Here is a 46538-nt window from a genome sequence, read left to right as displayed (position 1 = left end):
GCCTCGGCGACCTTGGCGGGGTCCCGGCCGGCCAGCACGGTCAGCTCCGGGCGCAGCGGGAGGTCGAAGAAGTGGGGGGCGGTGCGCCAGGCGTGCGAATGGGCCGCGCCCATGAACGCGTAGCCGACCAGCCCGATGCCGAGGGACGGTCGTCCGGGGGAAGTCATGCGGGAGCTCCTCGTGGGGTGGGACGTGGGATCAGGCAGCGAGGGTGAGCCGCTTGCTGTCGCGCGCCCCTCCCGGCACGGGCATGTACGAGATGCGCAGACGGACCGCCACGGCGACGTCGTGCTCTCCCGGCCCGAGCGGCTCGTCGGTCTCGAAGGCGAGCTGGGCCCGCTCCCCCATCTCCCAGCGGTCGTCGGTCGTCCGAGGCAGCTGGTCGAAGGTGTAGGTGTTCCCGTGCACCGTGAACGTGGTCCGCGACGGCGGGACGGGCTGTCCGTCGAGCACCAGGTCGACTGCCTCCACCATCGACAGGGCCAGGCCGCGGTAGTACGGCATGCGGACCTCGACGACACCGCCGGTGCGGCCGTCGTCCAGGGGGCGGAAGCCCTCCTCGCAGACGATGTACTGGTCGAACATCAGGCGTCCTCTCCGGTGGTCTCTCCGAGCAGGCGGGCGAACATGGCGTGCTGGCGGCGGACCTGCTCGACGCTGTCCACGGGGAAGGCGTCCTGGATGTGCCGGTTGCCCTCGTACTCGCTGGACAGGTAGCCGTCGAAGCCGCCCTCGACGAGCACCGGGACGATCCGGTCGTAAGGGATCGAGTACTCGACCTCGTCGTCGGTCATCTCGTAGAACTTCGCCTGGATGTGCCCGATGAGGGCCATGTGCTCGAGCATCGACTTCGGCTCGGTCCAGATGTAGTGCGTCGCCTGCCGGGCCAGCCCGAAGTCGACCGGACCGCCGCCGCGGTAGTTGACGACGTCCATCAGGGCGTGGGTGTCGCCGTGGTCGTCGTAGGTCCGCACGATCAGGTCGACCAGCTCCGGCTTGGCGCCGTCCCGCAGCGCCCTCTCGCTGACCACCCGGGGGAAGCGCTCCACGAACGTGCCCATGTCCGGCATGAGGCCGAGCGCCGGCGAACCGGTGCGGTGCATGACCTCGAGGTGCTGGAGGATCCACGGGTGCTCGTAGTGGAAGGGCGCGTGCACCTCCAGCAGCAGCCGGACGCCATGGTCCTCGGCGTAGGGGGCCGCGGCCTCCATCACCTCGGGCGGGGTGTTGATGATCGCGCGGACCACCCGGGCACCCAGCCGGACCGCGATGTCGATGTCGCGGTGGAAGGAGGCGACCTGCTCGTCCAGGGTCAGCCAGCGATCGGGGTACCGCTTGGTGTCGAGGAAGAGGTCGGTGGCGACCGGCGTCGTCCCGTACTTCTCCATCCAGCTGAACCACGAATCGACGAACTCGTCGCTGACCCGCGGGAAGCCGGGGATCATCTGCTCGGGGATGAGCTCGATCCCCCGGGCGCCGAAGGCAGCCGCCTCGCGGATGCAGTCCTCGACGGACAGCATGCGCAGGAAGTACTCCTCCTGGAAGGAGTAGAGGCTGACGCCCCGCTTGATGCTGTGGGCCGATGCGGACACGATGTCCTCTCAGACGGTCACCGCGACGAGCCGCGGCGAGGTCGGGGCGATGGCCTGCCCGGTGGACAGGTCGAAGAAGTGCAGGGCCGACGGCGGGACGGCGAACTCGGTACGGGTGCGCTCGCGCACGCCCGCCGATCCGGGCAGCCGGGCCTGGAGCACCGTCCCGCCCGCGAGGTTGCGCAGGTCGCCCGAGGCACCGGGGTTCATGTCCTCGGCGATCTCCATGATCGCGTCGGTGATCACGGGCTCGGCGTCGAGCCGCAGGCGGACCAGCTTCTCCGGCGGCAGGTTCTCCACCAGGTCGACCTCGGCGACGAGACGCAGCGCGTCGGGCGCCGCGGTGGCGGGATCCCGCAACGCCTCCGGGCGCAGCCCCAGGGCGACCGGGGTGGCGTCGGCGCCCGCCAGCTGCGGGTAGGCCTCGAGGAGACCGGCGGGGAGCGGCAACCGCTGCGAGCCGAGGACGAGCTCGTGGCCGGCCGCGGTGCGGACCACCGTCGCGCACATGACGTTCATCGGCGGGGAGCCGATGAACTCGGCCACGAACAGGTTGGCCGGCGAGTCGTAGAGCTCGTCGGGCGTGCCGAGCTGCTGGAGCACTCCCTTGCGCAGCACGGCGATCCGGTCGCCCATCGTCATGGCCTCGACCTGGTCGTGGGTCACGTACAGGGTGGTCACCCCGTACCGGCGCTGCAGCCCGCGGATCTCCGCACGCATCTGCCCGCGCAGCTTGGCGTCGAGGTTCGACAGGGGCTCGTCCATGAGGAAGGCCTGCGGCTGGCGCACGATCGCGCGTCCCATCGCGACGCGCTGCCGCTGGCCCCCCGAGAGCGCCTTGGGCTTGCGGTGCAGCAGCTCGGTGAGCCCGAGCGCCTCCGCCGCCCGCTCGACGCGCTCCGTCACCTCGGCCTTGCCCACTCCCGAGCACTGCAGCGGGAAGGCGATGTTCTCGCGCACGGTCATGTGCGGGTAGAGGGCATAGCTCTGGAAGACCATCGCGATGTCCCGCTGGGAGGGGTGGACGTCGTTGACGACACGGTCACCGATGAGGAGCGTGCCGTCGGATATCTCCTCGAGGCCCGCGGCCATGCGCAGCGCCGTCGTCTTGCCGCAGCCCGAGGGCCCGACGAGGACGAGGAACTCGCCGTCGGCGATGGCGATGTCGAGCTCCGAGACCGCCTGCGTCCCGTCCGGGTACCGCTTGGTGACGTGGTCGAACGTGATCGATGCCATGACTGCTCCTCAGTCGGTGGTGGTTCGGGACGGGCGTGGGGACTGCGTGCGGAAGTCGACCCAGCCGGGTAGCTCCCACGGCCGGACCAGCGCGGTGCGGAGGGCTGCGGCCAGCTCGGCGGGGTCCGGCAGCGGGGAGCCGCGGCCGTCGGGGCGGGTGTAGACCCGGCAGGTCAGCGCCGCAGGCGCAGCAGTCGGGAACAGGTCCCGGCCGCCCACCGCGAACGTCGGGGAGCCGGTGAACCCCAGCCGCCGCGCCTCCTCCCGGTTGCGGACCTCGCGCTCGACCACGGCCACCTCGTCCCGTCCCAGCTCGGCGAGGGTGTCCCGCAGCACCTGTGCGGCTCGCTCGCGCGTGGGGCAACCGGCCCACCAGCGGACCTCGACCCGCCACTTGATCGAGCACCCGGCCGGAGAGGTGACCGGCCTGGCCACGGCCCGCGCGGCGAGCACGTCCTCGAGCGCCTCACGCAGCCACCCGGCGCGCTGGGCAGGATCGTCGTGGTTCCCGTCCGGCGCGCCGTGGTAGCGCACGACACCGCGCCGGTCGATCACGAAGACCTCCGGTGTGGCCGTTGCCCCGTAGGCGCGGGCGACGACCTGCTCGGGGTCGCGCAGGAAAGGCCCGACCACCTCGCCGGCGGCGACCCGCTGCCGCAGACCCTCCGCTGAGTCCTCCGGGTGGTCGGACTCGTCGTTGCTGACGACCTGCAGGACGGCGACGTCCCGGGTGGCGTAATCGCGGACGACGTCCTGGATGCGGTCGTGCCAGGCGCGCGCGTAGGGGCAGCCGTTGGCCGTGAAGACGACGACCGTCGCGGCGCGGTCCGCCGGGTCGAGACCGACGGTGGCGCCGTCCGTCCCGGGCAGCGCGAGGGGTGGAGCGGTGTCACCGACGGTGAGCCGGCTCATCGGACTGTCCCTTCGATCTGGACGGTCACCCGTTGCACGAGCGGCACGCCGGGGGCCTGCTGGATGTAGGGGATCCGGACGGCGACGCCGAGTCCGATCTGGTGCCGTGCCCCCGGAACCCCCGGGGCGTCGAGCGCCACGTCCAGCGCGTCGCGCAGGTCCCACCAGGTGCCGGACCCGCCGGCGTCGGAAACCGGGCCGGTGAAGCCGCCGGTCGAGACCGAGCGCAGTGGCACCTGGGCACCGTCGACGGTCACCTCCACCTCCTCGAGGCAGGAGACCGGCAACGACCGGTACCAGGGCAGGCGGACGGCGAGGTGCAGGCGGCCGTCCGGGGCCGAGACCGCGTCGGAGCGCAGGGTGCCCTCGCTCATCGTCATGCCGTCACCGCCGTCCGGGCACCGGCCAGCTCGGACAGGAGCGCGACGTGCGCCGCCGAGACGGCGATCGGGTCCGCCCCGTCGCGCTCGAGCAGTTCGTGGCCGCCCCACTCGCTCAGGACTGCGCCCTCGTAGCCGGCTGCGGACAGCGCTCGCAGCCACGCTCCGTGCGACCCACGGACTGCCTCGACGTCCGTGTCCCAGAACTTCGCGTGCGCGTGCCGGACGAGCGGCAGGAGCTCAGCCCACTCCTCCGGCTCCGTCCGGCCGCACCGGCCGAGCACACCGGCGACCAGTGGAGCCAGCTCCGCTTCACGCGGGTGCCCCGCGACCACCGCCAGCGCCGATCCGATGCGCGGCCCGATCGGGCCGCCCTGGGCCCACGCCTGGTGCACCGCGGTGACTTCCGGTGCAGCGAGACCCAGCCGGCGCAGCGCCATACCGAGGGCGGACGGGAGCGCGGACGTGGAGAGGCTGGAGTCGATCGTCAGCCCGAGGAAGGGCGTCCCGGTCCGCCGCTGCAGCTCCACCAGCTCCAGCACGGCCGGGGCGCCCGGCGTGGTGGCGCCCTGCACCTCGAAGGTGAGGACGACGCCCAGCCGCTCCGCTTCCGCGGCGACCCTGCCGAGCAGCTCGGGGGACATCCCGAGCGTCGCCCGGACGACGGGGAAGCCGAGTCGCGCGGCGGCCGCCAGCTGGGGGGCGATGTCGTCGAAGGCCTGCTCCACCGTCATCGGCCGCCCCGGACGGCGGAAGAGATCGGTGTACACCCCCAGGGCGACCGGCGTGAGCTCCAGCCGCTCGACCGCGTCGCGGAAGGCGCGCTCGTCCTCCGGCGCGACCGCGGGGAAGCCGCGCCAGGCCTGGTGGCCGATCAGCTCGACCGCCGGGCCGCACCCGGCAGCGGCCACCTGTTCCAGCAGTCCGACCGCGTCGGCGCCTCCCCGCCACAGCGGGGTCAGCGAGAAGAGCGTCATACCGAGCTGGGTCATGTCAGACGCCGGCTTCGATCCAGCGGCCGGTGCGGGACGGCTCCACCCGTGGGAGGGCACCCTCGCAGCGACCGGTGGTGCGGCCGTGCACCGTGCCGGCGGGCCAGCGGCCGGCGGTGCCGGCAGCGACGTCGTCAGCCATGGGAACTCCTCGCGAGGCAGGTGGCCGCGGCCACGGACGATGGGTGAGGGCAGACCGGTGGACGAGCACGACCGGGCGGCTGGAGCGGGACGGGTGGCGCTGGGGCGCGCTGAGCGCCGGGCGGCAGGAGCGAGCGCCTACTTGATGCCGCCGGCGAAGCCCTGGATGAACCGCTTCTGGGCGAAGAGGTAGAAGGCCAGGATGGGCACCATCGAGATGATCACGATCGCGAAGATCTTGTTCCAGGCCGAGACCAGCGAGCCGACGTAGTAGTACATCGACACCGGCAGCGTCTGGTTGTCGGAACCGCCGAGGAAGATCAACGCGGTGAAGAAGTCGTTCCACACGATCAGGCCGGTGAGGATCGCGACCGTCCCGGTGGCCGGCGCCATCAGCGGCAGCACCACGCGCAGGAAGACCCGGCCCGGCCCGGCCCCGTCCAGCGCTGCGGCCTCCTCGTAGTCGCGCGGCAGGTTCCGGAAGAAGCCGGCGTAGAGGAACACCGCCAGCGGCATCAGGGTCCCGACGTACAGCAGGACCATCCCCCACACCGAACCGACCAGACCGAGCTGCCGCGCGCCGATGTAGAGCGGGACCAGCCCCAGCTGGGTGGGCAGCAGGATGGCGATGAGGAAGAGGTAGAAGGTGACGCTCCCCCACCGGGCGGTGCTGCGGGCCAGCACGTAGGCGGCGAGCGATCCGAAGGCGACCAGCCCGGCGATGCTGCCGAGCGTGATCAGGACGCTGTTCAGCAGCGCCATCAGGATGTTGTTGTCCCCGCCCTGGGTCAGCACCTCGGCGAAGTTCTCGAGGGTCGGCCGACCGGGCGGCGCCGACGTCCCCGTGGACAGCAGTTCCTCGTCGGGCTTCAGCGCGGTGATGACGAGGAAGTAGAAGGGGAGCAGGGTCAGCAGCGCGGCGACCCAGACGAGCCCCTCGCGCAGGGCCGTCATCTTCGTGTAGCGGAACATGATCCGGGCCCCTTAGGAACGGTCCTTGGTGGCCGCCTGCTGGAGGACGGCGAAGACGAGCATGATCAAGGTCAGCAGGAGGGCCAGCGCAGCGCCGAAACCGAAGTTGCTCAGCGCGAAGGTCTCCTTGTAGACCTGCGTGGCCAGGGTCTCGGTGGCACCCGCGGGCCCCCCGCCGGTCAGCGCCATGACCTGGTCGAAGACGCGCAGGCCCTGGATGAGCATGAGCGTCGAGGCGATCGCGACCGACGGCCGGATCGACGGCAGGGTGATGTGCCGGAAGCGCCGCCAGGTGCTGGCGCCGTCCAGAGCGGCGGCTTCCTCGATCTCCGCCGGCACCGTCGCCAGGCCGGCGAGGTAGATGACCATCACCATGCCGGTGGTCTGCCAGGCCATGACCACCAGCACCGCCCACAGCGCCAGGCCGGGGTCCGCCAGCCACAGCCGGGGCTCCATGCCGATCCAGCCCAGTACCCCGTTCAGCGGCCCGTTGAAGTCGAAGATGAACTTCCAGACGTAGGACACCGCCAGCGGGCTCAGGACGACGGGCATGAAGAAGAGCACCCGCAGGAGGTAGCGCGTCCGGAGCGTGCGGTTCAGGGCGAGCGCGAGGACCAGGCCCACGACGTTCGTGGCGATGAGGAACCCGAACGCCAGGAACAGCGTGTTCTGGATCGACCCGATCATGGCCGGGTCGTCGAAGATGCGCCGGAAGTTCTCCAGGCCGATGAAGTCGAAGTCCCCGACCCCGGTCCAGTTGGTGAAGGCGTAGAAGGCGCCGCCCGCGGTGGCCAGGTAGTGGATCAGCACGACCACGAGGACGGCGGGCAGCGCCCACCACCACCGGCCGTGGGAGATGAGCGGGCGGGGGCGCCGGGAGCGGAACGGTGCTCCACCCCCGGCGCCTGCTGCCGCGCCCCGGACGACGGGAGTCGTGTCCTGCGGAGTACCCATGGTTGCAGTCATCGTTCGTCCCTCGACTCGATCCGGAGCGCAGCCCGCTGTGCTGCTACTGGTCGTAGGCCTGGTCCATGGCCTCGAGCACCGACTGGACGTCGCTCTGGCCGGTCAGCAGCCCCTGGGCCCCGGTGGCCAGGGCGTCGTAGACACCCGGGTTCGGCCATCCCTGGTTCGGCAGAGGCGCGTAGCTGCCCGACTCCAGCAGGTCACGCACCGGCTCGTACGCCGCGTTCAGGTTCGCCCCGGGACCGGTGATCGGGACACCGCCCTGGATCTCGGTGACGCGCTCGGCGTTCTCCGGGTCGGCCATCCACTCGAGGAAATCGAGAGCCGCCTGCTTCTCCCCCTCGTCAGCGTCGGCGTTGACGCTGAGCACGTAGTTGGGGCTGGCGAGCAGGTACGGTTCGCCCTCGGCCGGCGGGAAGGCGCGCGTGTCCAGTTCGAGGCCCGGCGTGGCGTTCATGAGCTCGTTGGCGGCGGTACCGGGCAGGAACGCGGTCAGCGACGTGCCCTGCGTGATGCCCTGGGTGATGGCGTCGAAGCCCGCACCGGGCGCGCCGGGCTGGAAGCAGCCGGCCTCGTTGAGGTCGACGACCGTCTGGAGCGTCTCCTGCCAGCCCTCGCTCTCGGCGAACGTGGTCTCCCCGGCGGCCCGCTGGTCGTTCCAGTCCGGGGTCTCGGCGTAGACCCGCGTCGCGGAGATCGCCATGGACATCAGGCCGGGGTTCGGCGGGACCGCCCCGGCGATGACGGCCATGGACCTGCCTTCGTCGGCCAGCGACCGGCAGGCCTCCAGGTAGGCGTCGAAGTCCTCGGGGTACTCGACCCCCGCTTCCCCGGCGGCCCCGGCGTTCCACGTCACGGCGACCGGGATGAGGCTGGTCGGCTGCGCGTAGATCTCCCCGTCGATCCCGAACTGGGACTCGCTGCCCTCCGGCACCAGTGCCGCGGACGCCTCGCCGAGCGGCTCGAGGTAGCCGGCCTCGGCCAGCGGGATGACCGAGCTCGACTGGCCGGAGCCGGGAGAGAACATCATGAGGGCCGGCGCGTTCCCGCCCTGCAGCTGGGTCCGCATCGTCAGCCCGTAGCTGTCCGGCGGCAGCGGCTGGGTCTCGATCTGGACACCGGTCTCCTCGGTGTACTCCTCGGCGAGGACCAGCCACGGGTTCTCAGCGCCACCGCTGGCGTTCTCGAACGCCCACGTGAAGCTGTCGGCGGCGCCGCCGCCCGCGCCGGCTGCACCGCCGCCTCCCTCGTCCCCGCCGCCGCACGCCGCGAGCGTGAGAACGCTGACGGCGGGCACGGCGGCGAGGACGCCGAGACGGCGGATCCGCCCATGGCCTTGCTGGTTCATGTAGGAGCCTTTCGTGACGCGGCCGGTCGCTCGGCCGGTTCGACGACGGGACGCCTCTGCCGCGGTGTCCGGTTGGACCGCTGCGCTGTCGGCGTGATGCCAACCACATACTTCTGTCCGTCACCGGAGGAAGTCAACGGATGGGGGACCTAAGAGTCCTGATGTGCCGCATCACCGGCGTCTATGGCGCCGGCGGTGCCCCAGTGCGCGTCGACCACGGGCGGTCAGGCTGCGGCGTCGGCCATGGCCGTGGCGAGTTCGGGGTGGGCCGCGGGGCTGTGGAACGGCAACCACAGCGGCAGGCGGTGCGGGGCGAAGATCGCGTCGAGCGCAAGGTGCACGGCGCCCGCCAGCCCGGCGTCCTCCCCCAGGGTCGCGTGCTCGATGCGCAACGTCCGGGTCGCGAGCGGGAGCGACCGGCGGTAGACCGACTCGCGGATGACCGCCAGGACGTGGTCCCCCGCCTGGACGACGCCGCCTCCCAGGACCACCAGCGCAGGGTTGTAGAAGCTGACCAGCGTCGCGAGGGCGCTGCCGACCATTTGCCCGGCCCGGGCGAGCAGGGCCCGCGCTGCCGGATCCCCCCGGTCCGCGGCCACCGTCACGTCAGCGGCGGTGATCCTCCCCGAAGCCGCCAGGAGCTCGGCCAGCACCGGGCTCCCGCCGGCCTCCGCGAGGCGCCGGCCGTCGCGGGCGAGTGCCGCACCACCGGCCGCGGCCTCGAGACAGCCGACGTTGCCGCACCGGCAGACGACCTCACCGGCCTCGGCGACCACCACGTGCCCGATGTCGCCGGCACACCCGTTGACCCCGCGGTGCAGGCGACCACCGGAGACCAGACCGGCGCCGATCCCCGTCCCAATCTTGACGTACAGGAGATCACCCGCGGCCGCGGCCACCGGGTTGGTGCGCAGCTCGCCCAGGGCCAGCAGGTTCACATCGTTGTCGACCCAGACGGGCGCCGCGAACCTTGCGCCGAGGCGGTCGGGGATGGAGTAGCCGTCCCAGCCCGGCATGATCGGAGGGGCGACCGGAAGGCCCGTGCCGACGTCGACCGGACCGGGCACCCCTACCGCGAGACCCCAGAGCGGACGCGGGGTCGGCTGTGCGCGCAGCAACTCCTCGACCACCTGCTCGACGCGGGTCAGGACGACCTCGGGCCCGTCCGCGACGTCCACGCCTTCCTCGACCTTGCTCAGGACGGTACCGGCGAGATCGGCCAGGCCGACGACCATGCCGGTCGCCCCGATGTCCACACCGGCGACGACGCCGGACTCCGCCCGGAAACGCAGCCGCCGCGGTGCCCGGCCGCCCGTGGACGCGCCCAGCCCGTCCGACGCGACCAGCCCGGCATCCTGCAGCTCGGCGACGCGCTGGGCGACGACGCTGCGGCCCAGCCCGACGACCCGCATCAGCTGCGGCTGGGTGATCCCGCCGCTGCTGCGGATCGCATCCAGGACGGCGACCAGGCCGTCGATCCGCTCAGCAGGCATCGCGCCGCTCCGCGGCAGCGACGAGGCGGGATGTCACGTTCCGAGACTAAGGGCTTTCTCCGGAAACCGACAGAAGAGAAGAGTGCAGCGACCGAGAGGTCAGGCTGACAGGCCGGACTCACGGTGGGTCCCCGTCCTGGCGGCCAGCAGCGTCGGCAGGTGCTCCCGGGAGAAGACCCGGTCGAGAGCGAACTGCACCGCTCCGGTGACGCCCGCGATCTCCTCGTCGACGGCGGAGAGATCGACCTGCAGGTCACGCGTCGCCGCTGGGAGAGCGTGCCGGTAGATGGCCTCGCGGATCGCGGCGAGGACGTGGGCGCGGGCCCGCGCGATGCCGCCGCCCACCACCACGAGCTCGGGGTTGTAGGCGTTGACGAGCGTGGCGAGGACTCCTCCGATGACCGTGGCCGACCGGTGCAGCAACGCCCGGGCCGCCGGATCCCCCTGCTCCGCGGCGCGGGTGATGTCCAGCGGGCGGAGCGCCCGGGTCTCGGCCAGGATCGCCGCCAGCACCGGGCTCTGGCCGGTCTCGGCGAGCAGCCGGGCGTCGCGGGAGAGCGCGGCACCGCCGACGACGGCCTCGAGGCAGCCGACGCTGCCGCACCGGCACACCACCTCACCGCCCTCTGGCACGGTGACGTGCCCGATTGCGCCGGCCAGCCCGCGCGCCCCCCGGTACAACCGGCCGTCGGTCACGACGGCGGCCCCGATGCCGGCGCCGCCGCCGAGGTAGAGCATGTGCGCCGATCGAGCGGCCACCGGGTTGACCCGGCGCTCGCCGAGGGCGAGCAGGTTGACCCGGTCATCCATCCACACCGGTGCCGACCAGGCCGACCCGAGCCGCTGGCGCACGGCACGGCCGTCCCAGGTGGGCATGGTGGGCAGGGCGGCGGGTGCTGCGCCGTCGAGGGCCACCGGCTCGGGCATGCCCAGCGCCACGGACCAGACGTTCCCCTGCAGGCCGGCCTCGGCGATCAGTGCGCTCCCCATCGCCTCGACGGTCGGCAGGACCGCCTCCCACCCCCGAGAGACGTCGATGTGCTCCTGCGCCGTAGCGCGGATCGTCCCAGCCAGATCGGCAGCGCCCACCACGAGCTCGTTGGACGCGATGTCCACCCCGAGGACGGAACCGGCCTCCGCACGGAGCCGCAGCCGGCGGGGCGCACGGCCTCCGGTGGAGGGTCCGAGCCCATCGGACGCCACCAGGCCCGCCGCCTGGAGTTCAGCGACCCGCTCGGCGACCACGCTGCGACCGAGCCCCACCTGCTCGACCAATTCCGACTGGGTGGTGCTCGGGGCGTCCCGAAGGGCGTCGAGCACGGCGGACAGCCCGGTGAAGCGTTCACTCGGCATGGGGAGACCTCACATGACGATCATCCCGGCCGGTGCGCCGGGGGCAATTCCGCGGAGCTCCCGATGCCCCTGCAGAGGGACGCCGTCCCGGACGGCGCCGCGGGTGGCCGCGTCGCCGTGACCGTTGCCCCGCCCACGAGGAAGGCGGGCCGGCCGTCACGGCCGACCCGCCTCTGACCTGCGGTTTCTCTGTCGGGCTGACAGGATTTGAACCTGCGACCCCTTGACCCCCAGTCAAGTGCGCTACCAAGCTGCGCTACAGCCCGCGGGACGATGACGTCCCGGGCTTCCCCGGGCCGCGAACGACCGCCCGAGAAGGTTACCGCACGGCCGACGCCCGCCTCGACGGTGGTCAGCCGCGCTTGCCGTCCTTCTCCCGCCCCTCGCGGACCTTCACCGAGATCTCGATCGGCGTGCCCTGGAAGCCCCACTGCTCGCGCAGCCTGCGCTGCAGGAACCTGCGGTAGCCGGCCTCCAGGAAGCCGGTGGAGAAGACGACGAAGCGCGGCGGCCGGACGTCGGCCTGCGTGACGTACTTGATCTTCGGCGCGCGCCCACCGCGGGCCGGCGGCGGCGTCTCCTGCACCAGCGCCCGCACGAACGTGTTCAGCTCCGCCGTCGGCACGCGGGTCTCCCACGAGGCGATCGCGGCGCGGAGGTGGTCGGCCAGCTTCCCGACGCCACGGCCCGTGGACGCCGAGATGTTGACCCGCGTCGCCCACTTCACGTGCGCGAGGTCGCGATCGATCTCCCGCTCCAGCTGGGCGTGCCGGTCCTCGTCGAGCGTGTCCCACTTGTTGAAGGCCAGGACCAGCGCGCGACCGGCCTCGACGACCTGGGTGATGACCCGCTGGTCCTGCTCGCTGATCACCTCGTCGGCGGCGAGCAGGACGACGCAGACCTCGGCGGCCTGGATGGCGGCCTCGGTGCGCAGGCTGGCGTAGTACTCCATGCCGCTGGCGGTGTTCACCTTGCGGCGCAGACCGGCGGTGTCGACGAAGCGCCACTCCTCACCGCCGAGGGTGACCAGGGAGTCGACCGGGTCCACGGTCGTGCCGGCGACGGAGTCGACGACCGAGCGCTCCTCCTTGGCCAGCCGGTTGATCAGGCTGGACTTGCCCACGTTGGGCCGGCCGACCAGCGCCACGCGGCGGGGGCCGCCCTCCTCCTCCTGTTCCCGCGGTGCTTCGGGCAGCGAGTCGAGGATCAGGTCGAGCAGGTCGCCGCTGGCCCGGCCGTGCAGCGCGCTCACCGCGTGCGGCTCGCCCATGCCCAGGCTCCACAGCTCGGCGGCGTTGGCCTCGCTGCGCTCGTCGTCGACCTTGTTGGCCACCAGGATCACCGGCCGGTCGCTGCGGCGGAGCACCCGCGCGGCGGCCAGGTCGGTCTCGGTGGCGCCGACCTGGCTGTCGACGACGAGCACGATGACGTCGGCCGTCGTCATCGCGTACTCGGCCTGACGGGTGATCGAGGCGCCCAGGCCGGCGGCCCGGGGGTCCCAGCCACCGGTGTCGACGACGGTGAAGCGCTTGCCGTTCCACAACGCCTCGTAGGCGATCCGGTCACGGGTGACGCCCGGGGTGTCCTGCACGACCGCCGCGCGGCGGCCGAGGATGCGGTTGACCAGCGTCGACTTGCCCACGTTGGGGCGGCCGACGATGGCGACGACGGGCAGCGGCCCGCTCTGCGGCTCGGTCACGACCGGTCTCCCGCCGGGACGGCGGACTCGGCCAGCGCCACGACGCGGTCGACCACCTGGGCCTGCGACAGCGTGCTGCTGTCGACGACGACGGCGTCGGCCGCCGGGCGGAGCGGGCTGTCGGCCCGGCTGCTGTCGTACTCGTCGCGGCGCCGCAGGTCGGCGGCGAGCGCGGCGATCTCCGCGGCGTCGGTGACGCCCAGCTGGGCGGCGCGGCGCTGCGCGCGCACCTCGGGGGCGGCGGTCAGGTAGACCTTCAGCGTCGCGTCGGGCAGCACCACGGTGCCGATGTCGCGGCCCTCGACCACCACGGCCTCGGCACCGGCCACCAGGGCGCGCTGCTGGTCGACCAGCTGCCGGCGGACCGCCGGCACGGCGGAGACCGCGGAGACCGCCCGGGTCACCTCGGGGCCGCGGATGCGGGCGGCGACGTCGGTGCCGTCGACCTCGACCCGCTCGGTGGCGGCCTCGGTGCCCACGACCAGCCGGGTCTCGGCGACGGTGCGGGCCACGGCTTCGGCGTCCTCGGGGTCCACGCCGGCGTCGAGGACGACGACGGTGGCCGCGCGGTACATCGCCCCGGTGTCGAGGTAGGCCGCACCCAGGCGGGCGGCGACGCCGCGGGCGACGCTGGACTTGCCGGTCCCCGACGGGCCGTCGAGGGTCACCGACCCGCGGAAAGGGCTCTGGGGGGTGCTCATGTGCTCCTGCTCGTTCACTGGGCTGCTGTCACTGGGCTGCCGTCCCGGGCTGCCGTCACTGGGCGATGTCCCGCCGCAGCGCCACGGCGCCGCGCAGGTAGACGTGCTGGATCTCCGCGCGGGACAGCGGCGTCTCGACGTGGGCCATGAGGCGCAGCACGCGCGGCAGGGCGTGGGGCACGCCGATCTCGGTGGCGCACATCAGCGGCACCCCGCCCATCCCGAGCTCGCGGGCGGCCAGCGCCGGGAACTCCGAGACCAGGTCGGGGGTGGCGGTGAACAGGATGCTGATGACGTCGTCGTGCTCGAGCCGGTTGCGCTCCAGCACCTCGCTCACCAGCTCACGGGTGGCCTCGAGCACCTGCTGCCGGTCGTCGGCGTCGACCTGGGTCGCACCCCGGATGGCTCGGACGGCCATGCACACTCCTCGCTCGCGCTGCCCCGTTCGCCCGGGGACCCCACGAGTCTAGGGAGCGCACCGCCTCCCGCTCTCCCCCGCGCGCGCCGTACCCGGCCGGACGGCCCGCGTCGGGGCCGCCGGGTGGGGGGCTCAGCCCCGCAACCGGGCGCGCGCCGACCGGACCAGCGCCTCGGCCACCCGGTCCAGCGGTGCGGAGTCCAGCCGCCACTGCTGCCAGTGCAGCTGCACGTCGACCGCGCCCGCCGGGTCGAACGGACGGACGGCGGGGCCGCCCGGCGGGGGCGCCGCGGCCTCGAGCTGCAGCTCCGGCAGCATGCCCCAGCCGAAGCCCAGCGCCACCGCGGTGAGGAAGTCGGCCGACGAGGGCACGTGGTGGACCGGCACGTCCGCCGTCGTCGCCAGGTGCCGGCGCAGGTAGGCGTGCTGCAGGTCGTCCCGACGGTCGAAGACGACGACCGGCGCCCGGGCCAGGGCCGTGGGCGCGGGCCCGTCGGGGAACCAGCGGTCGAGGAACCCGGGCGCCGCGCACGGGAGGTAGCGCATGGTGCCCAGCGGCGTCACCCGGCAGCCGGCCACCGGCTCGGCGTCGGAGGTGACCGCCCCCATGACCGTGCCCGCGCGCAGCAGCGCGCTGGTGTGGGTCTGGTCGGTGCTGTGCAGGTCCAGGCGCAGCTCGCCGGCCAGCGGGGCGAGCGCGGGCAGCACCCAGGTGGCCAGCGAGTCGGCGTTCACCGCGAGGGGGACCACCGGCAGCGCCGCGCCGGCCGGGTCGAGGGTGCGGCCGGTGTCGGCGACGAGCAGCCCGATCTGGCGGGCGAGCCGGAGCACCGGCTCGCCGGCGGCGGTGACCGTGGCCGGCCGGCCGCGCCGGACGAGGACCCGGCCGGTGGCCTCCTCGAGCGCGCGCAACCGCTGGGAGACCGCCGACGGCGTGACGTGCAGCCGTCGCGCCGCCGCCTCCAGGGTGCCCTCCTCGACCACGGCGACCAGGGTGCGGAGCTGTGCCAGATCCACGTCCATCGACAGCGATGCTAATGCCGCTTAAGAAAGATGAGCTGGACTGCATGCCGTCGCCTGCCTAGCGTCGCCGGACGTGACGACAGGACTGCTGGCCGCGGCGGCCGGGCTGGGGCTCGGCCTCTCGCTGATCGTGGCCATCGGCGCGCAGAACGCCTTCGTGCTCCGGCAGGGCCTGCGCGTGGAGCACGTGCCGGTGGTCGTGGCGGTGTGCGCGGTCTCCGACGCCGTGCTCATCCTGGCCGGCGTCGCGGGCAACTCGTGGCTGAGCGGGCGTCTCCCCGACGCCATCACCGTCATCCGGCTCGCGGGCGCCGCGTTCCTGCTGGGCTACGCCGCCCTCGCCGCCCGCCGCGCGCTGCGGCCGTCCTCGATCGCCGTCGACACAGCGGGCCGGCGGACGGGGCTGGCCGCCACCGTCGCCACCTGCCTGGCGCTGACCTGGCTGAACCCGCACGTGTACCTGGACACCGTGCTGCTGCTCGGCTCGGTCGCCGACAGCCACGGCGACCGGCGGTGGTGGTTCGCCGGCGGCGCCGTCGTCGGGAGCTTCCTCTGGTTCAGCGCGCTCGGGTACGGCGCGCGGCTCCTGCGCCCGCTCTTCGCCCGGCCGGCCGCCTGGCGGGTCCTGGACGCCGGGATCGCCGTCGTCATGGCCGCCCTCGGCCTCGGGCTGCTCTCCTCGGCGTTCTGAGGCGCCCCGGGGTCAGAGCCCGACGAGCTCCTCGAGCGCGCCGACCTCCTGGCGGGAGAGCTTGCGGATCGAGCCGCTGCGCATGCGCTGCAGCTGCACCGGACCGACGGCGGTGCGCGTCAGCCGCGAGACGGGCAGCCCGACGTGCGCGAGCAGCCGGCGGACGATGTGCTTGCGCCCCTCGTGGAGCACCACCTCGACGACCGACTGGCCGGCGTGGGTGTCGACGACCTTGAACGAGTCGACCTGGACCGGCCCGTCCTCCAGCTCCACCCCGGCCCGCAGCCGGCGGAACATGTCGCGTGGCACCGAGCCCGAGACCTGCGCCAGGTAGGTCTTGCGCACGCCGTAGGAGGGGTGCGCGAGGCGGTGGGCCAGCTCGCCGTCGTTGGTCACCAGCAGCAGGCCCTCGGTGTCCTGGTCCAGCCGGCCGACGTGCACCAGCCCCGGGGCCAGGTCGCCGACCATGTCGCCGATCGTCGGGCGGTTGCGGTCGTCGCTCATCGCGGTGATGACGCCGGTCGGCTTGTTGATCGCGTAGGTGACGCGGTCGTCCCGGATCTCCAGGCGGGCGCCGTCCACCGCGATCTTGTCGTGGAGGGGGTCGACCCGCATGCCCTGCACGCGCACCTGCGCGCCGTTCACGCTGATCCGCCCGGCGTCGATCATCTCCTCGACGACCCGGCGCGAGGCGACGCCGGCACGGGCCAGGACCTTCTGCAGCCGCTCCCCCTGCCGGTCGCCCTGGTCGTCCGGCTCCGGCCGGTCACCGGGGTGGGCGGGGGCCAGCTCCATGTCCTCGGACCAGCCCTCGCCGGCCGCGGTCGTGCTCTCGTCGTTCGGGGTCGCGGTGCTCATCGCGCCCAGTCTCCCACCCCGGGTCCCGGAACCTTCCCGCCTGAGGGTGAGAGCGCTGGAGAGGGTGGGCTCCGCCACGGCCCGGTGCCGCAGGATGCACCCATGGGGCGGACGCGGACCACCGGCCTCTGTCTCGCAGCGGTCGCCGCGGCCCTGTGGGGCCTGTTCCTCCTCGCCCTCGTCACCGGTGACCCGGCCGACGGCGCCAACATCGGCGCGGGGCTGGCGGCGTTGCTCGCCTTCGGGCTGTCGACGGCGTCGCTGATCCTGTTGCTGGTCTCCCTGGGCTCCCCCGCCCCGGCCGCCGGCCCGAGAGGCCGCGACGCCCGCGTCGGCGCGCCTCTCGCCGTGGTCTCCCTCGGGCTCCTGGCCGTGTTCTGGGTGACCAGCGGCAGCGTCTCGGACCGCGCGGCGGGCAGCGCCGTGCTCGCCGTGCTCGGCGCGGGGATCGTCACGTTCCTCGCTGCAGCGGCCTGCTTCCTCCCGCCGCCCCGCGGCTGACCCGCCGGGCCGTCCAGGGGCGTCGGTCAGGCGTCGGGGTGCTCCTCGAGGAAGGCCGCTGTCTCCGGCAGCAGGGGCGCGAGCTCGGGCAGCTCGCTGAGGTCGGAGAGCCCGAGCCGCTCCAGGAAGAGGGGGGTCGTCGCGTAGAGCCCGCCGCCGCTGTCGGGGTCGCTGCCCACCTCGTGCACCAGGCCGCGCCCGAGGAGGGTCCGCATGACGCCGTCGACGCCGACGCCCCGGATCGCCGACACCCGGGCCCGGGTGACCGGCTGCCGGTAGGCGATGACGGCGAGGGTCTCCAGCGCCGCCTGCGTGAGCCGGCTGCGCTGCCCCTCGCCGAGGTACCGCTCGACGACGGCGGCGTGGTCCTCGCGGGTGTAGAGCCGCCACCCGTGCCCCACCCGGCGCAGCGTGATGCCGGCCGACCGCTCGTCGTACCCCGCGGCCAGCTCCGCCAGCCCCTGCCGCACCTGCTCGGGCGGGCAGCGCAGCGCGGCGGCGAGCGTCTCCTCGTCGACGGGGTCGTCGACGACGAACAGCAGCGCCTCCAGGCCGCCGCGCAGCTGCACCGGGTCCAGGAGCACCGCCGGCTCGGGTGCGGGCTCCGGCTCGGCCTCCGGCTCGGGGACGGCGGCGAGGACGTCCTCGGCGGGCACCGCCGGCACCGGCTGCTCCTCGACGGGCCGCTCCGCGACGCGCGCGGCGAGCTCCGCCGCGACGGCGTCCCAGGCACCGGGGTCGGCCTCCCCCCGCTCGGCCGCCTGCTCGCGGGTGGCGGCCAGCTCGGCGGCGAGCGCCTCCCACGAGATCGGGGCGGGGTCCTGGCGGGCACGGTCGTCGGTCACCGGTACTCCTCGTCGGCGTCGGGGGCCGGGGCGTCGGCCGGGTCGGGGACGGTCTCGCCGGTCCAGCGCACGTGCAGCTCGCCGAGCGGCGTCAGCTGCTCGAAGACCACCCGCTGCTGCCGGTAGAGCTCCAGCAGCGCGAGGAACCGGGCCACCACCTCCAGCGTGTGACCGCAGTCGGCGGTGAGCGCCCGGAAGCTCGCCGTGCCCGAGCGCACCAGCTGGTTGCGCACCAGCAGCAGCTGCTCGGAGACGCTGACCGGAGGCGCGTGCAGGTGGGCGACGCTGACCGTCTCCGGCGCCTTGGGCGCCAGCGCACGGGCGGCGAGGGCGGCGAACTGCTCCGGCGTGATGTCCAGCAGCACCTCGGGGACGAGCTCGGCGAACCGCGGCTCGAGCGCCGCCTCCCGTGGGAACCGGCGGACGGCGTCCGCCTCGCGCTCGCGCAGGAACGCCGCGGCCTGCTTGTAGGCCTTGTACTGCAGCAGCCGCGCGAACAGCAGGTCACGCGCCTCGAGCAGCTCCAGGTCCTCCTCGTCGTCCACCTCGGCCGCGGGCAGCAGCCGGGCGGCCTTGAGGTCGAGCAGCGTGGAGGCGACGACGAGGAACTCGCTCGCCTGGTCCAGGTCGAGCTCGTCGCCGAGCGCCCGCAGGTGGGCGATGAACTCGTCGGTGACCCGCGAGAGCGCGATCTCGGTGACGTCGAGCTTGTGCTTGCCGATCAGCTGCAGCAGGAGGTCGAACGGGCCCTCGAAGTTGGTCAGCCGCACGGTGAAGCGAGTCGGCGCGGCCCCACCGGCCTGGTCGGCCGGCGGAACCGCTCCGGTGCTCCCGCTCACGAGCACCCACCGTAGGCGGGCCTCCTGCAGGAACCCGCCGCGAGCCTGCGAGTGGCGGGGAGCAGGAGGGTCCTTATGCCTTGAGCCGGCGCACGAGGACCGCGTCCTCGCCACGCTCGGCCAGGTCGGCCAGCAGCACCGAGACCGCCTCGCGGACGATCCGGCCGCGGTCGGCGGCCAGGCCGTGGTGGGCGCGCAGCGTGAGCCGCGCGGACTCGAGGGCGAGCAGCTCGTCCGCCGAGATGTAGACGGTGATCTTCTCGTCGTGCTTGGTCCGGTCCGTGCGGCGGACCGGCCGGCCGCGGGTGGCGACCCGGGGCTGCAGCACCGGGGCCGGCGCAGGCTCGGCCGGGGCCGCCCGGAACGAGGCCAGGTCGTCGTCCGCGGGCTGGGCGCCGCCCGGCACCAGGGTCAGCGACGCGGCCGCCTCGGCGGCGGACTCCCCGACCCGGCGGGCGGCGCTGCGCAGCGCCGGCGAGCTCGCGGGGGTGGGCAGGCTGGGCAGCTCGGTGACCTCGGTGGCCGAGGCGGTGTCGGTGCGGCGGAAGAGCTCGGAGGCTCCGGGCAGGACGGGACGCCGCGTCACAGCGCGAGCACCTCCTTGGCGAGGTCGCGGTACGCCGCGGCGCCCGACGAGGTGGGCGCCCACGTGGTGATCGGCTGGCCGGCGACCGTGGTCTCCGGGAACCGCACGGTGCGCTGGATGACGGTCTGGAACACGGTGTCACCGAAGGCCTCGACGACCCGGCTGAACACCTCCCGGCAGTGCACGGTCCGGGAGTCGTACATGGTGGCGAGGATGCCGTTGATCTCCAGCGACGGGTTGAGCCGCTCCTTGACCTTGTCGATCGTGTCGACCAGCAGCGCCACCCCGCGCAGGGAGAAGAACTCGCACTCGAGCGGGATCACCACGCCCTGGGCGGCGGTGAGGGCGTTGACCGTCAGCAGCCCGAGCGAGGGCTGGCAGTCGATGAGGACGTAGTCGTACTCGTCGACGACGTCGGCCAGCACGCGCAGCAGGGTCTGCTCCCGCGCCACCTCGCTGACCAGCTGCACCTCGGCCGCGGAGAGGTCGATGTTGCTCGGGACCAGGTCCAGGCCCGGGATGTCGGTGGGCACCCGCACGTCGCGCAGGCTGGTCCGCCGCTCCATGAGGGCGTTGTAGATCGTCCGGTCCAGGTTCTGCGCCGGGACGCCCAGCCCCACCGACAGCGCGCCCTGCGGGTCGAGGTCGATGAGCAGCACCTTGCGGCCGAACTCCACCAGCGCGGCACCGAGGTTGATGGTGGACGTCGTCTTGCCGACGCCCCCCTTCTGGTTGCACATCGCGATGACGCGGGCGGGCCCGTGCTCGGTCAGGGGCTTGGGGTCCGGGAGGCGCCGCTGGCGCGCCCGGGCCGGGTCCTGTCGCAGCGCGGCCGCCCCCATCTCGGGGTCGGTGTCGTGCGGGCGCGCGACGGCAGAGGCCGCGTCCGCTCGGATCGCCATGGGTTGTCGCCTCCAGCTCGGTGCCCGTCCGGACGTTCCGGGTGCGGCCAGCCGTCCTGTCCGCTCGGGTGGTGCAGACGCTAGGGAGCTGGAGGATGGTTCCCAAGTCGGCACGCCGTCGACGTGTCGACATGGCGACGAATGCCAACCACTGTGACTGCTCAAGCCGAGTCGGCTGCACATAGTGCCAGAGCTCGTCGGCGCGGGCTGTCAGGTCAGCGCGCGGGGGTGACTCGTCGCGTAGACCTCGCGGAGGCGGTCCACGGTCACCAGCGTGTAGACCTGCGTCGTCGTCACCGAGGCGTGGCCGAGCAGTTCCTGCACCACGCGGACGTCGGCGCCGCCGTCCAGCAGGTGGGTCGCGAAGCAGTGCCGCAGGGTGTGCGGGGAGATCTCCCCTGTCAGCCCGGCGCGCTCGGCGGCCGTCCGGAGGATCGACCAGGCGCTCTGGCGGGACAACGGGCCACCGCGCACGTTGAGGAACAGCGCCCCGCCGCGCACCCCCGACCGGCCGTTCGCGGCCAGCGCCGGCCGCGCGCGCACGAGGTAGTCCTCGACGGCCCGCAGGGCGTAGCTGCCCACGGGGACGACGCGCTCCTTGCCGCCCTTGCCGGCCAGCCGGACGGTGTTCTGCCCGCGGTCGACGTCGTCGACGGCCAGGCCGACCGCCTCGGAGATGCGGGCCCCGGTGCCGTACAGCAGCTCCAGCAACGCCCGGTCGCGGAGCCCGCGCGGCCCCTCGAGGGAGCCGGCGGCCTCGATCAGCGCGACGACGGACTCGACGGGCACCGCCTTGGGCAGGCGGCGCGCCGGCGTGGGCGGCCGCACCTCGTGGGCGACGTCGTCGGGCACCAGGCCGTCGAGCAGCGCGAACCGGTGCAGCCCCCGCACGGCCACCACCGCGCGGGCGGCCGAGGTGGCCGACAGCGGGGGGTGGTCCTCGTCGCCCCGGCGCAGCGAGGCGAGGAAGCCGGCCACGTCGGACTCCGCCACCTCCCGCAGCCCGCGCACGCCCGCCGCCGCGAGGTACCCGGTGTAGCGGCGGAGGTCGCGGCGGTAGGAGGCGATGGTGTTGGCCGCCAGGCCCCGTTCCACGGTCAGGTGGTCCAGGTAGCCGGTGACGACCCGGTCGACGTCGGGGCCTGCGGAGAGCGCGCTGGTCACGTCGCCGCCCCGGTCCCGACCCCGCGCGCCGGTCCGCTCCTCGCTCGTCCCTCGCTGCGATGCTCCCGTCGCTGTCGTCAGGACAGGACCTCCTGGAGCGGGGCGGCGGCCATGCCGTGGGCCTCGGCGACCTCGGGCAGCACCACGCTCCCGCCGACGACGTTCACCCCGTGGGCGAGGGCCGGGTCGCGGTCGACGGCCGCGGCCGTGCCCTCGGCGGCCAGCGCCATGACGTAGGGCAGCGTGACGTTGGTCAGCGCGTGCGTGGAGGTGTTGGGCACGGCGCCCGGCATGTTGGCCACGCAGTAGAAGATCGAGTCGTGCACGCGGAAGGTCGGGTCGTCGTGCGTGGTCGGCCGGGTGTCCTCGAAGCAGCCGCCCTGGTCGACGGCGATGTCCACCAGCACCGACCCCGGCTTCATCCTCGACACCAGCTCGTTGCTGACGAGCACGGGCGCCTTCGCCCCGGCCACCAGCACCGCGCCGATCACCAGGTCGGCGTCGAGCACCGCCCGCTCGACCTCGTAGGCGTTCGAGGCGACGGTCTGCAGGTGCCCCTGGTAGATCCGGTCCGCGGCGCGCAGCTTGTCGATGTCGCGGTCCATGACGACGACCTCGGCCTGCATGCCGAGAGCGATCGCCGCCGCGTTCATGCCCGAGACGCCGGCGCCGATCACCACCACCTTGGCGGCGTAGACACCGGAGACGCCGCCGAGCAGCACGCCGCGACCACCGTGCGCCCGCTCGAGGCAGTGCGCGCCCACCTGGGGCGCCATCCGCCCGGCCACCTCGGACATGGGGGCGAGCAGCGGCAGCGTCCCGTCGGCCTTCTGCACGGTCTCGTAGGCGATCGCGGTCGTGCCGGAGGCCACGAGCGCGTCGGTGCACTCCTTCGACGCGGCCAGGTGGAGGTAGGTGAAGAGCGTCTGGTCGGCGCGCAGGCGGCCGTACTCCTCGGCGATCGGTTCCTTGACCTTCAGCAGCAGGTCGGCGTCGGCCCACACGTCGTCGGCCTCGGCGACGATGCGCGCGCCGGCGGCGGTGAAGTCCCGGTCGGGGATGGAGGAGCCCTCCCCCGCCCCCTGCTCCACGAGCACCTCGTGCCCGGCCCGCGTCAGCTCCGTCACGCCGGCAGGCGTGAGCGCCACCCGGTACTCCCGGTTCTTGACCTCTCGGGGAACTCCGACCCGCATCGCTGGCTCTCCTGGTCCGGCGGGCCGCTCCCGAGGGTGACGGGCCAGCCCACCACGTCGTGGGCCGCCCGGTCGGGGCGGGCCTCGCCGGAGTCTAGGCACGCCGACCAGCTCCGTCCCGGGCCGGAAGCCGTTTCGTGACCGTGCCGCCCGGTCGCAGCGTCCGCGCCGGGCTGCCGCGGCCGCCCCCCTGGCCGACGATGAGGGGCCCACCCCCCTCTCGGAGGACGCCACCGCATGCGCTTCTACGCCCAGCACCCCGCCCTGCGGGCCCGCCAGCTCGCCGCCGACGTCGGCTTCCTGGCGTGGACGGTGGCCTGGGTGCTCGTGGCACGGGCCGCGCACGGCGCCGTCCTCCTGCTCGCCGGACCGGGCCGGGCGGTCGAGGACCTCGGCCGGTCGATCGCCGGGTCGATGGGCTCGGCGGCGTCGGCCGCCCGAGGCGTGCCGCTCGTCGGGGACGAGCTGGCCGAGCCCTTCGACGCGCTCTCGGGCGCGAGCGGCTCCGTGGGCGGCGCGGGGAAGTCCGCCCAGGACGCGGTGGGCGAGCTGGCGACCATCCTCGCCGTCGTCCTCGTGCTGCTGCCCGTCGGCTGGATGCTGCTGCGCTGGCTGCCCTGGCGGCTGCGCTACGCCCGGGACGCCGGCGCAGCGACCCGCCTCGCCGGCAGCGGCGCCGGCCTGGAGGTGCTCGCCGTCCGGGCCGCCGCGACGGCGCCGCTGGACCGGCTGGCCGGGCTGCCGCCCGGCACGGGGGCGGCCTGGTGGGCCGGCGACGCCGCGGCCACCCGCGAGCTGGCGGAGCTGGAGCTGCGCCGGCTGGGCCTGCCCCCGCCGGGGGAGGCACTGGAACGGCCATCCTCCGGGGGCCCGCGCTGACCCTGCCGAGCTGAGGGAAGGGGGGCCTGCGCCTACCCCGCGTCGACCGGGCGCAGCCGCGGACCGGCCGCCCGCACCTGGGCGGCCGCGAGCAGCCCGACGACGGCCGCGACGTTGCGGATGCCGCCGTCGAAGACCTGCTGGACGGCGTCGGCGAGGGGCACCCGCTCGACGGTCATGTCCAGCTCCTCGTGCTCCACGGTGAAGCCCTCGGGTCGGTCGACGTCGGTGAGCCCCTCCGCGAGGTAGACCAGCACCTGCTCGTCGCAGAAGCCCGGCGAGCTGTAGTGGGTGGTCAGCAGCGACCAGCGGGCCGCCGAGAGCCGCACCTCCTCGGCGAGCTCGCGCTTCGCCGTCTCCAGCGGCGGCTCGCCGTCGGCGTCGCGCAGCCCGGCCGGCAGCTCCCAGAGGTAGCCGCCGACCGGGTGCCGGTACTGGCGGAGGAGCACCACCTCGTCGGCCTCGGTCAGCGCCACGACCGCCACCGCCCCCGGGTGGTGCACCACCTCGCGGACGCTGTCCCCGCCGCCCGGCATCGCCACGGTGTCCTTGACCAGGCTGATGACCCGGCCCTCGTACACCGGCTCGGTGGCCAGGACGCGGTACTCGTGCGCGTCCGGCTCCCCCTGGCCCATCAGATGCCGACCTTCTCGGCTTCGTCGACCGGCACCGGCAGCCGCGCGGACTCCTGGTACTCGACGGCGGCCCGCACGAACGCCGCGAACAGCGGGTGCGGCCGGGTCGGGCGGCTCTTGAGCTCGGGGTGGGCCTGGGTGCCGACGAAGAAGGGGTGCGTCTCGCGGGGCAGCTCGGCGAACTCCACCAGCAGGCCGTCGGGCGAGGTGCCGGAGAAGACAAGCCCGGCCTCGCCGAGCCGGTCGCGGTAGGCGTTGGCCACCTCGTAGCGGTGCCGGTGCCGCTCGGTGATCTCGGTGGAGCCGTACGCGGCGGCCACCACCGAGCCGTGCTGCAAGCTCGCCGGGTAGCTGCCCAGCCGCATGGTCCCGCCCATGTCGCCCCGGCCCGCGACGACGTCGAGCTGGGTGGCCATGGTGGAGATGACCGGGTCGGGGGTCTCGGGGTCGAACTCCGCGGAGTTGGCCTTCTCCAGGCCGGCAACGGTGCGGGCGTACTCGATGACCATGCACTGCAGGCCCAGGCACAGCCCCAGCGTCGGGATGCCGTTGGTGCGGGTGTACCGGATGGCGCCGAGCTTGCCCTCGATGCCGCGCACGCCGAAGCCACCGGGGATGCAGACCCCGTCGACGCCGGCCAGCGCCTTCTCCGCGCCCTCGGGGGTCTCGCAGTCGTCGGAGGGCACCCAGCGGATCTGCACCTTGCTGCGGCGCGCGAAGCCGCCGGCGCGCAGCGCCTCGGTCACGGACAGGTAGGCGTCGGGCAGGTCGATGTACTTGCCGACGAGCGCGATCGTCACCGTCTGCTTCGGCGCGTGGACGCGGTCGAGCAGGTCGCCCCACACCGTCCAGTCGACGTCGCGGAACGGCAGCCCCAGCCGGCGGACGACGTAGGCGTCCAGGCCCTCCCGGTGCAGCACCTTCGGGATGTCGTAGATCGACGGCGCGTCGGGGCAGGAGATGACCCCCTCGGGGTCGGTGTCGCACATGAGGCTGATCTTGCGCTTGAGGCCCTCGTTGATCTCCCGGTCCGACCGGCAGACCAGCGCGTCGGGCTGGATGCCGATGCTGCGCAGGGCGGCGACCGAGTGCTGCGTCGGCTTGGTCTTCAGCTCGCCCGACGGCGCGATGTACGGGATGAGCGAGATGTGCAGGAAGAAGCAGTTGTCCCGGCCGATCTCGTGGCGCACCTGGCGTGCGGCCTCGAGGAAGGGCAGCGACTCGATGTCGCCGACCGTGCCGCCGATCTCGGTGATCACCACGTCGACCCGCTCCGCCGAGTCCGCGCCGGCGAGGATGCGGGCCTTGATCTCGTTGGTGATGTGCGGGATGACCTGGACGGTGTCGCCGAGGTACTCGCCGCGCCGCTCCTTGGCGATCACGTCGGAGTAGACCTGCCCGGTCGTGACGTTCGCCCGGCCGGAGAGGTCGGTGTCGAGGAAGCGCTCGTAGTGACCGATGTCCAGGTCGGTCTCCGCGCCGTCCTCGGTGACGAACACCTCACCGTGCTGGAACGGGTTCATCGTCCCCGGGTCCACGTTGAGGTAGGGGTCGAGCTTCTGCATCGTGACGCGGAGGCCACGGCTGGCCAGCAGCGTGCCGAGCGAACTGGCGGTCAGGCCCTTGCCGAGCGAGGAGACGACCCCGCCGGTGACGAAGACGAACTTCGTCGGCTGGTTGTTGTGGAGCAGGAGGCTGCCACCCGAGTGATCACGTGTTCCCGACGGTCGATCCACGGGAGACGACCGTAACACGATCCGCGCCGTCGGCCGGACCGGAGCGGGGCGCGCCGCCCGCCGCCTGCCCCGTGCCGGGGAGGTCGTCCTCGCGACCGGCGGCCAGCCACACGAGCAGCGGCACCAGCAGGGCCGCCGCGGTCGCGGGCAGGGCGACGCCGGAGTCGTTGACCGCAGCCCCGATGGTGAGGCTGAGCGCGATCGACACCAGGGCCGCGCGCAGCACGGCGGCGTCGGCGGGCGGCAGCCCGGCAGGCCCGCTCGGCGGCCGCCCCGGCCCGGCCGCGACGCTGCGCAGCGGCCCGCCGGGGCGGAGCAGCCAGACGGCGGCGACCAGGGCGACCGGCAGCATCCAGGCGAGCGGGCTGCCGAGCAGGATGCCGAGGTTGGCCTGCGCCTTCCGGCTCACCACCGTCAGCGCCTCGCCGCTGAGCACCTGCTCGACGAACCGGCCCAGGTGGGTGCGCTCCGCGGGCGGCCGCAGCCAGTCGAGCACCGCCACCGTGCTCACGGCCACCACCGCGGCGGCGAGGACCCCCGCCATCCGGACGACCGTCACCCGCACCCGGGCGAGCAGCATCGCCAGCAGCAGGAAACCCGGAAGCGCCGCCAGGACGCCGCCGAAGTCCCGCCCCAGCGGTGGGGCCCCGATGACGACGACGGCCAGCAGCCCGGCGCCCACCACCACGGTGCCCGTGCGGCGGCGCCGCCGCTCGGGGGCCGACCGGCGCCCGACCGCGGCGGCCAGCGCCGCGGTGACGGCGAGGGCGCTCACCGACAGCAGACCGAAGGTGAGGTTGCCGTAGCCGGTGAACCGCCCGGCGACGATCGCGTCGTACCCCAGCGGCCCGTTGTGCTCGAGCGTCGAGCCGGTGAGGACGTCGCCGACGAGGGTGACCAGGGTCAGCACCAGGACGGCCAGCGCCGGGCCCAGCCGGTGCCGGCGCCAGGGCCCCAGCACCGCGACCGCGAGCACCAGCAGGTCGGCGACGACCACCGACGCCACCAGGGCCGCCAGCGGCGCGGGCGCCCGCTCCCACGGCGCCAGCCCCGCGAGGTAGGTGGCCACCGGCAGCCCTGCGGCGGCGAGGCAGAGCAGCCGCAGCGCCCGGCGGGCCGGCGGCCAGGTCCCGGGACGGACGCCCCGCCGCCGGCTGCCCACGACCAGCACGCCCAGCCCGACGACGGCCGCGCCGACGAGCACGAAGGTCCAGAAGAAGACGCCGGTGTTGCGGTGGTGGGTGATCGCCGCGGTGTTGACCCGCTCCAGCTCGGCGACCGCCTCGGCCAGCGGCGGCCGCTCCCCCGTGCTGCGCCACGGCTGGCCGTTCATCGACGACGGCGGGTCCAGGCCGAGCGCGCGCAGGGCGGTGGGGGCGACGTCGATGAGCTGGACGAACGGCACCCGCCCGGTGCTCGACGAGGTCAGCCAGCCCGCCTCGAACCCGGGGCCCCGCGCCATGCCGACGTGCAGCTGCGGGCGGCCGTCGTTGACCTCCGAGATGCCGGCCAGCAGCAGCAACGTCTCCCCCGGCAGCGCGTCGACGGCGGCCAGCAGCCGGCCCAGCGCGTCGTCGATCCGGGTCAGCGCGGAGGCCCGCGGCTCGGGCCGGGTGCCGTCGTCGGTCGGCTCGGCACCGGGGGCGCCGGCGTCGGCGAGCTGGTCGAGGGAGACCAGGCTCAGCGGGCAGGCGGTCAGCAGCTCGACCAGCTCCCCCGGGTCGGCCGGCAGGGTGGGCACCGTGGTGAGGGGCACCCCCTCCGCGGCGGCGGCCAGCGCGGCGGCGCGGCCGGACACCGCGGCGCAGCCGACCGCCTCCCCCAGCGCGCCGGGCTCGGCGCCGAAGCGGACGGTGCCCTCGTCCTCGGCTATCCGGGCGACGGTGGCCTGCGGGTCGCCCAGGGCCACCGCGGCCACCCGCTCCTGGAGCCCGCAGCGGGTCAGCGAGGTGTCCAGCCGGGGCTCCTCGGTGGCCTCGCCGTCCCCGGGCACCTCCTCGTCGGCGTCGCCATCGGGCACCTCCGGGTCGGGCAGGGTGGGCAGCGGGACCGGCGGGAGCCCCTCGTCGGTGCCCGGGAAGCGCGCCCGGTTCCCGGCGCCGAGGGTCGCCCAGCCGTCCAGCACGCAGCTGGTGGAGCGGGCCGCGCGCACCGACGTCGACCCGATCGCCGCCCCCTCCGCCAGCGACCACAGCTGCGGCGTCGAGACGGCGTCCACGTCGGACCAGGTGAGCCCCGGGATCCCGACCACGACCACCCGGTCGGCCCCGTAGCCCTCGTCGCCGGTCACCGCCCCGGCGCCGGCCGGCAGGGCGACCAGGAGCACCACCAGCACGACGAGCGCCGCCGCGCGGCGTGCCACCCGCACCGCCGCCCCGGTCATGCCGCGGGCCGGGCCGGTGGCGTCCCGAGCAGCTCGCCGTAGATCGCGACCAGCTCCGCGGCCGTGGCCCCCTCGTCGGGCCAGCCGGCCGCCTGCCGCGACCCGGCCGCCACGAGGTCCGCGGCGTGCGCGCTGTCGCAGAGCACCCGCACCACGGCCTCGGCCAGCGCGACCGGGTCGCCCACCGGCACGAGCTCGGCGGCGTCCCCGAGCAGCTCCGGCAGCCCGCCGGTGCGGGTGGCGACCAGCGGCACCCCGGCGCGGAGGGCCTCCTGCGCGGTCAGCGAGCGCGCCTCCCAGCGCGAGGGCAGCACGCAGAGGTCGGCGGCGCCGAGCAGGTCGGCGACGTCGTCCCGGCGGCCGAGCAGCGCGACCGGGAGCGCCTCGGCGCGGATCCGCCGGGCCAGCTCGTCGTGCAGCGGCCCGTCCCCGGCGATCACCACCGACGGCGCCGGGCGCACCCGCTGGTCGGCCGACCAGCGGGCCACCGCGTCCAGCAGGACGTCGTAGCCCTTCTGCGGGTGGAGGCGCCCCACGGCGACGACGAGCGCGCGGTCGTCCTCGAGGCCGAGCTCGGCGCGGACCTGCGCCGGGGGGCGGGTGGCCGGTGGAAGCGGCGGTGCGGACACCGGGGCGACCCGCACGTCGCCCGCCCCCAGCCGCCGGGCGTTCTCCGCGAGATCGGCCGAGGCGGCGAGGACCACGTCCGCGGCCCGCACGGTGGCCTGCTCGGCGCGCTGCAGGACCCGGCGCCGCAGCCCGCCGCCGTCGGGCAGGGCGTTGTGCAGGGTGAGCACCAGGGGGACGGTCCCGCCGGCCAGCCGGCGGGCGGCCGCGGCGACCAGCCCGGCCCGCAGACCGTGGGCGTGCACGAGGTCGGTGCCGGCGAGCGCGCGGCGGAGCGCCCGCACCGCCCGTAGGTCCGCGGCCGGGGCCAGGCCCGCGGAGATCTCCACGGGGGTGAAGCGGGCGCCCCGCCCGGAGAAGCCGAACAGCGCGTCGGTGGCCGCCGGCCCGCAGACCCCGACGTCGGCGCCGGCCGCGAGCAGCGGCGGCACCAGCGAGCGGACGTGGGTGCCCACCCCGCCGGTGCTGGTGGCCAGCACCTCGGTGACGCGGCGTTCCCGCAGGGGCGCCTCAGCCACCGCGCACCTCCTGCCGGTCCGTCGTCCGCAACTCCCGGAGCGCCCCCACGAGCTGCGCACGGGCCGTCCCCATCATGACCGCCAGCGCGACGACCAGCACGACGCCCCCGGCGAGGAGCCCGGCGGCGAGCGCGAGGAGCAGCCCCGCGTCGGGCACGCGGTCGGCGCCCAGCGCACGGGCGACCCACAGCCCGGCCGCGCCGCCCAGGCCCGCGGCGAGCACCGCGGCGGGGCCGCTGCGCGACAGCCCGTGCAGCGCCGGCCGGCCCGCCGCCCGGACGACGGCCACCAGCAGCCCCGCGCCGGCGACGGTGACCCCGAGGGTGTGGCCGAGGGCCAGCGCGGCGGCCCGGTCGGCGGCGGGGAGCGCGCGGGCCAGCACGACGTCGGCACCGGCGGCCAGCAGCCAGCCGCCCAGCACCCACGCCGTCGGCGCCTTCCACAGCCCCCGGGCGTAGAGCGCGCGGGTGAGGACGGCGACCAGGCCGTAGCCGAGCAGGCCGGGTGCGAAGGCGACGATCGTGTCGCGCAGCGCCGCGACCTCGCGGTCGGTCCCGGAGACGAGGAAGACCCGCGCCACGGGGCCGGCGGCGGCGACCAGGACCGCGGTGGCGACGGCGGACGCCGCGACGGTGAGCACGACCACGGGGGCCAGGGCGCGGCGGTAGCCGGTCTCGTCGCCGCTCTCGGCGCGCTCGGCCAGCCCCGGGTAGGCCGAGGTCGCCAGCGGCACGGCGAGCGCCGCCCAGGGCAGCAGGAAGACCGTCAGACCGGCGACGTAGACGACCTGGGTGCCGTCGGGCGCCCCGCTGTTGGCCAGCCGGATGGCGACCACGGCCACCAGCTGCTGACCGGCCAGGGTGAGGACGCCGGCCAGGGCGAGGCGGCGGACCCGCGGGGCGGCGCCGACCGGGAAGCGGAGGGCCGGCCGCAGGCCCAGCCGCAGCCCCCGCAGCGGCACCAGCAGGCTCAGGCTCAGCGCCACCACGCCGAGCGTCGTGCCCACGCCGAGCACCAGCTCGGCCGGGGTCGAGAGCCCGGCCACCTCCTGGTCGCCGCCCATGGCCGCGAAGGTGAGGTAGGCCCCCGCCACGACGACGCTCGACAGCAGCGGCGCCAGCGCCGGGCCGGCGAAGCGCCGGTGCGCCTGCAGCACGCCGGTCAGGACGATGCCGATGCCGTAGAGGACGACCTGCGGGGCGAAGACCAGCAGGAAGCGGGCGGCCAGCGCGACCTGCTCCGGGTCCTCGGCACCGAGCAGCAGCCGGGCGATCGGCTCGGCCAGCAGCGCGAGCAGGACCGCGAGCGGGACGAGCAGCAGCAGCGTCCATCCCAGCAGGGCCGAGGCCGTGCGCCGCACCTGCTCGCGGTCCCCGGCGGCGATGCCACCGGCGAGCATGGGGACGACGAGGCTGGCCAGCGCCCCACCGGCGACGACCTCGAAGACGATGTTCGGGACGTTGTTGGCCGCGAGGTAGGTGTCACCGGTGCTGTCGGGGCCGACCGTGTTGGTGAAGACCAGCGTCCGCCCGAACCCGGCCAGCCGGGCCAGGACGGTGAGCGCCGCGATCAGCACCGCGGCCCCGGCCACCCCGCGGGCCACCTGCCGCGTGGTCACGAGGATCGGCGACCGAGGCGGTCCAGTTCCCGCAGGCCCGGCGTGGCCTCGATGACCCGGGTGAAGCTGATCCGCTCGCTGGCGAGGGTGAGCCCGGTGACGACGGCCAGCGCGCCGGCGCGTGCCCCGCGGGAGGGCATCGCGGCCAGCCGCAGGCCCAGCAGCGCACCGAGGGCGTTGGCCCCGCTGTCCCCCAGCATGACCCGCTCGCCGAGGTCGTCGGGCAGGACGGCCAGGGTCGCGCCCAGGGGCCCCGCCACCAGGACGCCGGAGGGGCCGCCGAGGCCGGCGGCCGCCGCGAGGGCACCGGCCTTGGCCGCGCGCCCCGGCCGCAGGTCGAGCAGGTTGAGCAGGTTGGCGGTGCCGGCGACGAGCCCGGTGGTGAGCACGGCCTCGACGAGCGCGCCGGGGCTCCGCCCCGGACCGCGGGTGAGCAGCGCGGCGACGGCGGCCGCGGCGCCGATGCCGGCGACCTTGACCGCGCCCGCCGAGACGCGGCCCTCCCGCAGGGCCCGCAGGTGGCCGGCGAGCCCCTTGTCGCGGGCCTGCTCCGGCCGGGCGCCCGCGAGGTCGTCGTACCCGCCGACCAGGCCGGAGACGGCACCGACCACCGCCGCGGCGGCCCGGGTGCCGGGCGGGGCGCCCAGCGCCGCGGTCGCCGTCGCCGACAGCGCCAGCGCAGGGCCGCCGAGCAGGCTCACCGGCCGGCCGGCGTAGTTCGTGCGCCTCCACGGGGCGCCGGCGGGACCGTCCGCGAGCCGGGCGGCGACCGCCAGGGCGACCCGGGCCGCCCCGGCCCCGGCGAGGGCGGGGAGCGCGGTGCGCCGGGCGCTCACTGCGCGCCGGTGGGCAGCGGCGGCACCGGCTGGGCGTCCTCGCCGGTGCCGTACATGCCCGAGGTGCCCTGCGTCTCCTGGCCCAGCGCCAGCACCGTGCTGATCCGCCCGACGACGGCCGCGACGTTGTCCACCGTGGAGATCGCGTCGGCGAGCGCCGGGTCCGCGCGCACGGCGCCGATGAGCCCGTTCGGGCGGGCCGACGGCGCGTCGCCGGCCACCACGGCTCCCCGGCCCTGCGCGTCGAGGGCGGCGGCCAGCTCGACCAGGGCGGCGTTGCGGGCGTCGGCGTCGTCGCCGGTGAACCCGCTGCCGGTGAGCAGCACCGCGTGGTCGGCGGGCGAGACCGACGCGCTCTCAGGAACGAGGACGTCCAGCGAGCTCAGGCCGGCCAGCACGGAGGAGACGGCTGCGGTGTCGGGCGCCGGGCCGTCCGGCGGGATCATCAGCACCTGCGACAGCAGACCGGCCACGAGGACACCGGCGTCGCCGCTCTCGGGCAGCTGGACGCCGGCGGGCAGCCCGGCGCCGGTCACGAAGCTCTGCAGGGCGGAGGCCGTCGCCGGGTCGCTGTACTCGGGCTGGAGCCGCACCACTCCGCTGACCGAACCACCGGCCTCCTCGATCAGCTCGGTGACCGCCTCGACGGTCTCGGGGGTGACGCTGTCGTTGGTCGGGACGAGCAGCACGGAGCGGTCGGTGAGCGTCCCCTCGACCAGGGGCCCGGCGACGGCCTCCTCGAACTCCTGCGAGGTGTCCAGCCGTGCCTGCAGGTCCCGCGTCTGGTCCTCGAGGTCCCGCTTGTCCTGCTCGAGCTGGGCCACCTGGTTCTCGATGTCGGCGAGGATCGGCTCGTTGAGCGCCGTCGTCCCGATGACGATGCCCAGCGCCACCGCGAGGAACACCGCGATCAGCGAGACCAGGTGGTAACGGAAGTCGATCACGTGAAGAGGTTCTCCAGCCAGAACATGAAGCTGTTCCATTGGTCGAGCAGCAGGTCCAGGTAGACGCGCCCGGCCGCGGACAGGGCGAGTGCCGAGCCGATGGCGACGAAGGCGGCGATCACCAGGACCACGAGCGCGGTCGTCGAGATGCGGCTGCGGTACAGCCGGCTGACGCCCTTCGCGTCGACGAGCTTGCCGCCGAGGCGCAGGCGGGTGAGGAAGGTCGAGGCCATGCCCCCGCGTCCCTTGTCCAGGAACTCGACGAGCGTGGCGTGCGTGCCGACGGCGACGATGAGCGTCGCGCCCTTCTCGTCGGCGAGGAGCATCGCGATGTCCTCGCTGGTGGCGGCCGCCGGGAAGGTGATGGCCTCGACGCCGAGGTCCTGCACGCGGGCCAGGCCGGGTGCGCGGCCGTCCGCGTAGGCGTGCACGACCACCTCGGCGCCCGAGCGCAGGACGTCGTCGCTGACGGAGTCCATGTCGCCGATGATCATGTCCGGCGAGTAGCCCGCCTCGACCAGCGCGTCCGCGCCGCCGTCCACGCCGATGAGGACCGGGCGGTAGTCGCGGATGTAGGAGCGGAGGGCGTGGAGGTCCTCCTTGTAGTCGTAGCCGCGGACGACCACGAGCACGTGCCGGCCCTCGATCTTCGTGGTCACGTCCGGGACGCCGACCCCGTCGAGCAGGAGCGCGCGCTCCCGCTTCATGTACTCCATGGTGTTGGCGGCGAACGCCTCCAGCTGCACCGAGAGGCCGGCCTTCGCCTCGGCCATCGCGGCGGCCACCGTCCCGGCGTCGTGCTCGGTGCCCTCGGCGAGGACCGTGCCCTCGGCGTCGACCAGGCGGCCGCCGTCGAGGCGGACCTCGGTGCCCTCCTTGACCTTCGCGAAGACGTCCTTGCCGACGTCGTCCAGGAGCGGGATGCCGGCGTTGATCAGGATCTCGGGGCCCAGGTTCGGGTAGCGGCCGGAGATGCTGGGCGCGGCGTTGACGACGGCGGCGACCTTGCAGCCCACCAGCGCGTCAGCGCTCACGCGGTCGATGTCGACGTGGTCGATGACGGCGATGTCGCCGGGGCGCAGCCGCTTCGTCAGGTTCTTGGTGCGCCGGTCCAGGCGGACGGTGCCGGCGGTACCGGGCCCCGCCTCGTGAGCCCGGCCGCGGCGAACGGTGCCGATGCGCATGACGTTGCATGCTGCCACGCTCGGCAGCCGGGCCGATCCTCCGACGCGCCTCGGCGACGCCCCGGTCACGCAGCGTGTCCGACACCACCTTCGGCCGACACGCCGGGCTCGCCGTGTCGGCCGCCTTCGCGGAACCGTTACCGAGTTGTGACTAGCGTTGCCCGTGTGACTGGTGTTGCCGCAGCCCTGACGACCGACGCGTCCCTCCCGCAGGTCGAGGAGGCCGCCCCGGTGCCCGCCGGCACCGCGGTGATCAGGGCTGTTCCCACCCGGGACCCGGTCGCGGCCCCCGCCGCGCCCCCTGCCCCGCCGGAGGCGGACGAGGCGGAGCGGGCGCGCGGCCCGCGCAAGCGGCGGGGGCAGGGGATCCGGGAGCACCGGCGGCAGCAGACGCGGGAGCGCATCGTCGACGCCGCCACGGAGCTGTTCGAGGAGCGGGGCTTCGACGCGGTGAGCGTCGTGGAGATCGCCCAGCGCGCCGGCGTGGTGGAGAAGACCGTCTTCAACCACTTCCCCGTGAAGGAGGGGCTGGTCTTCGACGCCGACCCGCCGATGCGGGCCGCTCTGCTGGCGGCGGTGCGCCGCCGGCCGGCCGGCGAGTCGGTGGCCGCGGCCGCGGGGAGCTTCGTCGTGGCCGCGGTCAGCCTGCTGGGCACCCCCGAGGCCGCCGACGGGGTGGCCCGGATGGCGCGGGTGATCCGGGGCAGCCGCACGCTGCAGGTGCGCGAGCGGGAGATCCTCGGCGAGCTCACGACCTCGTTGGCGGAGCTGATCGCCGAGGAGACCGAGGCGCGGCCGGGGCAGGTGGAGCCGTGGCTGGCCGCGCACGCCGTGCTGGGTCTGTACGCCGCGCTGCTGGAGCTGGCGCGCGACCGCGTGCTGGCCGGGGTGAGCGGCCCGGAGCTCGCCGCCGAGCTCCGCCGCCAGGGCCGCCGCGGCCTGGCGCTGCTGCAGTTCGGCCTCGCCGGCTACGCCAAGCGACGCTAGCCCTTGTCGCGCTCCGGACGACGACCGCGGCCAGGAGCCGTACCCCCGTCGCGCTGAGCCGTTTCCCAGCGTTCCCCGGGGACCCTCCGGGCCCCGCTCGTCAGGACGGATTGATCTGCAGTGAGCCCAGCAGCTGGTCGCCGCGGTCGCCGGGCAGCTCGGGGTCACGGGTGAAGAGGGCGACGGCGACCATGTAGCCGTCCTCGCCGGCCCAGCCGTGGCCCTCGGCGCAGAGCCGGCGGATGTGGTCGCGCACCTTGGGCTCGCTGCTGTAGGGCCCGAAGTCCAGCCCCATGGCGAGGAAGTTGACGACCCGGTAGCCGAGCTCCTCGGCGGTGCGCACGGTCGTCTCGGGATCGGAGTAGCTGGCGACGGCGGTGATCACGTCGGTGTAGCCGACCTTGAGCAGCTGCAGCACCAGGTCGTTGCCGCGGACGCCGCCCCACAGCTCGGGCATCAGGATCTCGCGGTCGGGGGCGGGGATGTACGGCGGGTTGGAGATCACCGTCCGGGCCGGGCGCCCACCCGCGGAGTCGGCCTGGTCGAAGAAGTCGCCGAGCTCGACGGTGTACCGGTCGGCGACGCCGCGGGCGGCGATGTTGGCGCGGGCCTGCTCCACCGACGGGGCGCTGATGTCGTAACTCCGCACCCGGAGCCCGGGCAGGGACCGGATGACGTCGGAGATGGCGGTGGCGTCACCGGTCCCCAGCTCGTCCACCGCCTCCTCGACCCAGCCGAGCTGGTCGCGGTACTGGCTGAGCAGCATGCACACCGAGAAGCCGTAGTGCGCGGACTCGTCGGTCGAGGAGAAGCACGTCACCGACAGCCCCTACCCCGGGTGTCCGCCGCGCACTCCCCGGTCACCCGCACCGGGGAACGCCGGTCAGCGGGCGGCGGCCGCCACGGCGAGGAGCTCGCGCGCGTGCGCCTGGCCGGTGTCGCTGTCGGCCAGGCCGGAGAGCATGCGGGCCAGCTCCCGCACCCGGTCCTCGCCGTCGACCGACCGGATGTCGGTGGCGGTCACCCCCGCGCCGGTGTCGGGTGACTTGTCGACGACGAGGTGGGTGTCGGCGAACGCCGCGACCTGCGCGAGGTGGGTGACGACGACGACCTGGTGGTCGCGGGCGAGCCGGGCCAGCCGCCGCCCGATCTCCCCCGCCGCCTGGCCACCCACACCGGCGTCGACCTCGTCGAAGACCATGACCGGGACGGGGTCGGCGCCGGCGAAGACGACCTCGATGGCGAGCATGACGCGGGAGAGCTCACCGCCGGAGGCGCCCTTGTGCACCGGGCGGGGCGGGGCCCCGGGGTGTGCCGCCAGCAGCAGCGCGACCTCGTCGATCCCTTCGGGGCCGGGGTCGTCGGGGCGGCTGTCGATGCTGAAGGAGACCTGGGCGCTCTTCATCGCCAGCCCGGCCAGCTCGCCACCCACCTCGGTGGCGAACCCATCGGCGGCGGCCCGCCGGCCCGCCGAGATCTCGGCGCCCAGCCGGTCGACCTCCGCCCGGGCGGCGTCCCGCTCAGCGGCCAGCGCCTCGAGCGCCTCGTCGGAGACGTCGAGCTCGGCGAGCCGCCCGGCGGCGTCCTCGGCCCACGCCAGCACGCCGGCGACCCCGGCGCCGGGGTCGGCGTACTTGCGGACGAGCGCGGTGAGGGCGGCCCGGCGGTCGAGCACCTCGGCCAGCCGGGCGGGGTCGGCGTCGAGGTCGGCCACGTAGCCGGAGAGCTGCCCGGCGACGTCGGAGACCACGGCGACGGCGTCCGCGAGGTCCTGGGCCAGGATCACCAGTGTCGGGTCGTCGGAGCCGGCCAGGGCGCGCTCGGCGATCGCCAGCGCCGCGGTGGCGTCCTGGGGCACCTCGCCGGCGCCCAGGTCACCGGTGACGTCGCCGACGAGCGCCGTGCGGGCCTCGTCCGCCGCGGCCCGCAGCGCGTCGGCGTCGCTGAGCCGCTTGGCCTGGGTGTCCAGCGCGTCGTCCTCACCGGGCTCGGGGGCGACGGCGGCGATCTCCTCCAGGCCGTGGCGGAGCACGTCGGCAGCCTGTGCCAGCTCGCGGGCCTGCCCGCGCCGGCGGTCGAGGTCCGCGGCGAGCTCCCGCCAGCGTCGGTGGGCCTCGCGGTAGCGGTCGAGGAGGGCCAGGTGATCGGCGCCGGCGTACCGGTCGAGCGCCCGGCGCTGCTCGGCCGGGCGCGACAGCCGCAGCTGGTCGGTCTGGCCGTGCACCGCGAGCAGGCTCTCTGCGAGCTCGGCGACCACGCCGACCGGCACGCTCCGGCCGCCCAGGTAGGCGCGCGACCGGCCCTCGGCGCTGACCGTGCGGGCCAGGATGAGGCTGCCGTCGTCGTCGGGATCGGCGCCGGCGTCGGCCGCCCGCGCCCAGGCAGGCGACTCCGGCGGCAGCTCGAGCCTTCCCTCCACCCCGGCACGGCCGCTGGCCCGGACCCGCCCGGGGTCCGCCCGCCCGCCGAAGAGCAGGGTCAGCCCGGTCACCACCATCGTCTTGCCGGCGCCGGTCTCGCCCGTCACGACCGTCAGGCCGCGGCCGAGTTCCAGGGTCACGTCGTCGATCGCGCCCAGGCCGCGGATGCGCAGCTCCGAGAGCCGTCCGGTCGCCCTGCTGGAACGGCCCTCCTGCAGGGGCCCGCGCCGAGCGCCAGCGAGGTGCGGGGGGCAGGAGGGTCCTTCGTCAGACGTCGTCGTCCGTGCCGCCACCGCTCACCTCCCGGGCCGCTGTCGGGGCCTCCGCGCCGTCCGGGACGACGACGTCGCGGGTGAGCACGTTGCGGCTGGTGAACAGCTCGTGGCCGGGGCCGGCGTGGCGGGCGTCGCGGAAGCCGCGGACGGGGAGGCCGAACTTCGCCACCAGCCGGTCGCCGAAGGTCGAGGCGTGCACGCGGGCGATGCGCACCGGCCGGCTCGCGCGGCGGACCTCGACGCGGCCGCCGTCGGGGACGTCGAGGGTGCGCCGCCCGTCCGCGGACACCCGCGCCTGGTTGCCGTCGGCGGGCACCGCCACGGTGACCACCGAGTTCGGCGAGGTCACGAGTGGCCGCGCGAAGAGCGCGTGGGCATTGCTCGGGACCAGCAGCAGCGCCTCCACGTCGGGCCAGACCACGGGGCCGCCCGCGGAGAACGCGTAGGCGGTGGAGCCGGTGGGGGTCGCGCACAGCACGCCGTCGCAGCCGAAGCTGGTCAGCGGCCGCCCGTCGATCGCGATGACGACGTCGAGCACCCGGGAGCGCTCGGCCTTCTCCACCGAGACCTCGTTGAGCGCCCACGTCCCACCGACGACCGTGCCACCGGCGTCGACCACGTCGACCTGGATGGCGAGCCGCTCCTCCACCGAGTACTCGCAGTCCTCGATGGCGGTCAGGGTCTCCTCGACCGCCTCGGGCTCGGTCTCGGCGAGGAAACCGACCCGGCCGAGGTTGACGCCCATGAGCGCAGCGTCGGTGTACCGGGCGAGCTCGGCGGCGCGCAGGAAGGTGCCGTCGCCCCCGAAGACCATGATGATCTCGGCGTCCTTGGCCGCGTTCTCGTCGCAGGGCACCACCTCCGCGCCGGGGATCTCCAGGTCGGGCGCCTCGTCCTCGAGCACCTTGACCCCGATGCCGCCGCGGAGGAGCCGCGCCGCCGACGTGCGGGCCAGCTCGACGATGTCCCCCCGCCCGGTGTGCACGGTGAGGAGGACCCGCCGGGTCGTCCGCTCGTCGGTCGCTGCCGTGCTGGGCTGGGTCACTGCGGTCCCTCCTGGACTGCTCGACGGACGGCGTCCTCCTCGATCGGCCCGGCGTCGGACCGCAGCCAGAGGAAGAACTCCACGTTGCCGGCCGGCCCCGGCAACGGGCTGGCCACCACGCCGGCGGTGCCCCAGCCCAGCGCCTGCGCCGCCCGCCCGACCTCCAGGACGGCCTGCACCCGGTGTTCCGGCTCGCGGACGACGCCTCCGGCGCCGAGCCGCTCCCTGCCCACCTCGAACTGGGGCTTCACCATCGGGAGGAGGTCGGCGTCCGGACGGGCGCAGGCGGTGAGCGCCGGCAGCACCAGGCGGAGCGAGATGAAGGACAGGTCGGCGACGACGAGCTCCACCGGACCGCCGATCGCCTCGGGCGTCAGCGTGCGCACGTTGGTGCGTTCGTGCACCTGCACCCGGTCGTCGGTGCGCAGCGGCCAGGCAAGCTCCCCGTACCCGACGTCGACGGCGACGACCTCGGCCGCCCCGCGTCGCAGGAGGACCTCGGTGAAGCCCCCGGTGGAGGCGCCGGCGTCCAGCGCCCGCCGCTGCTCGACCGGGACGGGGAAGGCCTCCAGGGCGCCCAGCAGCTTGTGCGCGCCGCGGGACACCCACGACGGTTCGTCGGGGTCGGTCCGCACCACGACGGGGGTCCCCGCCTCGACGCCGGTGGCCGGCTTGGTGGCCGCCTGACCCGCGACGGCGACCCGCCCCTCCGCGATGAGGCTCACCGCGTGCTCGCGCGACCGGGCCAGGCCGCGGCGCACGAGCTCGGCGTCGAGCCGGCTGCGACGGGCCATCAGCGCGGGTCGATCGTGCCGAGCTCGCGCTGCAGGCGCGCGTGCTCGGCCTCGAAGACGGCGACGTGCTCGGACACCGGCAGCTCGTCGAGACCGTCCAGCCGGCCGTCGCCGCGTTCCGTGCGCGCGGCCTCGTCCTCCGCCTGCGTCGCCGTCGCCTCCTCCGCGGCGGCCGGCTCCGGCCGCGGGCCCGCCGAGGGCGCCGCCCCGGGGACGGCGACCGGCGCGGGCCCAGGGCGGTAGGGCCCTGGCACCGGTCGCGGTGCGGTCGGCTCGGTCACGGAGCACCTCTCGGGGGAAGGGGGCGGGCCGGGACGGGCGCTCGCGGGCGCGCCGCCGTCTGCAGCGGAGGTTACCGGCCGGGGACGACGCCGACGGGGCCGACGGAGCAGCGCGATAGCGTCGGGCGACCGCACCCACCGCCGATCCCAGGGGAGATCCCTCCGCGTGGCCACGATGGACCAGTGCATGACCGCCCTGTCGGGGATCCTCGGCGACCTCGCCGCGAACCCCGCGGCGGCGGGGCTCGACCGCAGCCTCTCCTGCCGGCTGACCGATCTCGACCAGGTGGTCCTCGGCCGGCTGAGCTCGGGGTCGGTGCGGGACCTGCACGCGGTCCCCGACGGCCCGGCCGTGCCCAAGGCCGACATCCGGCTGACCATGAGCAGCGAGGACCTGGTGGCCCTCACCGATGGCCGGCTCTCCTTCGGCCCGGCGTGGGCCGGCGGACGGGTGAAGCTCGAGGCGGGGCTGCGGGACCTCCTGAGGTTGCGCAAGCTGATCTGAGGGCGGGCGCGTCAGCGCTGGGTCTCCCCTGCCAGGCCCCAGGCCCGTGCAGCCGTGCTCGCCGCCGGCCCGTGGGCCAGCACGCGCACCGGCGCACCCTCCCGGGGATGACCGGCCCAGTGCGCCACGCAGAGGGCGCGCAGCCCGTCGAGCCCGTCGGAGCCGGCCCCGGCTGCGCCCTCCGGGACGTCGTCGGGTCCACGCAGCTCCAGGGCATCCGCTCCCTCGGCCTGCCGGACCGTCCAGCCGCCGCACCGCCACGTCCGGTGCTCCGCCGTCACCGGCGGGTGCCCCTGGAGGAGGCCGGAGGCGTCGGCGGCGAGCAGGTCGGGCCGGTGCTCCGGGCCGGCGGCGAGCAGCGTGGCCGGGTCGGTGACCCCGGAGAACACCAGCAGGCTGGCCGCGCCGGCGCGCCGGGCTCCCTCGATGTCGGTGTCGAGCCGGTCGCCCACGACGAGCGGTCGCACCGCACCGGTGCGGCGGACGCACTCGGCGTGCATCGCCGGGTCCGGCTTCCCGGTGACCAGCGGCTCGCGCCCGGTGACCTGCCGGACCACGGCGACCATCGCCCCGTTGCCGGGCAGCGGGCCGCGCGGCGAGGGGATCGTGGCGTCGGCGTTGGTCGCCACGTGCCGGGCGCCGTTGCGGACGGCGACCACTGCCTCGGCGAGCTGCGCCCAGCCGACCTCTCGGCCGTAGCCCTGGACGACCGCCTCCGGTTCGTCGTCCGCACCGGTGACCACCGTGAGCCCGGCCGCCTCCAGCGCAGCGGCGACGCCGGGGCCACCGACCGGCAGCACGCGCGCACCTACGCCGAGCAGCTCCGCGACGACGGTCGCGGCCGCCTGGGAGCTGGTGATGACGTCGTCCGGACCGGCCGGCACCGCCAGCTCGGTCAGGTGGTCGGCCACCTGCTGGGGCGTGCGGGCGGCGTTGTTGGTGACGAAGCCCAGCCGCATGCCCTCCGCGCGCGCACCGGCGAGCGCGGCCGGCACACCGGGGACGGCGTCGGGACCGACGTAGACGACCCCGTCCAGATCGAGCAACGCCACGTCGTACCGCCGGGCCGGCGGCTCGGGGCAGCCGGCAGCCAGCTCCGGGAGCATCGTGCGGTCGTTCACGCCGACCCCCTCCTCCGGCGGGCCCGGACCTCGCGGAGCGCCCGGGCGTAGTGGGTGAGGTCGGGCCGCATGGCGACGGCGAGTGCCAACTGCTCGGCGGCCAGGGCCAGGTCGCCGGCGCGGCTGGCGGCCAGACCGAGGCCGAACCGGGCGTAGTCGTCGGCGGGGTCGGAGGCGATGAGATCGGTGAAGCTCTCGATCGCCTCGGGGTAGCGGTGGGCGTCGTACTGGGCCCGCGCCAGCGCCTCGCGGACGCTGCGCGATCCCGGCTCCGCCTCCGCCGCCCGGGCGAGGAGCGTCGCCGCGGCGTCGGGATGCCCGTCGGCGAGGAGCTCCAGCCCGCGGTGGTACCAGTCGTACACACCGCCGGCAGGCGCCTCGCGGGCTCCCCCGCGATCGTCCCGTGCGCCTGCTGCTGACACCGCCGCCCCCTTCCTCGACCGCTGCCGGGCCCCACCGGTGCGCCGGTCCGCGAGGAGCGACCGACGGCGACCGCCGGTGGCGCTCCTACGATCCTCGTCGTGCACTCGTCGTCGGAGGGACCCCGAACGCCACCCAGGTCGGGCCCGGGCCTGGAGGTCCGGCCGTTCCGGGCGCTGACCTACCGGGACCGGGATCCCGGGCACCTGGCCCGCGTCAGCTCGCCAGCCTACGACCTGGTGACGCCGGCCGGGCGGGCCCGGCTGGCCGATGCCGACCCGTACAACATCGTGCGCCTGATCCTCCCCCAGGTCGACGAGCGGTCCGGTGGCGCCTCCGCCGACCTCGCCGCCGCCACGTTGTCGTCGTGGGTGGACGAGGGCGTGCTCGTGCGCGACGAGGTCGCTGCCCTGTGGCTCTACGAGATGGAGCCTGCCGACGGCGGGCCGGCCACGGTCGGCTGGCTCGGTGCGGTGGCCCTTCCGGCCGTCGGCTCCGCCGCGGTGCTCCCCCACGAGGACACCTATCCCGTGGCGGTCGAGGGACGGCGGGCCTTGCTCGCGGCGACCCGGACCGACCTGGAGCCGATCGTGCTCGCCCACGACCCCGAGCCGGACGTGGCCCTCGTGACCGGGTCGGTGCGGCGGACGGCCCCCACCCTGGCACTGCGCGACGGCGACGGGGTGCTGCACCGGCTGTGGCGGGTGACCGACCCGGTGACCCTCGAGGCAGCCACGCAGGCGCTCTCCCGCACCCGGGCGGTCATCGCCGACGGGCACCACCGTTTCGCGGCGGCACGCGCTCATGCGGCCACCCGCGGTGGCGCCGCTGGATCCGACGCGATCCTCGCGTTGGTCACGCCGATGGGCCCCGGTGGTCTGCGGGTCGACCCGATCCACCGCGTGGTCCCCGGCTTGGCCTTCGACGAGGCGGTCGAGGGAGCTGCCCACGGTTTCGTCACAGCGGAGGTGCCGGTCGACGGAACGGGCACCGAGGCGGTCATCGCGGCCGCGCGGGCGTGGCTGGGCGATCCGGCCGAGCGGGGCTTGCTGCTCAGCGACGGCAGCCGCCTGGTGCGGCTCACCGCTGCCGCACCCGAGGTCCGTGCCGCCGTCCCGGCCGAGGCGCCTCCGGCGTGGCGCGACCTGGACGTGGTGCTGGCGCACCACGGGCTGCTGCAGGCGCTGTGGGCGCGACCGGACACGGTGAGCGCCGTCGTGATCGCCCACAGCCTGGAGGAGGCCCTGTCCGCCGCGGTGGAACGGGCGGGGGTGGCCGTGCTGCTGCGCGCGCCCTCCCCCACCGACGTCGCCGCGGTCGCACGCGCCGGCGCCCGCATGCCGCGCAAGTCCACGCTCTTCGTACCGAAGCCGCGCACGGGCCTGGTGCTGCGCCCACTCGCGGGCTGAGCGGCGGGCCGCAGCGTCACGCCGTCTCCTCGGCTGCCCGCACCGCCGATCGCGGGATCTTGCGTCCGCGCCGGCAGTTGACCTCGCAGACCGAGGCGGTGCCCGAGCCGGTGCGCCAGAAGCGACGCTGAAGCGCGCCCTCGACCTCCACGACGTCACCCGGTTGCCAGGCCGCGACCCGACGCTGCAGCCCCCGGTCGTAGGTGATGCAGGTGAGGACGTCCACGGTCCGGCCGCGCACGCTCGGGCCCGGTCTGCGCACCACCAGTCGGAAGCTCACCAGCGCGTCACCGCTCGGCAGGGTGCGCAGTTCTGCGGGGGCGGACAGCCGCCCCCGCAGGACCACGTCATTGCGATCGATCACAGCCACGCTCATGACCGCAGCCTGCTCGGCGGACGCGCCCACGGCGCCCGGCTCGGCCGATCTGTGGATGCACAGCCCAGGTGTGGACGAGCGGCACGCTGCTGCCGGTCAGCCCTGCGGCTCGTCCCCCACCGCGTCGCTCCCCTCGGCACCGGACGCGTCGTCGTCACCGGTCTCGCCCAGCAGCTCGGCGACCTCGGCCTCGACCTCCTCGGCGAAAGTCATCGACCGGGTGCTCTCCCCGGCATCGTTGACCAGCGCGCTGCCCAGGACGTCGTCCTCGGCGAGCTCCTCGTCACTGAACTTGACGACGGGGAACGCGTCCTCGGAGATCTCGTCGACGGACAGCACGTGCTCGGAGGGCTCGTCCTCGGACACCTCGTCGACGGACAGCACGTGCTCGGAGGGCTCGTCCTCGGACACCTCGTCGACGGACACCTCGTCCCCGGACACCTCGCCCGGGGGGACGTCCTCCACGGGGACCTCACGCGCGGGGACCTCGTCGGTGAGCTGCTCGCCAGGCGCGTCGATCCCGTCGATCTCGCTGAACTTGACGCCCAGGTCCTCACCGGCCAGCTCCGGATCGATCGCCGCGACGGCCTCGAGCCACTGGTCGGCCCGCTCCTCGTCGCCCTGCGTGCGCAGCAGTTCGGCGTAGGCCGCCGCGAGCCGCAGCTGCCCGGGGTCGCCTGCCTCCAGCGAGGAGATATCCGGGCGCCCGCCGAGCGCCCGTTCGAGGACGAGCCGGGCCGCCGCGCCCTCGCCGAGATCCTGGCGCGCGCCGGCCTCGACCAGGCGCAGCTCCACCGTCTCCTTCTCGTCGACGGACTCACCGAGCGCCTCGTTGACCAGGCGGATTGCCACCTCGGGGCGCCCGAGCGCGCGCTCGCAGTCGGCGAGCACGGCCCGGTAGCCCTGGTCACCGCTCATGCGGCGGTAGGCGCGGATCTCCCGGGCAGCCTCGGCGTAGTCGCCGGCGTGGTAGGCCGCGACCCCGACGGCTTCGCGGACGACCGCCAAGCGGGAAGCCCGATCACGGGCAGCCCGGGCATGGGCGAGGGCGGTCGCCGGGTCCTCGTCGACCAGCGTCCCCGCCACGACGAGGTGGCCGGCCACCTTGGCCGAGTTCCGCGGGTCGAGGCCTCGGAGCGCAGCGCGGATGGCGGGGTCGAGCTCCCGCGGGTCAGCCCACTCGGGCACCTCGGGACCGGCAGGCACCGGTGGTCGCCGGTCCTGCGTGCCCGCAGCCGACCGGCTGCCCTCCGGACGGCGCTCACGCCAGTTGCCCTGGGTCCGCTGCGGACGGTCACCCTGCGGGCGCCGGTCCTGCCAATCCCCACGGGGTCGATCACCCTGGGTCGGCTGAGGCCGGTCACCCTGGGGACGGCGGTCCTGCCAGTCACCCTGGGGCCGGCCCGAACGCTGCGGACGGTCACCTTGATGCCGCTGGGGACGGTCGCCGTAGGGCCGGTCCGAACGCTGGGGACGGTCGCCCTGCGGGCGGCGGTCCTGCCAGTCACCGCGGGGACGATCACCCTGCGGCCGCTGCGGACGGTCGCCGTACGGGCGGTCCGAACGCTGCGGACGGTCGCCCTGGGGGCGGCGGTCCTGCCAGTCACCGCGGGGACGATCACCCTGCGGCCGCTGGGGACGGTCACCCTGCGGGCGGCGGTCCTGCCAGTCACCGCGGGGCCGATCACCCTGCGGCCGCTGCGGACGGTCACCCTGCGGGCGGCGGTCCTGCCAGTCACCGCGGGGACGATCACCCTGCGGCCGCTGGGAACGGTCGCCGTACGGGCGGTCCGAACGCTGCGGACGGTCACCCTGCGGGCGCCGGTCCTGCCAGTCACCACGGGGACGATCACCCTGCGGCCGCTGCGGACGGTCACCGTACGGGCGGTCCGAACGCTGCGGGCGCCGCTCCTGCCAATCCCCACGGGGACGATCACCCTGCGGCCGCTGCGGACGGTCACCGTACGGACGGTCCGAGCGCTGGGGACGGTCACCCTGCGGGCGCCGGTCCTGCCAGTCACCACGCGGAGGATCACCCTGCGGCCGCTGGGGACGGTCACCCTGCGGGCGGCGGTCCTGCCAGTCACCGCGGGGCCGATCGCCCTGCGGCCGCTGCGGACGGTCGCCGAACGGGCGCTCCGGCCGCTGCGGACGGTCGCCGTACGGACGATCGGAGCGCTGGGGACGGCCGCCCTGCGGGCGGCGGTCCTGCCAGTCGTTGCGGGGGCGGTCACCCTCCGCGCGCTGGGGACGGTCACCCTGCGGGCGGCGGTCCTGCCAGTCACCACGCGGGCGATCACCCTGCGGCCGCTGGGGACGGTCACCGTACGGACGATCGGAGCGCTGGGGACGGTCGCCCTGCGGGCGACGGTCCTGCGCATCCCCGCGAGGGGCGGCGCCTCCACCCCCACGGCGATCACCCTGAGGGCGTGAGCCGCGGGACGCCGGTCGCCCTCGGCCGGAGTCGGACCCACCAGGGCCACGTCGCGGAGCAGTCATCTGTTCTAGGTACCTCTTGGCTAGACGCCGCACACGACCAGAACGGCCGGCGGCGGACATGGAAAAAGCGAACGGGGGTCAGAGCACTCGCTCTGACCCCCGTTCGGTGAAGTATGTCCGGCGGCGTCCTACTCTCCCACCCCGTCTCCAGGGCAGTACCATCGGCGCTGAGAGGCTTAGCTTCCGGGTTCGGAATGTTGCCGGGCGTTTCCCTCTCGCCATGGCCGCCGTAACTCTGTGA

The 46538-nt window shown here is 74.9% G+C and carries 47 protein-coding genes, 1 tRNA gene and 1 rRNA gene; 7 read left to right on the top strand and 42 right to left on the bottom strand.

What is annotated here, in order from left to right:
* Window positions 1–198: 198 nt before the first annotated feature.
* The 17 genes from ACI792_RS18785 to ACI792_RS18705 form a co-directional block, all read right to left on the bottom strand.
* Entirely contained in the window at window positions 199–585 is a 387-nt protein-coding gene (locus tag ACI792_RS18785; RefSeq protein ID WP_456603936.1) for a C-glycoside deglycosidase beta subunit domain-containing protein, read from the bottom strand.
* Window positions 585–1592, bottom strand: coding sequence for a sugar phosphate isomerase/epimerase family protein (locus ACI792_RS18780; RefSeq protein ID WP_456603935.1), 1008 nt, complete (start codon window positions 1590–1592; stop codon window positions 585–587). The genes ACI792_RS18785 and ACI792_RS18780 overlap by 1 nt, the downstream gene beginning before the upstream one ends.
* 9 nt (window positions 1593–1601) lie before the next feature.
* Window positions 1602–2828, bottom strand: a complete 1227-nt coding sequence (locus tag ACI792_RS18775) for an ABC transporter ATP-binding protein (protein ID WP_456603934.1) — start codon at window positions 2826–2828, stop codon at window positions 1602–1604.
* Window positions 2829–2837: 9 nt separating this feature from the next.
* Window positions 2838–3740 carry a redoxin domain-containing protein gene (locus ACI792_RS18770; RefSeq protein WP_456603933.1) on the bottom strand — a complete coding sequence of 301 codons (903 nt, stop codon included), beginning with the start codon at window positions 3738–3740 and terminating at the stop codon, window positions 2838–2840.
* Window positions 3737–4120 carry a C-glycoside deglycosidase beta subunit domain-containing protein gene (locus tag ACI792_RS18765; protein ID WP_456603932.1) on the bottom strand — a complete coding sequence of 128 codons (384 nt, stop codon included), beginning with the start codon at window positions 4118–4120 and terminating at the stop codon, window positions 3737–3739. Before ACI792_RS18765 ends, ACI792_RS18770 begins: the two co-directional genes overlap by 4 nt.
* Window positions 4117–5112: a sugar phosphate isomerase/epimerase family protein gene (locus ACI792_RS18760; protein WP_456603931.1), complete on the bottom strand. Its 996-nt coding sequence runs from the start codon at window positions 5110–5112 to the stop codon at window positions 4117–4119. The genes ACI792_RS18765 and ACI792_RS18760 overlap by 4 nt, the downstream gene beginning before the upstream one ends.
* A 1-nt stretch (window position 5113) precedes the next feature.
* Window positions 5114–5254, bottom strand: coding sequence for a hypothetical protein (locus ACI792_RS18755; protein WP_456603930.1), 141 nt, complete (start codon window positions 5252–5254; stop codon window positions 5114–5116).
* 137 nt (window positions 5255–5391) lie between these two features.
* A complete protein-coding gene (locus tag ACI792_RS18750) occupies window positions 5392–6225 on the bottom strand; it encodes a carbohydrate ABC transporter permease (RefSeq protein WP_456603929.1) in 834 nt (277 codons plus the stop codon).
* 12 nt (window positions 6226–6237) lie between these two features.
* Window positions 6238–7179, bottom strand: a complete 942-nt coding sequence (locus tag ACI792_RS18745; protein ID WP_456603928.1) for a carbohydrate ABC transporter permease — start codon at window positions 7177–7179, stop codon at window positions 6238–6240.
* 55 nt (window positions 7180–7234) lie between these two features.
* Complete coding sequence (locus tag ACI792_RS18740; RefSeq protein WP_456603927.1) at window positions 7235–8539, bottom strand: ABC transporter substrate-binding protein; 1305 nt, start codon at window positions 8537–8539, stop codon at window positions 7235–7237.
* A gap of 224 nt (window positions 8540–8763) precedes the next feature.
* Window positions 8764–10032 (bottom strand): ROK family transcriptional regulator, encoded by a 1269-nt coding sequence (locus ACI792_RS18735; protein WP_456603926.1) that lies wholly within the window; start codon window positions 10030–10032, stop codon window positions 8764–8766.
* 99 nt (window positions 10033–10131) lie between these two features.
* Window positions 10132–11385 (bottom strand): ROK family transcriptional regulator, encoded by a 1254-nt coding sequence (locus ACI792_RS18730; RefSeq protein ID WP_456603925.1) that lies wholly within the window; start codon window positions 11383–11385, stop codon window positions 10132–10134.
* A gap of 192 nt (window positions 11386–11577) precedes the next feature.
* A tRNA-Pro gene (locus tag ACI792_RS18725) sits at window positions 11578–11651 on the bottom strand.
* A gap of 86 nt (window positions 11652–11737) precedes the next feature.
* Window positions 11738–13084 carry a ribosome biogenesis GTPase Der gene (gene der, locus ACI792_RS18720; protein WP_456581305.1) on the bottom strand — a complete coding sequence of 449 codons (1347 nt, stop codon included), beginning with the start codon at window positions 13082–13084 and terminating at the stop codon, window positions 11738–11740.
* Window positions 13081–13785 carry a (d)CMP kinase gene (gene cmk / locus ACI792_RS18715; protein WP_456603924.1) on the bottom strand — a complete coding sequence of 235 codons (705 nt, stop codon included), beginning with the start codon at window positions 13783–13785 and terminating at the stop codon, window positions 13081–13083. The genes der and cmk overlap by 4 nt, the downstream gene beginning before the upstream one ends.
* A gap of 55 nt (window positions 13786–13840) precedes the next feature.
* Window positions 13841–14203: a chorismate mutase gene (aroH, locus tag ACI792_RS18710; protein ID WP_456581303.1), complete on the bottom strand. Its 363-nt coding sequence runs from the start codon at window positions 14201–14203 to the stop codon at window positions 13841–13843.
* Window positions 14204–14335: 132 nt separating this feature from the next.
* Window positions 14336–15226 carry a LysR family transcriptional regulator ArgP gene (locus ACI792_RS18705; RefSeq protein WP_456603923.1) on the bottom strand — a complete coding sequence of 297 codons (891 nt, stop codon included), beginning with the start codon at window positions 15224–15226 and terminating at the stop codon, window positions 14336–14338.
* A 73-nt stretch (window positions 15227–15299) separates the two neighbouring features.
* On the opposite strand from ACI792_RS18705, the gene ACI792_RS18700 reads away from it, so the two are divergent.
* Window positions 15300–15917, top strand: coding sequence for a LysE/ArgO family amino acid transporter (locus tag ACI792_RS18700; RefSeq protein WP_456603922.1), 618 nt, complete (start codon window positions 15300–15302; stop codon window positions 15915–15917).
* A gap of 12 nt (window positions 15918–15929) precedes the next feature.
* Here ACI792_RS18700 and ACI792_RS18695 read toward each other — a convergent pair whose 3' ends face one another.
* Window positions 15930–16775, bottom strand: coding sequence for a pseudouridine synthase (locus tag ACI792_RS18695; protein WP_456603921.1), 846 nt, complete (start codon window positions 16773–16775; stop codon window positions 15930–15932).
* A gap of 102 nt (window positions 16776–16877) precedes the next feature.
* Between ACI792_RS18695 and ACI792_RS18690 the strand changes: the two genes are divergently transcribed.
* Complete coding sequence (locus ACI792_RS18690) at window positions 16878–17276, top strand: hypothetical protein (protein WP_456603920.1); 399 nt, start codon at window positions 16878–16880, stop codon at window positions 17274–17276.
* Between the two features lie 26 nt (window positions 17277–17302).
* Here ACI792_RS18690 and scpB read toward each other — a convergent pair whose 3' ends face one another.
* From scpB to ald, 6 genes are all read right to left on the bottom strand, one after another.
* Window positions 17303–18121: an SMC-Scp complex subunit ScpB gene (gene scpB, locus ACI792_RS18685; RefSeq protein ID WP_456603919.1), complete on the bottom strand. Its 819-nt coding sequence runs from the start codon at window positions 18119–18121 to the stop codon at window positions 17303–17305.
* The gene (locus ACI792_RS18680) at window positions 18118–18960 is read right to left on the bottom strand and encodes a segregation and condensation protein A (protein WP_456603918.1); all 843 of its coding nucleotides are present in this window, start codon (window positions 18958–18960) and stop codon (window positions 18118–18120) included. The genes scpB and ACI792_RS18680 overlap by 4 nt, the downstream gene beginning before the upstream one ends.
* Before the next feature lie 73 nt (window positions 18961–19033).
* A complete protein-coding gene (locus ACI792_RS18675) occupies window positions 19034–19546 on the bottom strand; it encodes a hypothetical protein (protein ID WP_456603917.1) in 513 nt (170 codons plus the stop codon).
* Window positions 19543–20448, bottom strand: coding sequence for a ParA family protein (locus ACI792_RS18670; RefSeq protein WP_456581295.1), 906 nt, complete (start codon window positions 20446–20448; stop codon window positions 19543–19545). Before ACI792_RS18670 ends, ACI792_RS18675 begins: the two co-directional genes overlap by 4 nt.
* A gap of 210 nt (window positions 20449–20658) precedes the next feature.
* Entirely contained in the window at window positions 20659–21612 is a 954-nt protein-coding gene (locus tag ACI792_RS18665) for a site-specific tyrosine recombinase XerD (protein ID WP_456603916.1), read from the bottom strand.
* Window positions 21613–21689: 77 nt separating this feature from the next.
* On the bottom strand, window positions 21690–22805 hold the full coding sequence (gene ald / locus ACI792_RS18660) for an alanine dehydrogenase (protein ID WP_456603915.1): 1116 nt from the start codon (window positions 22803–22805) through the stop codon (window positions 21690–21692).
* A gap of 237 nt (window positions 22806–23042) precedes the next feature.
* On the opposite strand from ald, the gene ACI792_RS18655 reads away from it, so the two are divergent.
* Entirely contained in the window at window positions 23043–23684 is a 642-nt protein-coding gene (locus ACI792_RS18655; RefSeq protein WP_456603914.1) for a hypothetical protein, read from the top strand.
* Window positions 23685–23716: 32 nt separating this feature from the next.
* Here ACI792_RS18655 and ACI792_RS18650 read toward each other — a convergent pair whose 3' ends face one another.
* The 8 genes from ACI792_RS18650 to steA are packed head-to-tail and all read right to left on the bottom strand — an operon-like array spanning window position 23717 to window position 34165.
* Window positions 23717–24319, bottom strand: a complete 603-nt coding sequence (locus tag ACI792_RS18650) for an NUDIX domain-containing protein (RefSeq protein WP_456603913.1) — start codon at window positions 24317–24319, stop codon at window positions 23717–23719.
* Complete coding sequence (locus ACI792_RS18645; protein ID WP_456581290.1) at window positions 24319–26055, bottom strand: CTP synthase; 1737 nt, start codon at window positions 26053–26055, stop codon at window positions 24319–24321. The genes ACI792_RS18650 and ACI792_RS18645 overlap by 1 nt, the downstream gene beginning before the upstream one ends.
* Entirely contained in the window at window positions 26030–28417 is a 2388-nt protein-coding gene (locus ACI792_RS18640; protein ID WP_456603912.1) for a hypothetical protein, read from the bottom strand. Before ACI792_RS18640 ends, ACI792_RS18645 begins: the two co-directional genes overlap by 26 nt.
* A gap of 17 nt (window positions 28418–28434) precedes the next feature.
* Window positions 28435–29583, bottom strand: coding sequence for a glycosyltransferase family 4 protein (locus ACI792_RS18635; protein WP_456603911.1), 1149 nt, complete (start codon window positions 29581–29583; stop codon window positions 28435–28437).
* Complete coding sequence (murJ, locus tag ACI792_RS18630) at window positions 29576–31201, bottom strand: murein biosynthesis integral membrane protein MurJ (protein ID WP_456603910.1); 1626 nt, start codon at window positions 31199–31201, stop codon at window positions 29576–29578. Before murJ ends, ACI792_RS18635 begins: the two co-directional genes overlap by 8 nt.
* Window positions 31198–32037: a hypothetical protein gene (locus tag ACI792_RS18625; RefSeq protein ID WP_456603909.1), complete on the bottom strand. Its 840-nt coding sequence runs from the start codon at window positions 32035–32037 to the stop codon at window positions 31198–31200. Before ACI792_RS18625 ends, murJ begins: the two co-directional genes overlap by 4 nt.
* Window positions 32034–32981, bottom strand: coding sequence for a copper transporter (locus ACI792_RS18620; protein WP_456603908.1), 948 nt, complete (start codon window positions 32979–32981; stop codon window positions 32034–32036). Before ACI792_RS18620 ends, ACI792_RS18625 begins: the two co-directional genes overlap by 4 nt.
* Window positions 32978–34165 (bottom strand): putative cytokinetic ring protein SteA, encoded by a 1188-nt coding sequence (gene steA, locus ACI792_RS18615; RefSeq protein WP_456581284.1) that lies wholly within the window; start codon window positions 34163–34165, stop codon window positions 32978–32980. The genes ACI792_RS18620 and steA overlap by 4 nt, the downstream gene beginning before the upstream one ends.
* Before the next feature lie 165 nt (window positions 34166–34330).
* Here steA and ACI792_RS18610 point away from each other — a divergent pair, with 165 nt between their 5' ends.
* Window positions 34331–35152: a TetR/AcrR family transcriptional regulator gene (locus tag ACI792_RS18610; protein ID WP_456603907.1), complete on the top strand. Its 822-nt coding sequence runs from the start codon at window positions 34331–34333 to the stop codon at window positions 35150–35152.
* Window positions 35153–35252: 100 nt separating this feature from the next.
* Here ACI792_RS18610 and ACI792_RS18605 read toward each other — a convergent pair whose 3' ends face one another.
* The 5 genes from ACI792_RS18605 to ACI792_RS18585 form a co-directional block, all read right to left on the bottom strand.
* Window positions 35253–35972 carry a methylase gene (locus ACI792_RS18605; RefSeq protein WP_456603906.1) on the bottom strand — a complete coding sequence of 240 codons (720 nt, stop codon included), beginning with the start codon at window positions 35970–35972 and terminating at the stop codon, window positions 35253–35255.
* 63 nt (window positions 35973–36035) lie between these two features.
* Window positions 36036–37865 (bottom strand): DNA repair protein RecN, encoded by a 1830-nt coding sequence (recN, locus tag ACI792_RS18600; protein ID WP_456603905.1) that lies wholly within the window; start codon window positions 37863–37865, stop codon window positions 36036–36038.
* Window positions 37840–38892, bottom strand: coding sequence for an NAD kinase (locus ACI792_RS18595; protein ID WP_456603904.1), 1053 nt, complete (start codon window positions 38890–38892; stop codon window positions 37840–37842). The genes recN and ACI792_RS18595 overlap by 26 nt, the downstream gene beginning before the upstream one ends.
* Window positions 38889–39686 (bottom strand): TlyA family RNA methyltransferase, encoded by a 798-nt coding sequence (locus ACI792_RS18590; RefSeq protein WP_456603903.1) that lies wholly within the window; start codon window positions 39684–39686, stop codon window positions 38889–38891. Before ACI792_RS18590 ends, ACI792_RS18595 begins: the two co-directional genes overlap by 4 nt.
* Entirely contained in the window at window positions 39686–39967 is a 282-nt protein-coding gene (locus ACI792_RS18585; RefSeq protein ID WP_456603902.1) for a hypothetical protein, read from the bottom strand. The genes ACI792_RS18590 and ACI792_RS18585 overlap by 1 nt, the downstream gene beginning before the upstream one ends.
* A gap of 187 nt (window positions 39968–40154) precedes the next feature.
* Between ACI792_RS18585 and ACI792_RS18580 the strand changes: the two genes are divergently transcribed.
* Window positions 40155–40472, top strand: coding sequence for a sterol-binding protein (locus ACI792_RS18580; RefSeq protein ID WP_456581277.1), 318 nt, complete (start codon window positions 40155–40157; stop codon window positions 40470–40472).
* Window positions 40473–40483: 11 nt separating this feature from the next.
* Here the strand turns inward: ACI792_RS18580 and ACI792_RS18575 are convergent, their stop codons facing one another.
* Complete coding sequence (locus ACI792_RS18575) at window positions 40484–41593, bottom strand: HAD-IIA family hydrolase (RefSeq protein WP_456603901.1); 1110 nt, start codon at window positions 41591–41593, stop codon at window positions 40484–40486.
* Entirely contained in the window at window positions 41590–41955 is a 366-nt protein-coding gene (locus tag ACI792_RS18570; protein ID WP_456603900.1) for a tetratricopeptide repeat protein, read from the bottom strand. The genes ACI792_RS18575 and ACI792_RS18570 overlap by 4 nt, the downstream gene beginning before the upstream one ends.
* A 159-nt stretch (window positions 41956–42114) precedes the next feature.
* Here ACI792_RS18570 and ACI792_RS18565 point away from each other — a divergent pair, with 159 nt between their 5' ends.
* Window positions 42115–43422 (top strand): DUF1015 domain-containing protein, encoded by a 1308-nt coding sequence (locus ACI792_RS18565; RefSeq protein WP_456603899.1) that lies wholly within the window; start codon window positions 42115–42117, stop codon window positions 43420–43422.
* 16 nt (window positions 43423–43438) lie between these two features.
* Here the strand turns inward: ACI792_RS18565 and ACI792_RS18560 are convergent, their stop codons facing one another.
* Together ACI792_RS18560 and ACI792_RS18555 are read right to left on the bottom strand one after the other, a co-directional pair.
* Window positions 43439–43798, bottom strand: a complete 360-nt coding sequence (locus tag ACI792_RS18560) for a single-stranded DNA-binding protein (protein ID WP_456603898.1) — start codon at window positions 43796–43798, stop codon at window positions 43439–43441.
* 96 nt (window positions 43799–43894) lie between these two features.
* Complete coding sequence (locus ACI792_RS18555; protein WP_456603897.1) at window positions 43895–45004, bottom strand: tetratricopeptide repeat protein; 1110 nt, start codon at window positions 45002–45004, stop codon at window positions 43895–43897.
* 222 nt (window positions 45005–45226) lie between these two features.
* Between ACI792_RS18555 and ACI792_RS18550 the strand changes: the two genes are divergently transcribed.
* On the top strand, window positions 45227–46231 hold the full coding sequence (locus ACI792_RS18550) for a hypothetical protein (protein ID WP_456603896.1): 1005 nt from the start codon (window positions 45227–45229) through the stop codon (window positions 46229–46231).
* A gap of 181 nt (window positions 46232–46412) precedes the next feature.
* Here the strand turns inward: ACI792_RS18550 and rrf are convergent.
* Window positions 46413–46529, bottom strand: a 5S ribosomal RNA gene (gene rrf, locus ACI792_RS18545).
* Window positions 46530–46538 lie beyond the last annotated feature (9 nt).

The organism is Blastococcus sp. SYSU DS0669 (assembly GCF_054050895.1).
Note: the sequence above shows the minus strand (reverse complement) of the source record. Positions and strands in the feature narration are given on the sequence as shown.

Coding starts and splice junctions, on each gene's coding strand:
- ACI792_RS18785 (WP_456603936.1), bottom strand. CDS start 585: ATGTTCGACCAGTACATCGTCTGCGAGGAGGGCTTCCGCCCCCTGGAC.
- ACI792_RS18775 (WP_456603934.1), bottom strand. CDS start 2,828: ATGGCATCGATCACGTTCGACCACGTCACCAAGCGGTACCCGGACGGG.
- ACI792_RS18770 (WP_456603933.1), bottom strand. CDS start 3,740: ATGAGCCGGCTCACCGTCGGTGACACCGCTCCACCCCTCGCGCTGCCC.
- ACI792_RS18765 (WP_456603932.1), bottom strand. CDS start 4,120: ATGACGATGAGCGAGGGCACCCTGCGCTCCGACGCGGTCTCGGCCCCG.
- ACI792_RS18760 (WP_456603931.1), bottom strand. CDS start 5,112: ATGACCCAGCTCGGTATGACGCTCTTCTCGCTGACCCCGCTGTGGCGG.
- ACI792_RS18755 (WP_456603930.1), bottom strand. CDS start 5,254: ATGGCTGACGACGTCGCTGCCGGCACCGCCGGCCGCTGGCCCGCCGGC.
- ACI792_RS18750 (WP_456603929.1), bottom strand. CDS start 6,225: ATGTTCCGCTACACGAAGATGACGGCCCTGCGCGAGGGGCTCGTCTGG.
- ACI792_RS18745 (WP_456603928.1), bottom strand. CDS start 7,179: ATGGGTACTCCGCAGGACACGACTCCCGTCGTCCGGGGCGCGGCAGCA.
- ACI792_RS18740 (WP_456603927.1), bottom strand. CDS start 8,539: ATGAACCAGCAAGGCCATGGGCGGATCCGCCGTCTCGGCGTCCTCGCC.
- ACI792_RS18735 (WP_456603926.1), bottom strand. CDS start 10,032: ATGCCTGCTGAGCGGATCGACGGCCTGGTCGCCGTCCTGGATGCGATC.
- ACI792_RS18730 (WP_456603925.1), bottom strand. CDS start 11,385: ATGCCGAGTGAACGCTTCACCGGGCTGTCCGCCGTGCTCGACGCCCTT.
- cmk (WP_456603924.1), bottom strand. CDS start 13,785: ATGAGCACCCCCCAGAGCCCTTTCCGCGGGTCGGTGACCCTCGACGGC.
- aroH (WP_456581303.1), bottom strand. CDS start 14,203: ATGGCCGTCCGAGCCATCCGGGGTGCGACCCAGGTCGACGCCGACGAC.
- ACI792_RS18705 (WP_456603923.1), bottom strand. CDS start 15,226: ATGGACGTGGATCTGGCACAGCTCCGCACCCTGGTCGCCGTGGTCGAG.
- ACI792_RS18695 (WP_456603921.1), bottom strand. CDS start 16,775: ATGAGCACCGCGACCCCGAACGACGAGAGCACGACCGCGGCCGGCGAG.
- ACI792_RS18690 (WP_456603920.1), top strand. CDS start 16,878: ATGGGGCGGACGCGGACCACCGGCCTCTGTCTCGCAGCGGTCGCCGCG.
- ACI792_RS18670 (WP_456581295.1), bottom strand. CDS start 20,448: ATGGCGATCCGAGCGGACGCGGCCTCTGCCGTCGCGCGCCCGCACGAC.
- ald (WP_456603915.1), bottom strand. CDS start 22,805: ATGCGGGTCGGAGTTCCCCGAGAGGTCAAGAACCGGGAGTACCGGGTG.
- ACI792_RS18655 (WP_456603914.1), top strand. CDS start 23,043: ATGCGCTTCTACGCCCAGCACCCCGCCCTGCGGGCCCGCCAGCTCGCC.
- ACI792_RS18650 (WP_456603913.1), bottom strand. CDS start 24,319: ATGGGCCAGGGGGAGCCGGACGCGCACGAGTACCGCGTCCTGGCCACC.
- steA (WP_456581284.1), bottom strand. CDS start 34,165: ATGCGCATCGGCACCGTTCGCCGCGGCCGGGCTCACGAGGCGGGGCCC.
- ACI792_RS18590 (WP_456603903.1), bottom strand. CDS start 39,686: ATGGCCCGTCGCAGCCGGCTCGACGCCGAGCTCGTGCGCCGCGGCCTG.
- ACI792_RS18580 (WP_456581277.1), top strand. CDS start 40,155: ATGACCGCCCTGTCGGGGATCCTCGGCGACCTCGCCGCGAACCCCGCG.
- ACI792_RS18560 (WP_456603898.1), bottom strand. CDS start 43,798: ATGAGCGTGGCTGTGATCGATCGCAATGACGTGGTCCTGCGGGGGCGG.
- ACI792_RS18550 (WP_456603896.1), top strand. CDS start 45,227: ATGCCGCTGGGGACGGTCGCCGTAGGGCCGGTCCGAACGCTGGGGACG.